At 63.4% G+C, this 55,403-nt stretch carries 57 protein-coding genes (2 of these 57 running past the window's edge); 33 read left to right on the forward strand and 24 right to left on the reverse strand.

The annotated features are described in order from the left end of the window. Positions 1-162 carry the 3' end of a phytanoyl-CoA dioxygenase family protein gene (locus NKI70_RS01940; protein WP_023674075.1) on the forward strand. 813 nt of this gene lie to the left of the window's left edge, so 162 of the gene's 975 nt are visible here — the last part of the coding sequence; the start codon falls outside the window, past its left edge; its stop codon occupies positions 160-162. A 33-nt stretch (positions 163-195) separates the two neighbouring features. Here the strand turns inward: NKI70_RS01940 and moaB are convergent, their stop codons facing one another. The 6 genes from moaB to NKI70_RS01970 all read right to left on the reverse strand — a co-directional run bounded on the left by moaB (position 196) and on the right by NKI70_RS01970 (position 3,890). Beyond that, a complete protein-coding gene (gene moaB, locus NKI70_RS01945) occupies positions 196-738 on the reverse strand; it encodes a molybdenum cofactor biosynthesis protein B (RefSeq protein WP_023674076.1) in 543 nt (180 codons plus the stop codon). Next, the gene (locus NKI70_RS01950) at positions 725-1,627 is read right to left on the reverse strand and encodes a 4-(cytidine 5'-diphospho)-2-C-methyl-D-erythritol kinase (protein WP_023674077.1); all 903 of its coding nucleotides are present in this window, start codon (positions 1,625-1,627) and stop codon (positions 725-727) included. Before NKI70_RS01950 ends, moaB begins: the two co-directional genes overlap by 14 nt. A 26-nt stretch (positions 1,628-1,653) precedes the next feature. Further along, complete coding sequence (locus tag NKI70_RS01955) at positions 1,654-1,839, reverse strand: membrane protein (RefSeq protein WP_023674078.1); 186 nt, start codon at positions 1,837-1,839, stop codon at positions 1,654-1,656. Between the two features lie 81 nt (positions 1,840-1,920). After that, positions 1,921-2,778, reverse strand: coding sequence for a S49 family peptidase (locus NKI70_RS01960; RefSeq protein WP_352456850.1), 858 nt, complete (start codon positions 2,776-2,778; stop codon positions 1,921-1,923). An 87-nt stretch (positions 2,779-2,865) separates the two neighbouring features. Further along, the gene (locus tag NKI70_RS01965; RefSeq protein WP_352724053.1) at positions 2,866-3,666 is read right to left on the reverse strand and encodes a tRNA1(Val) (adenine(37)-N6)-methyltransferase; all 801 of its coding nucleotides are present in this window, start codon (positions 3,664-3,666) and stop codon (positions 2,866-2,868) included. Further along, positions 3,666-3,890 (reverse strand): putative signal transducing protein, encoded by a 225-nt coding sequence (locus NKI70_RS01970; protein ID WP_023674082.1) that lies wholly within the window; start codon positions 3,888-3,890, stop codon positions 3,666-3,668. Before NKI70_RS01970 ends, NKI70_RS01965 begins: the two co-directional genes overlap by 1 nt. 426 nt (positions 3,891-4,316) lie before the next feature. Here NKI70_RS01970 and NKI70_RS01975 point away from each other — a divergent pair, with 426 nt between their 5' ends. Further along, on the forward strand, positions 4,317-5,333 hold the full coding sequence (locus NKI70_RS01975) for a polyprenyl synthetase family protein (RefSeq protein WP_292663011.1): 1,017 nt from the start codon (positions 4,317-4,319) through the stop codon (positions 5,331-5,333). A 26-nt stretch (positions 5,334-5,359) separates the two neighbouring features. Here the strand turns inward: NKI70_RS01975 and NKI70_RS01980 are convergent, their stop codons facing one another. Further along, positions 5,360-6,793: an MFS transporter gene (locus NKI70_RS01980; protein ID WP_352700339.1), complete on the reverse strand. Its 1,434-nt coding sequence runs from the start codon at positions 6,791-6,793 to the stop codon at positions 5,360-5,362. A 104-nt stretch (positions 6,794-6,897) separates the two neighbouring features. Between NKI70_RS01980 and NKI70_RS01985 the strand changes: the two genes are divergently transcribed. The 3 genes from NKI70_RS01985 to NKI70_RS01995 all read left to right on the forward strand — a co-directional run bounded on the left by NKI70_RS01985 (position 6,898) and on the right by NKI70_RS01995 (position 10,858). After that, entirely contained in the window at positions 6,898-7,503 is a 606-nt protein-coding gene (locus tag NKI70_RS01985) for a TetR/AcrR family transcriptional regulator (RefSeq protein ID WP_352571415.1), read from the forward strand. A 211-nt stretch (positions 7,504-7,714) separates the two neighbouring features. Further along, on the forward strand, positions 7,715-9,490 hold the full coding sequence (locus tag NKI70_RS01990; protein WP_031211039.1) for a tetratricopeptide repeat protein: 1,776 nt from the start codon (positions 7,715-7,717) through the stop codon (positions 9,488-9,490). 303 nt (positions 9,491-9,793) lie between these two features. Continuing rightward, positions 9,794-10,858 (forward strand): glycine--tRNA ligase subunit alpha, encoded by a 1,065-nt coding sequence (locus tag NKI70_RS01995; protein ID WP_352724056.1) that lies wholly within the window; start codon positions 9,794-9,796, stop codon positions 10,856-10,858. Here NKI70_RS01995 and NKI70_RS02000 read toward each other — a convergent pair. Further along, a complete protein-coding gene (locus tag NKI70_RS02000; RefSeq protein ID WP_352724058.1) occupies positions 10,855-11,028 on the reverse strand; it encodes a hypothetical protein in 174 nt (57 codons plus the stop codon). The genes NKI70_RS01995 and NKI70_RS02000 overlap by 4 nt on opposite strands. A 235-nt stretch (positions 11,029-11,263) precedes the next feature. Between NKI70_RS02000 and glyS the strand changes: the two genes are divergently transcribed. Further along, on the forward strand, positions 11,264-13,855 hold the full coding sequence (gene glyS / locus NKI70_RS02005) for a glycine--tRNA ligase subunit beta (RefSeq protein WP_352724061.1): 2,592 nt from the start codon (positions 11,264-11,266) through the stop codon (positions 13,853-13,855). A 35-nt stretch (positions 13,856-13,890) separates the two neighbouring features. Here glyS and NKI70_RS02010 read toward each other — a convergent pair whose 3' ends face one another. Next, positions 13,891-14,322 (reverse strand): hypothetical protein, encoded by a 432-nt coding sequence (locus NKI70_RS02010; protein ID WP_352724064.1) that lies wholly within the window; start codon positions 14,320-14,322, stop codon positions 13,891-13,893. 159 nt (positions 14,323-14,481) lie between these two features. Between NKI70_RS02010 and NKI70_RS02015 the strand changes: the two genes are divergently transcribed. The 3 genes from NKI70_RS02015 (at position 14,482) to NKI70_RS02025 (ending at position 17,663) form a co-directional block, all read left to right on the forward strand. Next, entirely contained in the window at positions 14,482-15,462 is a 981-nt protein-coding gene (locus NKI70_RS02015; RefSeq protein ID WP_352724067.1) for an L-threonylcarbamoyladenylate synthase, read from the forward strand. A gap of 18 nt (positions 15,463-15,480) precedes the next feature. Continuing rightward, entirely contained in the window at positions 15,481-16,911 is a 1,431-nt protein-coding gene (locus tag NKI70_RS02020; protein ID WP_352724070.1) for an FAD-binding oxidoreductase, read from the forward strand. A gap of 185 nt (positions 16,912-17,096) precedes the next feature. Further along, positions 17,097-17,663: a DUF6101 family protein gene (locus tag NKI70_RS02025; protein WP_023674094.1), complete on the forward strand. Its 567-nt coding sequence runs from the start codon at positions 17,097-17,099 to the stop codon at positions 17,661-17,663. Positions 17,664-17,835: 172 nt separating this feature from the next. Here the strand turns inward: NKI70_RS02025 and ubiA are convergent, their stop codons facing one another. Further along, the gene (gene ubiA, locus NKI70_RS02030; protein ID WP_352724305.1) at positions 17,836-18,819 is read right to left on the reverse strand and encodes a 4-hydroxybenzoate octaprenyltransferase; all 984 of its coding nucleotides are present in this window, start codon (positions 18,817-18,819) and stop codon (positions 17,836-17,838) included. Positions 18,820-18,975: 156 nt separating this feature from the next. On the opposite strand from ubiA, the gene purD reads away from it, so the two are divergent. Then, a complete protein-coding gene (gene purD / locus NKI70_RS02035; RefSeq protein WP_352724072.1) occupies positions 18,976-20,253 on the forward strand; it encodes a phosphoribosylamine--glycine ligase in 1,278 nt (425 codons plus the stop codon). A gap of 21 nt (positions 20,254-20,274) precedes the next feature. Here the strand turns inward: purD and NKI70_RS02040 are convergent, their stop codons facing one another. The 3 genes from NKI70_RS02040 to NKI70_RS02050 form a co-directional block, all read right to left on the reverse strand. Next, the gene (locus NKI70_RS02040) at positions 20,275-21,429 is read right to left on the reverse strand and encodes a glycoside hydrolase family 25 protein (protein ID WP_502898910.1); all 1,155 of its coding nucleotides are present in this window, start codon (positions 21,427-21,429) and stop codon (positions 20,275-20,277) included. 138 nt (positions 21,430-21,567) lie between these two features. After that, a complete protein-coding gene (locus tag NKI70_RS02045) occupies positions 21,568-22,071 on the reverse strand; it encodes a GNAT family N-acetyltransferase (RefSeq protein WP_352724073.1) in 504 nt (167 codons plus the stop codon). Next, positions 22,068-22,448: a type II toxin-antitoxin system TacA family antitoxin gene (locus tag NKI70_RS02050; RefSeq protein WP_352724074.1), complete on the reverse strand. Its 381-nt coding sequence runs from the start codon at positions 22,446-22,448 to the stop codon at positions 22,068-22,070. The genes NKI70_RS02045 and NKI70_RS02050 overlap by 4 nt, the downstream gene beginning before the upstream one ends. 174 nt (positions 22,449-22,622) lie before the next feature. Between NKI70_RS02050 and NKI70_RS02055 the strand changes: the two genes are divergently transcribed. Together NKI70_RS02055 and NKI70_RS02060 are read left to right on the forward strand one after the other, a co-directional pair. Beyond that, complete coding sequence (locus NKI70_RS02055; protein ID WP_352724075.1) at positions 22,623-24,386, forward strand: acyl-CoA dehydrogenase family protein; 1,764 nt, start codon at positions 22,623-22,625, stop codon at positions 24,384-24,386. A gap of 53 nt (positions 24,387-24,439) precedes the next feature. Beyond that, positions 24,440-25,192 (forward strand): crotonase/enoyl-CoA hydratase family protein, encoded by a 753-nt coding sequence (locus NKI70_RS02060; RefSeq protein WP_352724076.1) that lies wholly within the window; start codon positions 24,440-24,442, stop codon positions 25,190-25,192. A 72-nt stretch (positions 25,193-25,264) separates the two neighbouring features. Here NKI70_RS02060 and NKI70_RS02065 read toward each other — a convergent pair whose 3' ends face one another. Both NKI70_RS02065 and pdxH read right to left on the reverse strand, forming a co-directional pair. Next, on the reverse strand, positions 25,265-25,540 hold the full coding sequence (locus NKI70_RS02065; protein WP_023674100.1) for a hypothetical protein: 276 nt from the start codon (positions 25,538-25,540) through the stop codon (positions 25,265-25,267). A gap of 256 nt (positions 25,541-25,796) precedes the next feature. Next, positions 25,797-26,414, reverse strand: a complete 618-nt coding sequence (gene pdxH / locus NKI70_RS02070; protein WP_292663882.1) for a pyridoxamine 5'-phosphate oxidase — start codon at positions 26,412-26,414, stop codon at positions 25,797-25,799. 39 nt (positions 26,415-26,453) lie between these two features. Here pdxH and NKI70_RS02075 point away from each other — a divergent pair, with 39 nt between their 5' ends. Beyond that, positions 26,454-26,915 (forward strand): RT0821/Lpp0805 family surface protein, encoded by a 462-nt coding sequence (locus NKI70_RS02075; protein WP_352635355.1) that lies wholly within the window; start codon positions 26,454-26,456, stop codon positions 26,913-26,915. A 100-nt stretch (positions 26,916-27,015) separates the two neighbouring features. Then, positions 27,016-27,945 (forward strand): DnaJ C-terminal domain-containing protein, encoded by a 930-nt coding sequence (locus NKI70_RS02080; protein ID WP_352456870.1) that lies wholly within the window; start codon positions 27,016-27,018, stop codon positions 27,943-27,945. Between the two features lie 77 nt (positions 27,946-28,022). On the opposite strand, the gene NKI70_RS02085 is transcribed toward NKI70_RS02080, so the two are convergent. Further along, the gene (locus tag NKI70_RS02085; RefSeq protein ID WP_023674104.1) at positions 28,023-29,261 is read right to left on the reverse strand and encodes a YcaO-like family protein; all 1,239 of its coding nucleotides are present in this window, start codon (positions 29,259-29,261) and stop codon (positions 28,023-28,025) included. A 169-nt stretch (positions 29,262-29,430) separates the two neighbouring features. Between NKI70_RS02085 and NKI70_RS02090 the strand changes: the two genes are divergently transcribed. Continuing rightward, complete coding sequence (locus NKI70_RS02090; RefSeq protein WP_031211050.1) at positions 29,431-31,161, forward strand: adenylate/guanylate cyclase domain-containing protein; 1,731 nt, start codon at positions 29,431-29,433, stop codon at positions 31,159-31,161. A 10-nt stretch (positions 31,162-31,171) separates the two neighbouring features. Here the strand turns inward: NKI70_RS02090 and NKI70_RS02095 are convergent, their stop codons facing one another. After that, positions 31,172-31,750, reverse strand: a complete 579-nt coding sequence (locus tag NKI70_RS02095; protein ID WP_023674106.1) for a hypothetical protein — start codon at positions 31,748-31,750, stop codon at positions 31,172-31,174. A gap of 173 nt (positions 31,751-31,923) precedes the next feature. On the opposite strand from NKI70_RS02095, the gene NKI70_RS02100 reads away from it, so the two are divergent. The 4 genes from NKI70_RS02100 to NKI70_RS02115 all read left to right on the forward strand — a co-directional run bounded on the left by NKI70_RS02100 (position 31,924) and on the right by NKI70_RS02115 (position 36,401). Then, positions 31,924-33,291, forward strand: a complete 1,368-nt coding sequence (locus NKI70_RS02100) for a S8 family serine peptidase (RefSeq protein WP_023674107.1) — start codon at positions 31,924-31,926, stop codon at positions 33,289-33,291. Then, the gene (locus NKI70_RS02105; RefSeq protein WP_352635352.1) at positions 33,282-34,439 is read left to right on the forward strand and encodes a DUF1501 domain-containing protein; all 1,158 of its coding nucleotides are present in this window, start codon (positions 33,282-33,284) and stop codon (positions 34,437-34,439) included. The genes NKI70_RS02100 and NKI70_RS02105 overlap by 10 nt, the downstream gene beginning before the upstream one ends. A 524-nt stretch (positions 34,440-34,963) precedes the next feature. After that, positions 34,964-35,782: an enoyl-ACP reductase FabI gene (fabI, locus tag NKI70_RS02110; protein ID WP_031211054.1), complete on the forward strand. Its 819-nt coding sequence runs from the start codon at positions 34,964-34,966 to the stop codon at positions 35,780-35,782. 31 nt (positions 35,783-35,813) lie between these two features. Continuing rightward, entirely contained in the window at positions 35,814-36,401 is a 588-nt protein-coding gene (locus NKI70_RS02115) for a histidine phosphatase family protein (protein WP_352700348.1), read from the forward strand. Positions 36,402-36,463: 62 nt separating this feature from the next. On the opposite strand, the gene NKI70_RS02120 is transcribed toward NKI70_RS02115, so the two are convergent. Further along, positions 36,464-36,727 carry a DUF1344 domain-containing protein gene (locus NKI70_RS02120; RefSeq protein ID WP_023716902.1) on the reverse strand — a complete coding sequence of 88 codons (264 nt, stop codon included), beginning with the start codon at positions 36,725-36,727 and terminating at the stop codon, positions 36,464-36,466. Between the two features lie 275 nt (positions 36,728-37,002). Here NKI70_RS02120 and aroC point away from each other — a divergent pair, with 275 nt between their 5' ends. Together aroC and ribB are read left to right on the forward strand one after the other, a co-directional pair. Further along, the gene (gene aroC, locus NKI70_RS02125; protein WP_352700349.1) at positions 37,003-38,103 is read left to right on the forward strand and encodes a chorismate synthase; all 1,101 of its coding nucleotides are present in this window, start codon (positions 37,003-37,005) and stop codon (positions 38,101-38,103) included. Positions 38,104-38,208: 105 nt separating this feature from the next. Then, on the forward strand, positions 38,209-39,309 hold the full coding sequence (gene ribB, locus NKI70_RS02130) for a 3,4-dihydroxy-2-butanone-4-phosphate synthase (protein ID WP_352700350.1): 1,101 nt from the start codon (positions 38,209-38,211) through the stop codon (positions 39,307-39,309). A gap of 59 nt (positions 39,310-39,368) precedes the next feature. Here ribB and NKI70_RS02135 read toward each other — a convergent pair whose 3' ends face one another. Next, the gene (locus tag NKI70_RS02135; protein WP_352698264.1) at positions 39,369-40,592 is read right to left on the reverse strand and encodes an MFS transporter; all 1,224 of its coding nucleotides are present in this window, start codon (positions 40,590-40,592) and stop codon (positions 39,369-39,371) included. 118 nt (positions 40,593-40,710) lie between these two features. On the opposite strand from NKI70_RS02135, the gene NKI70_RS02140 reads away from it, so the two are divergent. From NKI70_RS02140 to NKI70_RS02170, 7 genes are all read left to right on the forward strand, one after another. Continuing rightward, entirely contained in the window at positions 40,711-41,364 is a 654-nt protein-coding gene (locus NKI70_RS02140; protein ID WP_352698266.1) for a TetR/AcrR family transcriptional regulator, read from the forward strand. 133 nt (positions 41,365-41,497) lie between these two features. Beyond that, a complete protein-coding gene (locus NKI70_RS02145; RefSeq protein WP_352456880.1) occupies positions 41,498-42,424 on the forward strand; it encodes a histone deacetylase family protein in 927 nt (308 codons plus the stop codon). 3 nt (positions 42,425-42,427) lie between these two features. Next, the gene (locus tag NKI70_RS02150) at positions 42,428-42,679 is read left to right on the forward strand and encodes an exodeoxyribonuclease VII small subunit (protein ID WP_031211056.1); all 252 of its coding nucleotides are present in this window, start codon (positions 42,428-42,430) and stop codon (positions 42,677-42,679) included. A 109-nt stretch (positions 42,680-42,788) separates the two neighbouring features. After that, positions 42,789-43,055 carry a DUF2277 domain-containing protein gene (locus NKI70_RS02155; protein ID WP_023716908.1) on the forward strand — a complete coding sequence of 89 codons (267 nt, stop codon included), beginning with the start codon at positions 42,789-42,791 and terminating at the stop codon, positions 43,053-43,055. Between the two features lie 9 nt (positions 43,056-43,064). Further along, on the forward strand, positions 43,065-43,985 hold the full coding sequence (locus NKI70_RS02160) for a pirin family protein (RefSeq protein ID WP_023674119.1): 921 nt from the start codon (positions 43,065-43,067) through the stop codon (positions 43,983-43,985). An 81-nt stretch (positions 43,986-44,066) separates the two neighbouring features. Then, on the forward strand, positions 44,067-45,980 hold the full coding sequence (dxs, locus tag NKI70_RS02165; RefSeq protein WP_023674120.1) for a 1-deoxy-D-xylulose-5-phosphate synthase: 1,914 nt from the start codon (positions 44,067-44,069) through the stop codon (positions 45,978-45,980). Positions 45,981-46,190: 210 nt separating this feature from the next. Further along, a complete protein-coding gene (locus NKI70_RS02170; RefSeq protein WP_352692188.1) occupies positions 46,191-46,484 on the forward strand; it encodes a hypothetical protein in 294 nt (97 codons plus the stop codon). Between the two features lie 27 nt (positions 46,485-46,511). On the opposite strand, the gene NKI70_RS02175 is transcribed toward NKI70_RS02170, so the two are convergent. Then, entirely contained in the window at positions 46,512-46,913 is a 402-nt protein-coding gene (locus tag NKI70_RS02175) for a GFA family protein (protein ID WP_352593350.1), read from the reverse strand. 175 nt (positions 46,914-47,088) lie between these two features. Here NKI70_RS02175 and NKI70_RS02180 point away from each other — a divergent pair, with 175 nt between their 5' ends. The 3 genes from NKI70_RS02180 (at position 47,089) to NKI70_RS02190 (ending at position 49,553) form a co-directional block, all read left to right on the forward strand. After that, complete coding sequence (locus NKI70_RS02180; protein ID WP_352593353.1) at positions 47,089-47,868, forward strand: TlyA family RNA methyltransferase; 780 nt, start codon at positions 47,089-47,091, stop codon at positions 47,866-47,868. Beyond that, entirely contained in the window at positions 47,865-49,106 is a 1,242-nt protein-coding gene (locus NKI70_RS02185) for a class I SAM-dependent RNA methyltransferase (protein WP_352578614.1), read from the forward strand. The genes NKI70_RS02180 and NKI70_RS02185 overlap by 4 nt, the downstream gene beginning before the upstream one ends. A 75-nt stretch (positions 49,107-49,181) precedes the next feature. Then, positions 49,182-49,553, forward strand: coding sequence for an antitoxin Xre/MbcA/ParS toxin-binding domain-containing protein (locus tag NKI70_RS02190; RefSeq protein ID WP_352578613.1), 372 nt, complete (start codon positions 49,182-49,184; stop codon positions 49,551-49,553). A 54-nt stretch (positions 49,554-49,607) separates the two neighbouring features. On the opposite strand, the gene NKI70_RS02195 is transcribed toward NKI70_RS02190, so the two are convergent. The 4 genes from NKI70_RS02195 to NKI70_RS02210 all read right to left on the reverse strand — a co-directional run bounded on the left by NKI70_RS02195 (position 49,608) and on the right by NKI70_RS02210 (position 52,475). Beyond that, positions 49,608-49,997 carry a type II toxin-antitoxin system VapC family toxin gene (locus NKI70_RS02195; protein WP_352578612.1) on the reverse strand — a complete coding sequence of 130 codons (390 nt, stop codon included), beginning with the start codon at positions 49,995-49,997 and terminating at the stop codon, positions 49,608-49,610. After that, positions 49,984-50,259: an AbrB/MazE/SpoVT family DNA-binding domain-containing protein gene (locus NKI70_RS02200; RefSeq protein WP_023674129.1), complete on the reverse strand. Its 276-nt coding sequence runs from the start codon at positions 50,257-50,259 to the stop codon at positions 49,984-49,986. The genes NKI70_RS02195 and NKI70_RS02200 overlap by 14 nt, the downstream gene beginning before the upstream one ends. 151 nt (positions 50,260-50,410) lie before the next feature. Continuing rightward, positions 50,411-51,823 carry a metalloprotease TldD gene (gene tldD, locus NKI70_RS02205; RefSeq protein ID WP_352593356.1) on the reverse strand — a complete coding sequence of 471 codons (1,413 nt, stop codon included), beginning with the start codon at positions 51,821-51,823 and terminating at the stop codon, positions 50,411-50,413. A 127-nt stretch (positions 51,824-51,950) separates the two neighbouring features. Continuing rightward, positions 51,951-52,475, reverse strand: a complete 525-nt coding sequence (locus tag NKI70_RS02210; protein WP_023674131.1) for an invasion associated locus B family protein — start codon at positions 52,473-52,475, stop codon at positions 51,951-51,953. Positions 52,476-52,846: 371 nt separating this feature from the next. Between NKI70_RS02210 and coxB the strand changes: the two genes are divergently transcribed. Beyond that, positions 52,847-53,725 carry a cytochrome c oxidase subunit II gene (gene coxB / locus NKI70_RS02215; RefSeq protein ID WP_031211057.1) on the forward strand — a complete coding sequence of 293 codons (879 nt, stop codon included), beginning with the start codon at positions 52,847-52,849 and terminating at the stop codon, positions 53,723-53,725. A gap of 38 nt (positions 53,726-53,763) precedes the next feature. Continuing rightward, a protein-coding gene (gene ctaD, locus NKI70_RS02220) for a cytochrome c oxidase subunit I (RefSeq protein ID WP_031211058.1) crosses the window boundary here: on the forward strand, positions 53,764-55,403 show its 5' portion. It continues 13 nt past the right edge of the window; only the first 1,640 of its 1,653 coding nucleotides appear in the window; it begins with the start codon at positions 53,764-53,766; its stop codon lies beyond the right edge, outside the window.

Here is a 55,403-nt window from a genome sequence, read left to right on the forward strand (position 1 = left end):
GTCACGCTGACCGGGCCGGCCGGCCTCGGCTTTGTCGAGGATCCGTTCGGCTTCCATATGGGCACCGTGCCGACGCGCACGCCGCGGCTGATGATGGAGGTTGGCTTCGGCGTCTCGCCGCCGTCGCGCCGGCGTTTTCACGGCGAGCCGGTCATTCGCTAAACCGAGGTCGCTTGGCTGATACCTCGGTTCGTCTCAGCCGCGCCGCAAATGCTCGTCCAGCCGCGGCATGATCTCGACGAAGTTGCAGGGCATGTGCCGGTAGTCGAGCTGCGGCTTCAAGATGCCGTCCCAGGCGTCCTTGCAGGCGCCGGGCGAGCCCGGCAGCACGAAGACGAAGGTGGCATTGACGACGCCGCCGGTTGCCCGGCTCTGGACCGTCGAAGTGCCGATCTTGTCGTAGGAGATGCGGTGGAACACTTCGGAAAAGCCGTCCATGCGCTTTTCGAAGATCGGCTCCAGCGCTTCCGGCGTCACGTCGCGGCCGGTGAAGCCGGTGCCGCCGGTGGTGATGACGACATCGATCGCATCGTCCTTCGACCAGCCCAGGACCTTGTCGCGAATCTTATCGCGGTCGTCGGTGACGATGTCGCGGGCGGCCAGGACATGGCCGGCCTTGGCAATGCGGTCGGCCAGCGTCTGCCCGGATTTGTCGTCGGCGAGGCTGCGCGTATCGGAAACGGTCAGCACCGCGATACGCACGGGAACGAAGGGGCGGCTCTCGTCAATCCTGGCCATGGGCATCAACTTCCGATGTCACGCTTCGCGTCGCCGCGACAAACCAGTCGGGATGGCGGCTGCGAATATCGACGGCCGCGCGCTTGGCCACATTGCCGGTCTCGAACAGCCCGAAACAGGTGGCGCCGGAACCGGACATCCTGGCAAAACCGGCTCCGGCCTTGTTGAGAACGGAAAGCGCCTTGCCGATGGCGGGCTGGATTGCACGCGCCGCAGGCTCGAGATCGTTGCGGGTGCTCTCCAGCCAGTTGCGGATGCTGTGGAAGTCGAGGCTGTGCGGCAGCGGCGGCAGCCCCGCATTGTCGCGGCGGCCAAGCGCCTCGAACACGTCGGCCGTCGAGACGGCAGTGCCGGGATTGACGAGCACCAGACCCAGCGCCGGGAAACCCGGCACGAGCGTCAGCTCGTCGCCGACGCCGCGGGCTATCAGCGGTCTGGCTGCGAGGCACATCGGCACGTCGGCGCCGAGCGACAGGCCGATCCGCGCCAGTTCGGCATCGCCGACATCAAGTCCCCAGGTCTGGACCAGGGCGCGCAGCACAGCCGCCGCATCGCTCGACCCGCCGCCGACGCCGGACGCAACCGGCAGGTTCTTTTCGAGCCTGATGGCGACAGCCGGTGCGTGCTGGGGACCGGCCTCGCGCCGCAGTGCATCGCGCGCTCTCACCACCAGATTATTGTCGTCGACCGGAACCGCGGAGGCGTATTTGCCGGACACGGAAAACCCATCGCTGTCGGCAAGTTCCGTCTCGATGCGATCGCCGAAGCGCGTGAACACAGCCAGGCTTTCGATCGTGTGATAGCCGTCGGCGCGCCGGCCGGTGACGTGCAGCGCGAGATTTATCTTGGCGTGCGCATGTGACGCCCGGATGCTGGCCTCGGAGTTCACTGGCTCGGCCGCGAGGGGGACGACGGTCAATCCTTGGCCAGACGGTATTCGCCGGTCTTCGGGTCCTTGACCAATGTTCCCATTGTACCGTTGGCGGCTTGCTTTTCGGTACGCCGCACCTTGGCGGTCACACGCTCGGCTTCCCTGACGAAGGAGCGGTAGCCGAAATAGGCGGCAATGCCGACGACGGCGAAGAAAATGATCTGCGGCATGTCAAACTCCTCCCTCGCAAGGCCGGCAAGGCGGCCGGTCGGGTCGGTTGATGATTTATGCTAGACGCTTTCACCAGCTTTTCAAAGCCCGAAGCGCGCCCACAGCGCGCGCTCTTCCGCCGCATCGATGACGCCGCTTGCCGCGGCGGCGGCGATATCGGGCGCCGAAAAGCTCGAGCCGAACAGGCCGAAGCGGCCGAACAGGCCGCGCGGTGCGGTGATCAGCTTGAGCTGGGTTTTCGGCCCGAAACGGCTCTTCAGCACGCTGCGCATGTCGCCGAGCGCATCGACCAGCCCGAGCTCTAGCCCTTTTTTGGCCGTCCAGAACAGGCCAGTGAACAGGTCGGGATCGTCCTTGAGCTTGCTGCCGCGCCTGTCCTTGACGAGGTCGATGAAGGTCTCGTGGACCTCGAGCTGCAGCGCCTTCAGGCGCTCGACGTCTTCCTTCTTTTCCGGCTTGAACGGGTCGAGCACCGCCTTGTTCTGGCCGGCGGTGTGGACGCGGCGCTCGACACCGATCTTCTTCAACAGCTCCGGAAAGCCGAACGAGGCCGACACCACGCCGATCGAGCCGACGATGGAGGACGGGTCGGCAAAGATCTCGTCGCCGGCGACCGCGATCATGTAGCCACCCGATGCCGCCACGTCCTCGACGAAAACCAGGACTTTCTTGTTCTTCTCGCTCGCCAGGTCGCGGATGCGCCTGAAGATCAGCCGCGACTGCACCGGCGAGCCACCTGGCGAATTGATCGAGATGGCGACCGCCGGCGCGTCGAAGGAAAACAGCTTTTCGAGAAGGCCGGCGGTGGAAGCGAGCGACAGGCTCGGCCGGAACTGGCCGCCGCCGGGCATGATCGTGCCGTGCAGCCGGATGACCGGAATGGTGACGACGGTGGAGCGCCAGGACTTCGGCAGCAGGCGGTTGAAAAGGCGTTTCACGAGGGGGCTGTCTCCGGTCGATCTGCTTGAGGCATGTAGGAATTCGCCGGCCAACGGCAATGCCGTCACCCCGGCAATCAAAATGGATCAGTCTCCGAACAGCGACGCCAGCCCGTTATTGATCAGCTCCGCCCGTTCCGAGGGGCCATTGCCTGAATAGGCATGCAGCATCAGCGGCGGCCGGATCGACAGTTTGCCGCGTGCGCCGAGAATTGCCCGGACGACGATGCGGATCGCTGCCGCCTCGGGGCGAGGGTGGACGGCCAGCATCTCGGCGTCGCCGAAGCGGCCGGCAATGGCATCGAGGATGGCGCCGAGCTGTTCCGGCCGGGCGATGACGGCCAGCCCGCCGCCCGGCCTGACCACTGCGGCCGCGCTGCGGACCCAGCTGTCGAACAATCCATCCTCCGAGACATGCGCGGCCTTTCTCAGCGGATCGGGCGTCGCGCGATCCTCGGCGGCATTGAACGGCGGGTTCATGACGACGAAATCGAAGCTGTTGTCCTCGAGGCCGGCGGCCGCTCGCGCCCGGCCCGACAGCGCGACATCGGCGACAAGCACCGAGGCGCGGTCGCTGAGATGCGCATTGCCGGGATGGGCAAGCGTGGTGGTGGCGAAGGCCGCCATTTCCGGGGAACGCTCGACAAGCACGGCCTCTGCAGCGGGGCAGCGCGACAGGACCGCCAGGCCGGCGGCACCGGCACCCGCGCCAAAGTCGGCAAGCCGCCCGGCGAACGAGGACGGCACGGCAGCCGCCAGCATCATCGCATCCATGCCGGCGCGGTGGCCCGCCTTTCTCGGCTGCACCAGCCAGAAGCGACCGCGATGGAAGGCATCGACCGTATGAGCCGGCATGTCCGGGACAAGGGCAGCGGGCGACGCGGACATTATTTTTGGCGGATCTCGTTGGCGATGCCGGCATCCGTCAGGATGCGCCGTGCAGCATCGGCCTTGTCGGCGTCCACCATGACACGGCGGGGCAGGATGCCGATCGAGCCGTCGAGGACGCTCATATTCTGGTCGGCGACGAAACAGCCGATGCCGGCATCGCGCATCAGCGATTCGACAAACGAAATGATGACGGCGTCGTTGGTGCGGATGAGCTCTATCATCGGATTAGGGCCATGATCTATCGATATGGTCGAAATGGCGCCTGAAACGGCAAGAAGATGCGAGGAGAAGCGCGAAGGTCGGGGTCTTTCCCCCGGCCGAGCGGTTCGACGACGCAGCTTGCAGCCGTTTCGGCGTCCGGAGGATGTGGTCCATCTGCCCGGCTACTTTGTCGCGAAGGACTTGAAAGCCGAATGGCTTCCTGCGCCTTCGCTCCGCGTATCCGGACAGATGGCCTCACACCATTTCGATCATATCGATAGATCATGGCCCTAAACTCGCAGTTTGCGGCGTTGATGTAAACGTAGGCGTGATCATGTACCAGAGCCGGCGCGCCAATTCGCCTCTTGCCGCGCCGGTGGGTGACACCCTAGAGTCTGTCCAGGGACCATGTTGCCGTCGTGCATATCGAGGTTGGGAGTTTTGCCGTGGGTGTCGTTCTCAACATTGAAAACGGGAAGCGCGAAGCCGCCTCGATAAAGGACCTCATCGACCTGACCGCGGCCGACATGGGGCGCGTCAACAAATTGATCCTGTCGAAGGCCGGCTCCGATGTCGAGATGATTCCGGAGATAGCCAACCATCTGATCTCGTCGGGCGGCAAACGGCTGCGGCCGATGCTGACGCTCGCCGCCGCCCAGATGTTCGGCTATTCCGGCGACGGCCATGTCAAGCTCGCCACATCGGTCGAATTCATGCATACCGCGACACTTCTCCACGACGACGTCGTCGACGAAAGCGGCATGCGGCGCGGCAAGAAGACGGCGCGTATGATCTGGGGCAACCAGGCCAGTGTTCTGGTCGGTGATTTCCTGCTCGGCCAAGCCTTTCGCATGATGGTCGATGTCGGCTCGCTTGAAGCGCTCGATATCCTGTCGAGCGCGGCCTCGGTCATCGCCGAAGGCGAGGTGATGCAGCTCGCTGCCGCAAAAAACCTCGAGACCACCGAGGATGAGCATTTCGCGGTGATCAAGGCCAAGACCGCGGCGCTGTTTTCGGCCGCCGCCGAGGTCGGCCCCGTCATCGCTCAGGCGACGCGCAATGATCGCGCAGCACTCCGCTCCTACGGCATGAATCTCGGCCTTGCCTTCCAGCTGATCGATGACGCGCTGGATTACGGCGGCACCAGCAAGGACCTCGGCAAGAATGTCGGCGACGATTTCCGCGAGGGCAAGGTCACGCTGCCGGTGATCCTCGCCTATCGGCGCGGCACCAAGGCCGAGCGCAGCTTCTGGAAACGCGCCATCGAGGACAATGCCGCCGACGATGCCGGGCTGGAGAAGGCCATCGGCCTGATGCTCCGCCACGGCGCAATTGCCGACACCATCGGGCGCGCCCGCCATTTCGGCGAGATCGCCCGCGACGCGCTGGCGCCGCTCGAGGCGACGCCGCAGAAATCGGCGCTGATCGACGTCATCGATTTCTGCATCAGCCGGGTGAATTGAGAGGCATCGGCGGCCCGCGCTTGTTCTCATCGAGCCTTTGCCGGAAGAACCATTGCTGCCAGCAGGCTAACGACAATGCCCGCCGCCGCGAGCCAGAAGGCGACCTGGATGCCGTCGGCGACGGCAATTTTCAACGCATTGCCGGACAATTCGCCGATTTGGTTGTTCGCAATCGCAATCAGCACGGCCATGCCGATGGCGTTGCCGACATTGAGCGTCGTCGAAGCCATCCCCGAGGCGACGCCTTGCTGGTCATGGGCAACGCCGGAAGCGGCGGCAATCCACATTGCGGTCCAGACGATGCCTTGTCCGACGCCGGAGACGATCAGGCCGGGTACGAGGGACAGATAGCTGCTGTCGGCAGTCGCGCCTGATACCATCAATGCTGTGCCGACCGCGCCGACGATCATGCCGCCGACCAGGGTGCTGCGCGTCGAAAAGCGCGTTGCCAGACGCTCGCCGGCTTGCGTACCGGTGGCGATGGCGACCGACGGCACGAGAAAGGCGAGGCCCGTCTGCAAGGCGGTGAAGCCGTGCACGTTCTGCAGCAGCACGGTGAGGAAGTAGGGCAGCGCGCCGAAAGTGGCCATGTAGAGGAAGGTTATCGTCATGCCGGCGACAAGGCTGCGGTTGTAAAACAGGCGCAGCGGCATCAGCGGATCGGCGCTGTTGGCCTCGATCACGGTGAAGGCGATCAGGAAGAATGCCGCCAGTGCCGCGCTGGCGATGATTGCGCCAGAGCCCCAGCCATATTCAGGTCCCTGAACCAGGGTGAAGACAAGCAGCGTCGCGCCGGCGGTGACGGTCAGTGCGCCGGGCAGATCGAAGCTGCGGTGCTCGTGCCGCTTGCGATCGCGCGGGATGATGGCGAAAGCCGCGATGATGGCGATCCCGGCCAGCAGCACGTTGACGTAGAAGACCGACGGCCAGCCGAAGGCGCTGGTCAGAAACCCGCCGGCAAGCGAACCGAGCGTCAGGCCGCTGGCGCCCGCGCCGCCCCAGACGGCGAGCGCCCGGTTGCGTTCCGGCCCTTCGGCGAACAGGCGGTTGATCAGCGACAGCGTCGCCGGAAACAGGAACGCGGCGCCGATGCCTTGCACGGCGCGTGCCGCGATGATGATTTCCGGCGACCAGGCCAGGCCACCGACGAGGGACGAAAGTGCGTAGAGCCAGAGCGCGAAGATGAAGACGCGGCGCTGGCCGATCAGGTCGGCGGCCCGGCCGCCGAACAGCAGGAAGCCGCCGGTGAACACGGTGTAGGCGCTGACCACCCACTGCAGGGTCTGGCCTGAAAATCCGAGGCCGGCGCCGATCTCCGGCAGCGCCACGAAGACGATGTTGAGGTCGAGCGAGATGATGAGCTGCGCGAAGGCGAGGAGCGCCAGCGTTGCGCCATGTTTCGCCCTGCTTGCTCCCTGCGTTATCGCCCCGAGCGGCGCGCCTTGATCGAGTGAACTCATGCCGGACTCCTTGTCGACAATTATTTAATGATCGACAAAGAATTGAGATTTGCAATCCGAAGTCAAGCGGATTATTTGTTGATCGACAAAAATTGGAGGTCGCAATGGCGGGAAGGCCAAGGGAGTTCGACCGCGACCAGGCGCTGGAGAAAGCCCGGGACGCTTTCTGGAGGCGCGGCTACGAGGGCACCTCGATGGCCGATCTCGTATCGGCGCTTGGTCTCGCATCGGCGCGCATCTATGCCGCCTTCGGCTCGAAGGAGGATCTGTTTCGCGAAGCGGTGGCGCTTTACGAGGCCAATGAGGGCGGCTTTGCCACGCGCGCGCTAGAGGAAGAACCAAATGTCCGGCGCGTCATCGAGCGCATGCTTCGCGACGCCGTAGAAATTTATACGAGGCCGGGGCGGCCGCAGGGCTGCATGGTGGTGACGGCCGCCACCAATTGCGCCGTCGAAAATGACGCCGTGCTGCAATGGCTGGCGGAGCATCGGCTGGCGCGTACCGCATCGATCGTCGAGCGATTGAAAAAGGCCGTGCGCGATGGCGAATTGAAGCCGGATACCGATGCCGAGACGCTGGGTGACTATTACGCCACGCTGATGCACGGCCTTTCGGTCCAGGCACGCGACGGTGTGCCGAAAAAGCGGCTGCACGATCTTGTCACCGTCGCCATGCAGGCGCTCGACGCAAGCCTTTCGCAAGCGTCCTGAGTTTTCAGGGCCGTGACGCCGGTTTCCCATTGCCGGAGTGTCGCAATGCGGTCGTGCGACCTCTTTCGGCATGGTTTATTAATTGCTTGACCCGATTGTGAATTCGGGCCGGGTTGAAGCACGACCCCAAAAAGGCCATGCTTTACCTGTAAAGATCGAGTCTACGGCGATCCCGCTGACGCGGAGATGGCGTTTGGCTGAAAGGGATATGATGCGGCAAGGATATGCGCGCTGGCTGACGGGGCTGGCAATCGCGACGGGCATGGCGATTTCGGCTTTGCCGGCGCATGCCAAACAGACCGCCGAGCCGGTCAGGATCACATCCTTCTCGGGGGCCTATCTCGCCGCCAGGATTGCCGACGGCGACAACGACCTCGACAGTGCCATCTCCTATTACAAGCAGGCGCTTGCGTTCGATCCGAACGATACGGGACTGCAGCAGAGTCTGATGCTGTCGCTGATCGCGCAGGGGCGCTTCGACGAATCCCTGGTCTATGCCGACAAGCTCAAGGCGGTTCCCGACGTCGAGCGCTTCTCGCGCCTGGCGCTGGCCATCGATTCCTTCCACAAGAAGGATTTCTCCAAGGCCGAATACTGGCTCAAGCTGTCGCTCGAATCCGATCTCGACCGGCTGATCTCCGGCGTCATGACCGGCTGGGCCAAGCAGGGTGCGGGTGACGCCGGCGAGGCCATGGCTTCCATCGACAAGCTGCAAGGCCCCGACTGGTTCAGCCTGTTCAAGTCCTTCCACCGTGCCTTGATTGCCGACGCCTCCGGCCTGCCCGACAGGGCGGATGCGCTCTACACCGCCACCGTGCAGGACACGGCGGCAGGCGGTGCGGCCCCAGAAACATGGATGCGCAACGCGCAGGCCTACGCCTCTTTCCTCGCCCGCAAAGGCGACAAGGCCAAGGCGCTGTCGGTGCTCGACAAGGCCGAGGCGTTCGCCCCCGGCAAGGTCGAGATTGCGGCCCTTCGCGACAAGATCAACAAGGGCGAAAAGATCGAGCCCTTCGTTGCCGGTCCGTCGGACGGCGCCTCGGAAATCCTGCTCGATCTCGCCACCGCGCTCAACCGCGGCGGCGGCGAGCCATTCGTGCGGCTTTATCTGCAATATGCCCTGGCGCTGCGGCCCGACAACGACGCGGCGCTCGTTCAGCTTGCCGCCGTTGCCGAGCAGTTGAAAGATGGCGAGGGCGCCATCGCGCTCTATCGCCGCATTCCCGCCGGCTCGCCGCTGAAGGAGCTTTCGGACCTGCAGCTTGGCCTCAACCTTGCCGATCTCGACCGCAACGATGAGGCGATCGCTCACCTCAAGGCCATCGTCGATGCGCATCCCGACGACATGCGCGCCTATCTGGCGCTCGGCGGCGTCTATTCCTCGAAGGAGGATTTCCGCTCCGCCGCCAATCTTTACGACAAGGCAGTCGAGGTGCTGAAGACGCCGACCGCCGCCAACTGGAACATTTTCTACCAGCGCGGCATCGCCTATGAGCGACTGAAGGAATGGCCGAAGGCCGAGCCGAATTTCCGCAAGGCGCTGGAGCTCTACCCCGACCAGCCGCAGGTTCTGAACTATCTCGGCTATTCCTGGGTCGACAAGAACATGAACCTCAAGGAAGGCCTCGCGATGATCCAGAAGGCCGTCGACCTGAGGCCGAGCGACGGCTACATCGTCGATTCGCTGGGCTGGGCCTATTACCGCCTTGGCCAGTTCGACGATGCGGTGCGCGAAATGGAACGCGCCGTTTCGTTGAAGCCGGAGGATCCGGTGCTCAACGATCACCTCGGCGACGTCTACTGGCGCGTCGGCCGCAAGCTGGAAGCCACCTTCCAGTGGAACCAGGCCCGCGACCTGAAGCCGGACCCGGACGTGCTTGCCGCCTTGCAGCAAAAGCTGATGAAAGGCCTGCCGCCGATCGAATCCAACACGGCGCAGGAAACCCCGAACGTAAAGCCCGTGCCGGCGCCCGCGCCGAAGGGGTGATCAATCGCTGCAGGTTTGCGCCGCCCCTCATCGCCCTGCCGGGCACTTCTCCCCGTATGGTGACGGGGAGAAGGACGCCTTCGCAAAGGATTTCGCCAATCTCCAGCGTTGCAGAACGAGTACCGAGGTCGCGGCCAGCCCCTTCTCCCCGTCACTATACGGGGAGAAGATGCCGGCAGGCAGATGAGGGGCGGCGCCGAGATCGATAACTGGTCTGAAGTGATTGCCCGAAGGGGTAACCTGTCGCCTTGACGCTCGGAGGTCGGGCATCTACGAGGTGCCGCATCCCCGCCGGAGGCCGCCGTGACCGTTGATATCCCTGCCCACATGCACCCCAGCCGCTCGTTCCAGGGGCTGATCCTGACCTTGCATAACTACTGGGCGGACTATGGCTGCGTCGTCCTCCAGCCTTACGACATGGAAGTCGGCGCCGGCACCTTCCATCCGGCAACGACGTTGCGCGCGCTCGGCCCAAAACGCTGGAACGCGGCCTATGTCCAGCCCTCGCGCCGCCCCAAGGACGGCCGCTATGGCGAGAACCCGAACCGGCTGCAGCACTATTACCAATACCAGGTGATCCTGAAGCCCAATCCACCCAATCTGCAGGAGCTTTACCTCGGCTCGCTGGCCGCGATCGGCATCGATCCGCTGCTGCATGACATCCGCTTCGTCGAGGACGACTGGGAAAGCCCGACGCTCGGCGCCTGGGGGCTGGGCTGGGAGTGCTGGTGCGACGGCATGGAGGTCTCGCAGTTCACCTATTTCCAGCAGGTCTGCGGCATCGAATGCGCACCGGTGGCGGGCGAGCTCACTTACGGGCTGGAACGGCTGGCCATGTATGTGCAGGGCGTCGACAATGTCTACGACCTCAACTTCAACGGTCGTGAAGGCGCCGACAAGGTGACCTACGGCGACGTCTTCCTGCAGGCCGAGCAGGAATATTCGCGCCATAATTTCGAATTTGCCAACACCGCGATGTTGCTGCGCCATTTCGAAGACGCCGAAGCCGAGTGCAAGGCGTTGCTACAAGCCGGCGCGCCCATCTTCCCCCTTGAGGGGGAGCCCGCGAAGCGGGCAGAGGGGGTCGCCTCAGAAGGCACCGCAGGTCAGGCGTCGAGCACTGCACGAGCGACCCCTCCCGGCCAGACCTTGTCTGGCCACTCTCCCCTCAAGGGGGAGGGATACCACCGCATGGTCTTCCCAGCCTACGACCAGTGCATCAAGGCCAGCCACGTCTTCAACCTGCTCGACGCACGCGGCGTCATTTCGGTCACCGAGCGCCAGAGTTACATCTTGCGGGTGCGCAATCTGGCCAAAGCCTGCGGCGAGGCGTTTCTGCTGACGCAGGCGGGCGGGCTGGCGGCCTAGCTCAAGGCGAATTCGGCAGGAGTGCTGATTTGTAACGCACCCTGGCCGCTGGAGCCGGCCATTGTCCGCAGCGCTTGCCTGACGCCGGGCATCGAGAACGTGCCATGAGCCTGCGCCGCGAAACAGGCGCTGAGCGCGAGGATCTGCAGGAATGTCGATGCCGTTTTCATGGTCGTTCAGCCAATAGCTCTCTGCCTGAGCGTTGGTCGCTTCAGCGCTGCGTTCGGTTCATGGAAATCTTTGCTCCAAGGACGGGCGGACCGGCTCGTGTCCGACAGGCGGCTGAATTTTTCCGGAAATCGCCGTTAGATGTCCCGATCACGCAGGCTCGATCTTGCGGGAAGGGTGACAGCGGCCGGCCGAGTTGCTATGCCCCGCCCGGATCATTTGCCGTGAGCACAATCAATGCCCGACCTGCTTTTAGAACTCCGTTCGGAAGAGATTCCCGCCCGCATGCAGCGCAAGGCTGCCGGCGATCTCAGGAAGCTGCTGACCGACGGGCTGGTCGACGCCGGGCTGACCTATGAGGCGGCGCGCGAATATTGGACGCCGCGCCGGTTGACGCTCGACATTCGCGGTCTGACCGCGCGCTCGAAGGACATCAGCGAGGAAATCAAGGGGCCCTCGACCAAGGCGCCGGAGCCGGCGGTGCAGGGCTTTCTGCGCAAGGCCGGCCTTGCCTCGATTGCCGAGGCGCATGTTCATTCCGATCCGAAGAAGGGCGACTTCTATGTCGCCCATATTTCCAGGCCGGGCAGGCCGGCGGAGCAGATCATCGCCGAGCTGGTGCCGGGCATCATCCGAAACTTCCCCTGGCCGAAATCGATGCGCTGGGGGCCGGCTTCGGCCAAGCCCGGCTCGCTGCGCTGGGTGCGGCCGCTGCAATCGACCCTGTGCACCTTCGGCCCAGAAACCGAGGAGCCGGTGGTGGTCGATTTCGAGATCGACGGCATCCGCTCCGGCAATATCACCTACGGCCACCGTTTCCATGCGCCGGGCGCCATCACGGTGCGCCGCTTCGACGATTATGTCGCCAAGCTTGAGGCGGCCAAGGTCGTGCTCGATGCCGACAGGCGCAAGGAGATCATTCTTGCCGATGCCAGGAACCTCGCCTTCGCCAGCGGGCTCGACCTCGTCGAGGACGAGGGGCTGCTGGAGGAAGTGTCGGGCCTGGTCGAATGGCCCGTCGTGCTGATGGGCGAATTCGAACAGGATTTTCTCGCCATTCCGGCCGAGGTGATCCGACTCACCATCCGCGCCAACCAGAAGTGTTTTGTGACGCGGCCACATGGCGCGGGCGAAGAGCTTTCCAACCGCTTTATCCTGACCGCCAACATCGAGGCCAAGGATGGCGGCAAGGAGATCGCCCACGGCAATGGCAAGGTGGTGCGCGCGCGCCTGTCCGACGCGCTCTATTTCTGGAAAACCGACCAGGGCGACTTGCCGGATCTCGACCAGCTGCAGGCATCGGCGCAAAAGTTCGGACTTGATCTCAAAAAACCGCTCGATCAGCGCATGGCCCGCCTCGACCATCTCAATGTGACGTTTCATGCCAAGCTCGGCACGCAAGGCGAGCGGGTGGAGCGGATTGCCAGGCTGGCCGAAGAACTGGCACCGATCGTGGCGCAGTCCATCTCCCCCCTTGAGGGGGAGATGGCCGGCAGGCCAGAGGGGGTCGCTTCGCGTGAAGCGCCGGCATCCTCTGTCCGCGATAGGGCGTGGCGTCAGGACGTGCCGACCCCCTCTGTCGCCTTCGGCGACATCTCCCCCTCAAGGGGGGAGATTACCGCGCTCGCACGTCGTGCTGCCGTCCTCGCCAAGGCCGATCTCACCACCGAGGTGGTCGGCGAATTCCCCGAGCTGCAAGGCGCCATGGGCCGCAAATACGCGCTGCTGCAGGGCGAGCATCCTTCCGTCGCCGCGGCGATCGAGGAACACTACAAGCCGCAAGGCCCGTCCGATCGCGTGCCGACCGATCCGGTTTCGGTGGCCGTGGCGCTTGCCGACAAGCTCGACACGCTGGTCGGGTTTTGGGCCATTGATGAAAAGCCGACCGGATCGAAAGATCCCTATGCGCTGCGGAGGGCGGCGCTAGGCGTTGTGAGGATTTTGGTCGAGAATGGGGTAAGACTGCCACTCCAGCGCCAGTTCTTAAACTCGCTGTTCGGGCTTACCTTCAATCGCGGCAATCGGTTTTCGGTGGTCTGGCGAGCGGACGACGAGGGCGATTTCACTACTGGCGTTGGATCAGCCGACGATTTGATCAGTGAACGGACAGGTTCGCTGTCCTCGGAAATACGCGGCCTCGAATTACCGGACCGTTCCGCGTCTGAGATAATTGCCGACCTCCTGTCCTTCTTCCACGATCGCCTGAAAGTCTATCTCCGCGATCAGGGCGCGCGGCATGACCTGATCGACGCGGTGTTGGCGGCGGGTTCGCGCCCAATCTCCCCCCTTGAGGGGGAGATGTCGGCGCAGCCGACAGAGGGGGGCGCTGTCCCGCCGGCCTCTCGGCGCGAGGCACCCCCCTCTGCCCTGCCGGGCATCTCCCCCTCAAGGGGGGAGATTGGCCAGAACGACGATCTCCTTCAAATCGTCCGCCGCGTCGAAGCGCTCGGTTCCTTCCTCGACACCGAGGACGGCAAGAACCTGCTTGCCGGCACCAAGCGCGCGGCCAACATCGTGGCTGCCGAGGAGAAGAAGAAAACGACGATCGCCGACCATGTTGAGCCGGCTCTGTTCCGGGAGGACGCCGAAAAAACCTTGTTCGCCGCGGTGAATCAGGCCGAGAGGCAAGCCGGCGAAGCAATTCAAAACGAAGACTTTTCCGCCGCCATGCTGGCGCTTAGCGTGTTGCGCGAGCCGGTTGATTCATTCTTTGAGAAAGTCCTCGTAAACGACCAGGACCAGGCCGTGCGCGCCAATCGCCTGGCGTTGCTCGCCCGCATCCGCGCGGCGACCGACCGGGTCGCGGATTTCTCCAAGATAGCCGGCTGACGTCCGCGAAGAGATCTTCGCTTATGCTTCAGGCGCTATTTGGGCTGGTCGGGAGCTGCTAGCGGCGCAGGCTGCGGCGCGGCCGGCTCAGGGGTTTTGCTGGCGACCTTTGGGTCGGCTTTGCTGTCTGCGGCGGGCGCGGCAGCGGTGGCCGGCGCGGCTTTGGGCGCGGGTGTTGCAAAGGCATCGCCGACGATACCGCCGCGAATGATCATCGGGCTTCCGGTGAAGCCATGGCTCGGCTGGCTCGGGATTGCCGCGACCTTTTCATCGGTGACGTTTTCATTGACGTCAGGCAACTTCTCGCCGAGCGCGACGATCGACGGTGTTTTCGCCCGCTCGAGCACGCCGGCACTTACCACCGAAGGCGTCGCCGTCGTTTGCCCGAGAAAAACCAGCGACGAGGCCTGTGCCGTGCCGGCCATAAACGCCAAACCAAGCGCTCCAAGGATACGCATCGAAAGCATGATAATTCCCCTTGCCCAACAAGACGGCACCCTAGCCAAGGGCAGTTGATGCCGGCTTGCGGGGAAACATAGCATTTTAGCGATTTGCGATTCGCCAATGCCTGGGCTTGCTCGCCCGGCGTCAGCGTATTAGGCACCCGCATCCGTGAGGTGACGACAGTGGCTGAAATTCGTGCCGTCGGCGAGGCGATGGAAAGGGCGTTGGCGCTGCTCGAGAGCGGCGATGTCGTCGCCATCCCGACCGAGACCGTTTATGGGCTGGCCGGCGACGCGACCAATGGCGTTGCCGTGGCTCGTATCTTCGAAGCCAAGGGCCGACCTCGCTTCAACCCGCTGATCGCCCATATAGCCGCTCCGGCGATGGCCGAGCGCATCGCGCTGTTCGACCCGCTGTCGGAAAGATTGGCGCAGGCATTCTGGCCGGGGCCGCTGACGTTGGTGCTGCCGCAACGGCCCGGCAACGGCATTCATCCGCTGGTCACCGCCGGGCTGGATACCATTGCGCTGCGCATGCCGAAAGGCTTTGGCGGCGAGCTGATCGCCAGGTTCGGCCGCGCGCTGGCGGCGCCCAGCGCCAATTCCTCGGGCAGGATCAGCGCCACGACGGCCGAAGCCGTGGCCGCCGATCTCGGTCCCCGGATCAAGCTTGTGGTCGACGGCGGCGCGACGCCGGTCGGGCTGGAATCGACCATCGTCAAGGTCGAAGCTGGAAAGCTGCGGCTGCTGCGGCCGGGCGGCATTGCCGCCGAAGAGATCGAAGCAGTGGCCGGGACAAAGTTGCTGCGCGGCGCTTCGGGCATCGAGGCGCCCGGCATGCTCGCCTCGCACTATGCGCCAGGTGCGGCAGTGCGGCTCAATGCTGCGGAGGTCGCACCGGGCGAAGCCTTGCTGGCCTTCGGCCGCCGCCGTGCCGAAGGCTGGCGTGATGCAGCCGCACTGCGCAATTTGTCGGAGACCGGCGACCTGCGCGAGGCAGCAAGCAATCTCTTCGCCCATCTGCAGGATCTCGATCGCGCCGGCGCCAAAACCATCGCTGTCGAGCCGATCCCGTTCGACGGGCTGGGCGAGGCGATCAATGACCGGCTTTCGCGCGCCGCCGCCCCGCGTGACAAGATCGCCCCGCGTGACAAGATGGATTGAGCACCATAGTTTCCAACCATGAACGACATTTCCCCAAGTCTCGACCCCGCCGTCATCGCGCGCTTTGCGGCAATCGTCGGCGACAAATATGCGCTGCGCGACCAGCAGGACATCGCGCCTTACCTCACCGAGCGGCGCGGACTTTGGCACGGCAGGACGGCGCTGGTGCTGAGGCCGGGGACCGTCGAGGAGGTCAGCAGCATCATGCGGCTGGCAACCGAAACCGGCACGCCCATTGTGCCGCAAAGCGGCAACACCGGGCTGGTCGGCGCCCAGGTGCCGGACGCATCCGGCCGCGAGATGGTGCTGTCGCTTTCGCGGCTGAACCGCATCCGCGAGATCGATACACTGTCCAACACGGTGACGGTCGAAACCGGCGTCATCCTGCAGACGCTGCAGGAAGCGGCCGATGCCGCCGACCGGCTGTTTCCGCTGTCGCTTGCCGCGCAAGGCTCCTGCCAGATCGGCGGCAATCTCTCGTCCAACGCCGGCGGCACCGGCGTGCTTGCCTACGGCAATGCGCGCGAGCTCTGCCTCGGCGTCGAAGTGGTGCTGCCGACCGGCGAAGTGTTCGACGATCTGCGCAAGCTGAAAAAGGACAATACCGGCTACGATCTGAAGAACCTGTTCGTCGGCGCGGAAGGCACGCTCGGCATCATCACCGCCGCCGTGCTCAAGCTGTTCCCCAAGCCCAAGGGGCGCGAGGTGGCGTTTGCCGGCCTGTCATCGCCGGAGGCGGCACTGTCGCTGTTCAGCCTGGCGATGGACCGTGCAGGGGCAGCGCTCACCGCCTTCGAGCTGGTCGGCCAGAGGCCCTACGACTTCACGCTTGCCCACGCGCAAGGCGTGGTGCGGCCGCTGGCCGGCGATTGGCCGTGGTATGTGCTGATGCAGATCTCGTCGGGCCGTTCGGCCGACGATGCCAGGGCCCTGATCGAGGAGGTGCTGGAGGCAGGCCTCGAGCAAGGCATCGTCGGCGATGCGGTGATCGCGGCAAGCATGGCCCAGGGCGACGCGTTCTGGAATTTCCGCGAAGTGCTGCCCGAGGCGCAGAAGCCGGAAGGTGCCTCGATCAAGCACGACATCTCGGTGCCGGTGGCGTCAATCCCGCCCTTCATCGAAAAGGCCGCCGGCGCCGTGCAATCGGTCAGTCCCGGCGCGCGCGTCGTCTGCTTCGGCCACATGGGCGACGGCAATCTGCACTACAACATTTCCCGGCCGGTCGACGGTGACGACGAGGCGTTTCTCGGCCTTTACCACGTCATGAACAAGGCCGTGCACGACGTCGTGCGCTCGTTTCATGGCTCGATCTCGGCCGAGCACGGCATCGGCCAGTTGAAGCGGGACGAATTGATCGCGACGGCGCCGCCGATGGCGATCGAGCTGATGCGTAGGGTGAAGGCCGCGTTCGACCCGGCCGGCATCATGAATCCGGGTAAGGTTATCTGATCCTTTCGCCGGCCTGCCCCGGTTCGCATTCCGATAACCATCCGCCCCGGATCAGCAAAATTTAACCGACTTTCTTAAGCGCGAGGATAAGAAGCCCGCGCTAATGTTTCTCCACAACGAGGCTGGGAAAACCGGCCCGGAGAACCGGAAACACCGGCTCTCAGGAGAAACAGGAAAGGCACGATATGAACACTGGACTGAAGCCAGTCTGGGCCGGCCGCAATATGCGTCTCGACCCATTCCGCCTGCCGCAGGTGGTGAGCTACGCCACGCGCGACGACTATGGCGACGTCACCTTCACCATCGACCAGCGTGGCGCGGTTATCCGCCGCACGCTGGAGATGAGCGGCGTGCCGGCGATCATCGCTCTGCCCGCCAACGCGTTTCGCGGCGTCGCCGCCCGCGCCATGGAGGATCCGGATGGCAATGTCACAGTGACGCTTGAGCTTCTGCACAATGACCCGATGCTGTCGGTGCCGCTGCTGGTGGCCGACGATCTCGACGATGTCGCCGCCGACTGGCGCGCCTGGGCCGACGCCTACCGACTGCCGATGCTGCTGATCGAGGCCGACGGCATTGCCCGCACGCTCGAAGAATCGCTCGGCGCCGCCATCAAGGCGCTGCCGGCGCAGGACCGTCGCAAAGGCCGCGTCTCGACCATGCGCCGCCCGCGCTTCCTCGCCCGCCGCCGCGCCGGCGACCTCGGCCTCAGGCTGGTCATCGGCGGCGAGGAGCTTATTTCGCGGGAATAGTCCTGAGCGCCTCTTCCTTCTCCCCCTGTGGGAGAAGGTGGCCGAGCGAAGCTCGGTCGGATGAGGGGTGCTCCAGGGAACGCCGACGCCTCATTTCTTCCAACACCCCTCAACCGTCTTGGCGCTACGCGCCAATCCACCTTCTCCCACAGGGGGAGAAGGGAACAGGCCGCTAAACCAGCGGCTTCAGCACCACCCAGAGCGCGCCGCCGATCAGGCCGAGGAAGATCAGCCAGCCGACCTGGTTGTTCGATCTGAACAGCCTCAGGCACTGGTCCGGATCGTCGATGTCGAGCACGGCGATCTGCCGTGCCATATGGGCGCCGGCGGCTATCAGTCCGGCCAGTGCAGGCACCGGTGCCTGCGCCGAGGCAAAGGCAATGGCGAAGCAGACCAGCGCTCCGCCATAAAGCCCGGCCAGCCAGGCCTTGGTGTTGTCGCCGAACAGGCGCGCCGTCGAGCGCACGCCGACGATGGCGTCGTCCTCCTTGTCCTGATGCGCATAGATCGTGTCGTAGCCGATCACCCACAGGATCGAGCCGATATAGAGCATGATTGCCGGCCCATCGAGATCGCCGAACTCGACCGCCCATCCCATCAGCGCCCCCCAGGAAAAGGCAAGGCCGAGAACGAGTTGCGGCCAGTTGGTGTATCGCTTCATGAACGGGTAGACGGCGACGATGACCAGCGAGCCGATGCCGAGCGAGATGGCGAAGCTGTTGAACTGCAAAAGTACGGCGAGGCCGCCCAGTGCCTGCAGGACAACAAACATCCAGGCCTGCCGGCGCGTGACCTTGCCGGCCGGCAGCGGCCGCGAGCGCGTGCGTTCCACCTGGTTGTCGATGTCCTCGTCGACCAGGTCATTGTAGGTGCAGCCGGCACCACGCATGGCGAACGCGCCGAGAAAAAACAGCAGCAGATACCACGGCGACGGCAGCAGCGAGAGCAGCGGATCCGTCGGACGCGGATAGGCGCTCGCAGCAAGTGCAGCCGACCACCAGCATGGCCATAGCAGCAATTGCCAGCCGATCGGCCGGTCCCACCGGGCAAGTTGCGCATAGGGCCACAACCGCCGCGGCAGCGCGCGATAGACCCAGTGGCCGCTCGGCGCATCGGCGACGCGGCCCTGGGCCGCTTTCGACTGGACGGTTTCCATTTTGCTGGAGTGGCAGCAGAGGCGAATGCCGTCAAGCGTCAAGCAGCCCTCGCACGCTCGCCACGCGCAATCGGCGCTTCGGCAGCCAAATGTCTTGACCCGTCGCGCGTGGCGCAATAGCGCAGTCCTGGTCGTGGAACGGTGAGGAATCTGGGCATGCGTGTTTTGTTGATCGGCTCCGGCGGACGCGAACATGCGCTTGCCTGGAAGATCGCGGCGTCGCCGCTGCTGACCAGGCTCTACGCGGCGCCCGGCAATCCGGGCATCGGCCACGAAGCCGAACTGGTGAGGCTCGATACTGCCGATCACGCAGCGGTGGTTCGGTTTTGCAGCGAGAATGAAATAGACCTCGTCGTGGTCGGGCCGGAAGGGCCGCTGGTCGCCGGCATCGCCGACGACCTCCGCGCCGAGGGCATCCGCGTCTTCGGCCCGTCAAAAGCGGCGGCACGGCTGGAAGGATCAAAGGGTTTCACCAAGGATCTCTGCGCCAGATACGGCATTCCGACCGCCGCCTATGGCCGCTTCGACGATCTGGCTTCGGCCAGGGCCTATGTCGAGAAGACGGGTGCGCCGATCGTCATCAAGGCCGACGGCCTCGCTGCCGGCAAGGGCGTCACCGTCGCCATGACGCTTGACCAGGCGCTGGCCGCGCTCGAGGCCTGTTTTGACGGCTCCTTCGGCCAGGCCGGCGCGGAAGTGGTGGTCGAGGAGTTTCTCGTCGGCGAAGAAGCAAGTTTCTTCTGCCTGTGCGACGGCACCACCGCGCTGCCCTTCGGCACCGCGCAGGACCACAAGCGTGTCGGTGACGGCGACACCGGCCCGAACACCGGCGGCATGGGCGCCTATTCGCCGGCCCCGGTGATGACGCCGGAGATGATCGACCGAACCATGCGCGAGATCGTCGAGCCGACCATGCGCGGCATGGCTGAAACAGGCGCACCGTTTTCCGGCGTGCTGTTCGCCGGGCTGATGATCACTGACAGCGGGCCGAAGCTGATCGAATACAACACCCGTTTCGGCGACCCGGAATGCCAGGTGCTGATGATGCGGCTGAAGGACGATCTGCTCGTCCTGCTCAACGCAGCCGCTGACGGCCAGCTGGCGCATACTTCGGTGCGCTGGCGCGACGAGGCGGCGCTCACCGTGGTGATGGCAGCCAGGGGCTATCCCGGCACGCCGGAAAAGGGCTCGGTCATTCGCGGCGTCGAGGCGGCGGCAGGCGACGGCGTCGAGATATTTCATGCCGGCACCGCCATGAACGGCGGCGCACTCGTCGCCAATGGCGGTCGCGTGCTCAACATCACGGCGACCGGCCGCACCGTCGGCGAGGCGCAGAAGAAGGCTTACGCCGCGCTCGACCGGATCGACTGGCCGCAAGGCTTTTGCCGCCGCGACATTGGCTGGCTGGCAGTGGCGCGCGAGCAGGCGAACTGATGCATCGGGCGGCCTTCGGCCTCAGCGCAAGCCGTGGTCGAATTCGGTCGAGACGCTGCTGACCGCATCGGCGGTGGAGACAAATCCTGGCACCGATGCCGCACGCTTTTCGTTTCGCGTCCAGGCGACATATTCGGCAATCCCGCGCGGAAGGCCCGGCACCGCCTTCGCCGCAGGCATTTGAAAGCCGCTGCTGAACCTGGCCAGGCGAGCCCTGAATACCGCGACCATCTCCTCGAAGCTTGGCGTCACGCTAGCGTAAGCGATGGTGCCGCCGGCGAGCCCCGCCTCGCGTGAGAGCGGCACCGGTATCGAGGTGAGATAATCCGGCTGCACGTCGATCAGGCCGCCGAACGGCCACTGCGCGCGCAATTCCGTGGCGTTCATCGGCGCGACGCTGACGTCGATATCGTTGGGTGTGCCCGCGACCCTGTAAGGGCAGCGGAACCGGCCGCAATTTGCTCGCGCCGAAAACTGCCAGAGCGCATAACCCTGCCAGTTGCCCATCGGAAAATGCACGTCGATGTCGGGCTTGTAGCGCGCATACCACAGCGGCAGCCGCGACAGCAGCTGGTATTTGTATCTGTTGTCGGCGATGTGCCGGGCGGTCGTTCCATTGGTGTAGAGCACCGGAAAGCGGCCGAGCCGCCGATGCACCTGGCGGACGAATTCTTCGGCGTCGTTCAGCGACATCCACTGCGCTGGGTCGTCGTCCTCGATGTCGAGGGCAAGCAGGTCGTCCGGCCCGGGTTCGGCGAACTCGATGAAATGATTGGCCTGGCCGACCGGGTTGCCGGGGCGGGCGAGGTGATAGGCGCCCCATTTCAAGCCAAGCGCCTTGGCCACAACCTTGCGCGTCTGGAACAGCTCACGCGCCACCGCATGGCGCTTCCAAAGCGTCTTGCACAGCCGCACCTCGGTCTCGTCGCCGAAACAGAAATAGGGTGGCGGCATTCCGTCGGATGCCTTGTTGATGAAGCCGACAAGACGCTTGTCGGTGGCAAGCCTGGTCCAGTCGATGGAATTGTATTCGTAGGCGTCGACGACCAGCGCCCGGTCGGCATCCTTCCACGGTTGGGAGAAATCCGAGGCCTTTGCCGGCGTCAGCATCAGGGTCATCGCGGCCGCGACAAGGAGAAGCGCTGAGCGGACAAGGGGGCGCGCCGGCGTTTTCAAACAGCAGGTCCTTGCTGGCCAAAGCCAAATCCTGAACCGCCATGGTTAAGGAAATGCTTCGGGTGCCGAGTGGGCGAGTTGGAGCGCTGGCGAAGCGATCCTTGGTGCTCCTCAAGAGCAAAGCGATGGTTGCGATTGTCAGCCAAATAGCTTCAACGCTGTTGCTATGGGCAGGAACAGTGATAGCGGGCGGCTCTGAAACGAGGTAAAGCCATGCCTGCGATAATACGCGACCGCCTGGTCATCCTTGGCATCGACAATCAACGCGAAGGCTGCTGGGGCAGCGCTAACGCCACGTCGTAGCGCATCCACGAGCAGCGCCGACCCAACCCGCCGCCGCTGGTATCGGGCATCGACGGCCAGCCTGCCGACCAGTATCGCGGGCAGAACCGGGTAGCGTGGCAGATGTTTTGTCTGTTCGTCAGGCAAGGACGCGATCGGTATGCTCGACGCCGCCAAAGTGTAATATCCGGCGATCGCGCCGACATCGCGATCCACGGCAACGAAGCAGTTGCCGACTCGGCGTTTGACATCCTGGCTGGCTTGCTCCCGTATATAGCGGTCGAGCGCCGACACCCCGCAGCTGAACGCCTTGCGATCATGCGATCCGCCGAGCGGTTCGATGATGATGGTGAAATTCACCGGGATTCGACGACAAGCCGGTTGTGGGCGTCGGCGGCCTTGCGCAGTGCTTCATTGGGCTCGGGCGGATTGAGAATCGCCTCCATCATGGCGCGCTGATCCTCGACGGAAATACGCATGATGGTGGTGTTCTCGATAGTACGCTGCGCCGCCTCTTGAGCGGCGGCGACCACGAAGTCGCTGACGCTACGGCCCTGGATTTCGGCGGCACGTTTCACCACGTCCAGCATATCCGGCGAAATACGGGCTTCGAGACGGGCGGTGCGGGTCTGTTGGTTTGGCATTATCGTCACCCCTGATGCTGCCTTGTACGGGAAATAGCCGTACAAATCAAGTGCGTCGTCCGGCTCTAAGTAATTTTGCATACGAGCCAGCAATTGCAAAATCCGCGTGACAAAGTTTGACGTTTACGTAAAAAGAAGATGGACAGGGAACGCCGAAAGCAGATGATTTTGCATCGGCACAGGTCTTAAGTAGACCTGCCAGACTGGGGAGGGCCAGACTGGGGAGGGCCAGACTGGGGAGGGCCGGGCTGAGGAGGAGCGAACGCCATGTATCGGGCACCGGTCGAGGAGATCGCCTTCACCCTGAAGCATGTCGCCGGCTTGAAGCCGGCGCTCGATGCCGGCAATTTTGGCGAACTCGGCGAGGACCTTGTCGACGCCATTCTGGCCGAGGCCGGCCGCTTCGCCAGCGAGGAGGTGGCGCCGCTCTACACGGTCGGCGACCAGCACGGCGCGGTGCTCGACGGCGCTGCCGTCACTACCCCGCCCGGCTGGAAGGAACTTTATCGCCGCTGGATCGGCGGCGGCTGGAATGCGCTGTCCGCGCCGGAAGCGTATGGCGGCCAGGCGCTGCCGGCCATGCTCGGCGTCGCCGCGCTCGAAATGTGGAACTCCGCCTCGATGGCGTTCGGCATCGCCCCGACGCTGACCATGGCCGCGGTCGAAGCACTCGACAAGCATGGCTCGAAGGCACTCAAGGTCAAATATCTGGAAAAACTGGTCTCCGGCGAATGGATGGGCACCATGAACCTGACCGAGCCGCAGGCAGGCTCGGACCTGAATGCCTTGCGAACCCGCGCCGAACCGGCCGGCGACGGCACCTACCGCATCTTCGGGCAAAAGATATTCATCACCTATGGCGAGCACGATTTCACCGACAACATCATCCATCTGGTGCTGGCGCGGCTGCCGGACGCGCCGGCCGGCACGCGCGGCCTGTCTTTGTTCCTGGTGCCGAAATTCCTCGTCGGAGACGATGGCGCGCTGGGCAGGCGCAACGACGTCTTCTGCTCCGGGCTGGAGCACAAACTGGGCATCCACGCTTCGCCGACCTGCACGATGATTTATGGCGATGGCTTCGAAGGCAGCAGGCCCGGCGCGATCGGCTGGCTGGTCGGCGAGGAGAACAAGGGCCTCGCCTGCATGTTCACCATGATGAACAATGCGCGCCTTGCCGTCGGCATGCAGGGCGTCGCGGTCGCCGAGGCCGCGACGCAGAAGGCGCTCGCCTATGCCAACGACCGCCGGCAAGGCAAAGCGGTGAGCTATCGCGGTGCCGGCATGGCGCCGATCGTGCATCACCCCGACATCCAGCGCAGTCTTCTGACGATGAAGGCGCTGACCCAGATTGCCCGTGCCATCTGCTATTCCTGCGCCCACGCCATCGATCTCGCGTCACAGAGCGAAGATGCAAAGCACTGGCAGGAGCGCGCCAATCTGTTGACGCCGCTGGCCAAGGCCTTTTCGACCGATGTCGGCGTCGAGGTCGCCTCGCTTGGGCTGCAGGTGCATGGCGGCATGGGGTTCATCGAGGAGACAGGCGCCGCAGCACTTTATCGCGACGCGCGCATCGCGCCCATTTACGAAGGCACCAATGGCATCCAGGCGATCGATCTGGTGACGCGCAAGCTGCCGCTCGGCGGCGGTCGGCATGTGCATGGCTACATCGCCGAACTCAAGGCCGTCGCCGATGCGGCGCGAGCGTCGAACCTTGAAGGCTTCGGCCGCACCGCCGATCGCCTCGACCAGGCGCTCGACGAGCTCTCCCAGGCAACCCGTTTCCTGCAAGACCTGCAGGCCGAAGGCCGTTCGGACGAGGCGCTGGCCGGCGCCACACCTTATCTCAGGCTGATCTCGCTTGCCGCGGGCGGCGCCTATCTGGCGCGCGGCGCGCTTGCCGACCAAAGCCGCATCGCGCTTTGCCGGTTCTTCGCCGAGAACCTGCTTGGCGAAGTGGGCGCGCTCAAGGAGCGCGTCATCGGCGGCGCCGACAGCCTTGCCGTTGCCGGCAAGGCGCTGATTTCAGCCTGACGTTCGCACGCGCCGATATTCACAAAGGCCCGAAATTCACAAAGGACCAATCCGTGACAGACCACATCCTCGTCGAACGCCAGGGCGCCATCCAGATCATCCGCATCAACCGTCCGGACAAGAAGAACGCCCTGACCCGCGCCATGTACGCGACGATGTCGGCGGCTCTTGCCGGCGGCGACGCGGATCCGGCGATCCGCGTCCATGTCTTTCTCGGCATGCCCGGTGCCTTCTCGTCCGGTAACGACCTTGCCGATTTCATGGTCTTCGCCTCGGGCGGCGAAGGCGGTACCGAGGTCTGGGATTTCCTGATGGCGCTGGCCAAGGTGGAAAAGCCGATGGTTTCCGGCGTCGACGGCATTGCGGTCGGTATCGGCACCACGCTCAACCTGCATTGCGACCTGACCTTCGCCACGCCGCGCACAATATTCCGGACGCCCTTCGTCGATCTCGGCCTTGTGCCGGAGGCCGGTTCGAGCCTGCTCGCGCCGCAGATCCTCGGCCGCCAAGGCGCCTTCGCGCTGCTTGGCCTCGGCGAGGGCTTTTCGGCCGAGAGGGCGAAGGCCGCCGGGCTGATCTACGAGGTGGTCGAGGAGAGGGAACTCGAAGCATCGGTATTGGCGGCGGCGGGCCAGATCGCCGCCAAGCCGCCGCAAGCGCTGAAGATCGCGCGCGACCTGATGCGCGGCTCGCGCGAAGCCCTTGTCGAGCGCATCGGCCAGGAAAGCCAGCATTTCCGCGAGCGGCTCAAATCCGACGAGGCCCGCGCAGCCTTGACGGCCTTCATGACCAGGAAGAAGGCCTAGACCTTCTGGCCTTGTCTCGCATCGTGGACCCGCCGGCAGCAACCGGTGGGTTTTCTTGCCATGATCTCTTAGTCACATCGCCATTTTTTTACATTCGGCCTGGGCCTTTGCCGAAGACGTGTCGATCATGAATGTCTTGCCTTTGGCGTCGGTCATCAACATCATGCAATGCTTGATCGGTTTCGCCATTTTCATCATTTCGGCGCTCATCTTCGCGTCGGGCATCATGGTGCCCATATGCCCATCGGGCATGATCGCCATGACCTCCCCACCCTTCATCACCGTCATTGTCCCCATCGCGTCCTCCGCAAAGGCCTGCGAAGCGAAAAGGCAGGCAAGACCGGCCATCGTGACCAACCTGAGTGAATGCATTGCTTCCTCCTGAATTTGCGCCAGCGGCGCGTTGAGCCCTTTCCTGGTTCGTTCCGGCAAGCTGGAACGTTTCACGCACACGAGATCGTGATCGTGGGAATTGGCAATCCGGCAGAAGCGGCCCGGCCTTGGCCGCCTTCATGACCAGGAAGAAGGGCTGAAAAAATGGGCGCCGGTGCGGAAGCTGCCGATCTCCCCCTTGTGGGGGAGATCGGCGCTCCACCGTCGTGCCCTACGGATAAAGCCTCACCTTGTCCCAACCGCCCTCGGCGTTGCGCGAAAACACGACACGGTCGTGCAGCCGGAACGGACGGTCGTGCCAGAACTCGATGGTCTGCGGCACGATGCGGAAGCCTGACCAGTGTTTTGGCCGCGGGATGTCGCCGATCGCATGGCGCGCCGTGTATTCGGCGACCGCCTTTTCCAGCGCGAAGCGGCTCTCCAGCGGCCGCGACTGTTTGGACGCCCAGGCGCCGATGCGGCTGCCGCGCGGACGCGTCGCGTAGTAGGCGTCGGCTTCGGCGTCGGTGACGATCTCCACCGGGCCGCGCGCCCGCACCTGCCGGCGCAGCGATTTCCAGTGGAAGCACATCGCCGCTTTCATGCTGCCAAGGATCTCACGGCCCTTGGCGCTCTCGAAGTTCGTGTAGAAGACAAAGCCGCCCTCGTCGAAGCCCTTGAGCAGCACCATACGCACATTCGGCATGCCTTCGGCATCAACGGTCGCTAGCGCCACGCTGTTGGGGTCGTTGATCTCGCTCTTCGTCGCGTCGTCGAGCCACGCCGCAAAGAGCCGGAACGGCTCCGCCGCCTCGGTAAAGTCACCGCTTGTTAACCCGGTTTCGCTCATAGTTTTCCCAAATTTGTCGCCGGCTGGGGAGATTGCCGATTGTCGCGTATCGCGCAAGCTTTTGACAGTGGGCAATGGAGCGTTATTGCTTCGGCCAGCGCCAAAGCCATGATCGTGATAATCGTCCTGCCGCTTGCCGCCTGTGGCGGCGGCGGCTTCAGCCTGGAGCAGGCGGAGGTCGACCGCTCGATACTGACCTCGAGCACGCCGGCCTCAGTCACGCCGCTCGATCAGGACCGCGCCTCCGACCAGGCCACGATCCGCAATGCCGTGTCCTCCGCCGACGTCGAGCAACTGGCCGGGCAGGCCGTTCCGTGGGCGAATGCCGACACCGGCTCGCGCGGCTCCATCACCGAGCTGGCGGAATTCAGGGCTAACGGCGAGACATGTCGTCGCTTCACCGCATCGCGCGAAAGCTTCGACGGCGTCGCGCTGTTCAAAGGCGAAATATGCCTGGCCGGCGGCAGCATCTGGCGCATACAGGACTTAAAGGCGCTCTGATTTTCCGCCGGCGACATGGTGGTAAGCCACTGGAATTCCTTCCTATGCGAGCGCATATAGGAGGCGATTATGGACTCACTCCTTCTCCAGGGCAGTAAGCATGCGCGACCCCTATGAGGTGCTGGGCGTTGCCAAGAACGCATCGGCCAAGGACATAAAATCCGCATACCGGAAGCTCGCCAAGAAGTATCATCCGGACCAGAATCCGGATGATCCCAAGGCGAAGGACCGTTTTGCCGCCGCCAACCAGGCTTACGAGATCGTCGGCGACGAGAAGAACCGGGCGGCATTCGATCGCGGCGAGATCGACGCCGATGGCAAACAGCGTTTCCAGGGTTTCGAAGGCGCGGCTGGCGGCGCCGATCCTTTCGCCGGTTTCCGCCGGCAGCAAGGGCCGGGCGGCGCGCATTTCGAATTCCGCACGGGCCGTCCCGGCGGCGATCCGTTCGACGGCAACAGCGACATCTTCAGCCAGATCTTCGGCGATGCTTTCACCCAGCAGCGCGGCGCCGGCACCGGCGGCCGCCGTCAGGCCCCGACCGCCGCCGATCTCAACGTGACGCTGGACGTCACCATCGAGGAAGCCGCCACCGCGGAGAAGGTGACGGCGATGTTCCCCGACGGCCGCAAGATGGCGGTCAAGTTGCCGGCCTATGTCGAGGACGGTCAGACCATCCGGTTGAAAGGCCAGGGTGAGCAAGGACCGGGGCAGCCGGGCGATGCGCTGGTTAAAATCCGTTTCCGCCGGCACCCGCGCTACCGCGTCGAGGGCCGCGACCTGCATGTCGACCTGCCGGTGGAACTGGCCGATGCGGTGCATGGCGCCAAGGTGGCGGTCGAAACCCCGACCGGCAGGATTGCGGTCAACGTCCCCCCTTGGTCGAGCTCGGACAAGGTTCTGCGGCTGAAGGGCAGGGGCCTACCGGAAAAGGCCGGCGGTCACGGCGACCTCTACGCACACGTGCGGCTGATGCTGCCGGAAGGCGGCGACGCCGAGCTCGAGGCGCTGATGCGCCGTCGAAAGGGCTGACGGTCGAAAAGGCTGGCGCTTAATGCCGTGTGTGTAAAGCGGGCACTCCGGGGTGGGCATGCCCGCGACCATCCGGATCACAATGGAAAGGGAACCTCGTTGATGGCCTGGGAAACTGATGGCTTCAAACCTAGGCGCACAGGAACATCATAGAGCCTGCCGCCGCCCAACCGGGGCTTGGTAGGACGAAGTCCAGGTACAAACACTCGTGCAACAGGCGATTCGGCGTTGTGCGTCAGGTTGACCGCGAAGATCTCAAGTTCCTGCTCGTGGCAGATGTCGAGGCAATAGTTCCAATCCAGTCGCAACTCGGCCGACGAGGCCTGAACTGCTGAATTGCCGGAAAGGTGAGGAAGGCGATGAATGTTCTCGTCCATGTGCCACCGATAGAGGTGCAGCGCGCCGGGGGTGAAGGCCGCCGTGCCGGACGTATCGGCGTTCCGTTTGAGCAGGGTAAGGTTCGCCTCACATTCTGCAAGTTCCCCCACCGCGCGCCGGGCCGCCTCCGACATGGATCGTCCGGCCGCGAATCCGAACGCAATCGCGTCACCGCCCACGTGATGAGAAATTGCAGCGACAATGGGGATGGGCAGGTCAAGCGTCAGGAGCAGAAGCCGCAATTCGCGGTTCTGCGTCAGCAGCCAATCGGCGTACTGGGACGCCAGTCCATCCGACAGCGAAGTCAGGTCTATCCGAGGCAGAACCAGCCGATTGTACCACCATATGGCTGTTGCATCGCGCTCCACGACTTCGCAGAAGCCGCGCACGACCGCGTCCTCTATGCTCGATCCCCTCGCAAGACCATTGGAGTCCGCCGGGGGCAGACCTGATGACTCATCGTTGGGATACCCGAGAAAGCACAATCCCGCAGGCACCCAGGCCTCGCTCGTGCTGAAGCGCGGATCGCTCCGGATCCAGTCCAGCGGCTGCGACCTGCGCCAGCGGATCGGGACCGCGCGGCTATCATCGACGTTTTTGTTCCAATGCAGCCGCTCGCAATACTGCGCATCACTGAAAAGTGTGAGTGCAGGCGGCTCGATCACGCGCCCGCGCAATTCGCCGGCGCGGGCGCGTGAGAGTCGCTCATGAGGGATCATCTGGGCGAAATAGGTTTCATCGGCCTCATACCCGCAGGCGGTTGCCGCCTCCTGGGTGGTGTTGCCCCACCCTGACACAAAACGAGAAGGTCTGGCCCCTCGGACGGGGCCGACCGCGACCGTGATCGGGCATCTGAGCGTGGGATCGGTGATCACGATGGGGCCGTAAACCAGGCTTGACCCGCCGGCCCCTGCCTCGGACGCCCGCCGCTCCGGCATTATGGACCCTTCACCCAAGCACGGCCCTCACATGTTCAATCCTCTACAGTATCGGCACCAATTGCTCATTCGCACGCTGACACGCACTGGAGTATGATGCAAACTCCTGCGAGACGCTTTGATATCGTCAAGCCGACGTCGAACATAATATAACCCGCCGAGGGAGAGAATGAACGCGGGCGACAGCAATCTTCAGCGACGTCTGACGGCTATCCTGGCTGCTGACATGGTCGGTTACTCGTCGCTGATGGCCCGCGACGAAGAGCGCACCTTCGCGCTCGTCAAACATCTCATGCAGGACGAAATAGAGCCTAGGATCACGCAGCACCGGGGACGGGTTGTGAGAACGACCGGAGACGGGATGCTCGCCGAGTTTCCAAGCGCTTTCGGAGCCGTGCAGTCAGCAGTGGAAGTCCAGGAACTGCTTGTCGGCCAGTCTTCGGGGAAGGCCAGCCAGGAAATTTTTCTCCGGATTGGGATCAACTTCGGTGATATTATTGTCGATACCGATGGCGATGTGTTTGGAGATACCGTCAACATAGCCGCGCGCCTGGAACAGTTCGCCAGCCCGGGCGGTATCTGCCTTTCCGGAAAGGTACACGACGAAGTTCGCGACAAATTTAATCTTCCGTTTGAATATTGCGGCGAACAGCATCTCAAGAACATTCCACGCCCGATTCCCGTATACTCGTTGTTCCAAAAGCCCAAAGGGCTGCCACCTGCATCGACTGCGCAGGTGGCTGGTCCGAGCAAGCCCTCCATCCTCGTTCGCCCGTTCAAGAGCGCGGGCGACGTCCAACCCTATTTCAGTGGCGGCTTCACCGAAGACATCGTCACGGAACTGACGCGCTTTACTCAGCTTACGGTTGCGTCCCATTATACGTCGACGCGGCTCAAGGATGTGGACCTGGTCGCGGATAACGGCGTGGATTTCGTCATCGAAGGCGGGATCCGCCGCATGGGCCGGCGAATGCGCATTACATGCGAGCTGGTCGACGCAACCTCGGGTGAGTGCTTGTGGGCCGAGCGCTACGACGGGGACGAGCAGGACATCTTCGATGTCCAGGACGAACTGATCGGGAAGATCGTCGGGACCGTTATCGGCCGTCTTACGGCCGCAGGCGCCGAGAAGGCGCGGCGTAAACCACCTGCCAATCTCGCGGCCTATGAGTGCGTGCTCCGGGGCAATGCCCTGCCCCTGGGCGACATCGCGGCCGAAATGGAGGCTCGACAGTGGTATCAGCGAGCGATCGAGCTCGATCCATCCTACGGGCGCGCGTACGCCAAGCTCGCCCACTATAAGCAGCTTGAATGGTTTCGCGACATGGGGCCGTCGGATGCGGTGCTTGCCGAGGCTTATGACATCGCCAAAAAAGCGGTGGCGCTTTCCCCCAATGATCCAGTCTGCCTGAACATACTGGGCTGGGTGCTCCTCCACCGTCGTGATTTCGACGTCGCATCTCAGCTATACACACGCGCGCTCGAACTCAATCCGCACGATCCCGAGCAGGTCTCCTATCAAGGGACTTATCAAACATTTGCCGGCGAGCCCCAAAGTGCCTTGGACTGGTTCGAACGGGCGCGAGTGCTCGATCCCCTATACGAGCCTTCATGGTATTGGCCGTTCCGCGGTCTTGCCCATTTCATTGCCCACCGTCCGGATAAGGCAGTCGTCGATCTGGGCCGCTCGTCCACCATGCCGACCTGGGTTAAGGTCTATCTGGCTGCAGCGAACGCCCTGCTTGGCCGAAACGAAGAGGCGAAGAGCTACACGTATCTGGTTCTGCGTGGCGCACCGGAGTTCTCCGGGCGGCGGTTCGCCACCAAGGAACCTTACAAGCTGGAGGGTGACCGTAACACGCTGCTCAACGGCATGCGGGAAGCGGGATTGCCCGAGTAGGGACTGGCGACTATCTGCAGCCGAAGAGCACGGCCGTGGCGAGCTCGTCATGGTAGTGCCTGCCCTGGGCGTATTTGTGGTAGTCGTGGAGATAATCGATCAGATCGCTGCGGGTCAGGACCCCCCTCGGCACCTGGGGCACCACCACATTGATCAAGTTCGGTTCGTCCACGTGAACTTCGACAGACACTCCCGTTTCCACGATGTCTTCCAGCACCATTTTGAGATCACGCTTCAGGTCCGCATAGGCGGCAGCATCCGGGATCGCGTCGCCCCCGTCGAGAGGGTCATCCTCGTATTTTATGGGCTGCCCATTCAGATCTTCTATCGTTAGTGTCTGCGAATGTGGCGCTGTTCCGGCGGCGGCGGTCCGGACCCTGATGTTGCCGATAGCACGGCCTGCTTCCGGCCGAAGTCTGATAGTATCACCGACGGCGAAAATCTGCCGATCAATGGTAATTGTTAGGGGATCTGTTGAATCCATGGACAAGATACGTGACGAGGCCGGCAAAAGCTTGAGCCAGGCCCCTACGATCGCTGCGCCGATCTCTTGGACTTGCCGACCTGGCTTCAATTCTGCCCTGGGCATCGCCGAGGCTCCCCTCCGAGGTCAATGCAAATAGCCTAAACGCATTTTGCATCTGTCGCAAGCAATGCGCAGGCGGCATGCTCGCATCGACTCGATGTTTTCATGGACAGAAAGCCGTATTGGGAGCATTCTGATCCTCGCGGTATCAGTAACGACAGCCGGAGGGTGTACGAATGATACTTGCTCAACTTCGTGTGCTGTTGCTCGGCTGTCTCCTCGCCGTTGTCGGAACAGCGAGACCGGAAGCGTCAGGCGAGGAGGGCTTCACCGACAGCGGTGACATCGAAAAGACTTTCATCGTCGACATCGCCAGGGCGGCGGAGTTACGCAAGGATATCGGCGCGCTAAACAAGTTCATCGCAGGCAAGGGCAAGCTGGAAGCGGTGGACATGCCGGATATCGGTATCAGCATCGTGACGGGGACCTTTTCCGAGAGCGAGATCGAAGAGCTGCGCTCCAGGGGATATGAGGAGCCGGATCCTTTCGTGGTGAACCTGTTCGATGGTGCCACCTGCGAGGGGCCGGAACTCCTGGGCATCTCGCCGACTGCGGATGTTGTCCCTCCCAGCGTCTGCAGGGTCGTCGGGTCACCACAGCCGGTGGCTTCAGGATCGCCCACCGTATGGATCATCGACAGCGGAGTGGATTGGAGCGTTGTCACCGCCGGGCTCCTCAAGGTTCAGGAAGCCATCGATTGCACGAGCAGCCCATGCCAGACCGTGTCGAGCCTCGACGACACAGTAGGGCACGGGACGATGGTGGCAGCAGTTATCGGCGGAAAGCGTGTCAAGCAGGGCGACCAGTATATAGGTCTGGTTGGTGTCAGCCCCGACGCCCCGCTCAAGATCGTAAAGGCCTTCAGTAAGCTGAAGACCGAAATTTTCGGCCCGCCTCTTCTCGCGCTTCGCCATGTTCGGGACAACGCGGTCGCTGGGGATATTCTGAACTTGAGTTGGGGTGCATTATATCTGGAGAGCACCAGACGCGGAAGCACGTTGCAAGATCTTAAATTTCTCGACGCCCTTCTTTATCAGATCGCCGACCGTCAGGTGCGCGTTGTGGTAGCTGCGGGCAACCCCCGGGAAGACGAAGAGGGCCCTTGGGTACAGTCTTATTTCCCGGCCAATGCGGCGACTTATTTTTCGCCTGTGACGACAGGAAACAAGGTGGGAGCGATATACAGCGCTTCGGCTTCCAACAGCGAATATATTCAGGTGGCAACTCCTGGGAAATGCCAAGGCATCAGCAACGCCTGGTGCGACACGCTATGGCGCGGGGGGGCGTTCGGCGCGTCCTATGCCGAACCGGGCGTCAATGTCCTGTCACTGTGGAAGAGCCGAAAGAACGGCAAGCTCCGGAGGAACATCTGTTCGGGCACATCTTTCGCAGCCCCGGCACTTGCCGGCCTTTTGGTTCGCAACGCGCAGCCGACTAACAAGGCTCTGACAACGGGAAGTCTTAGCCCGAATACGGATCTGCTAGGGTATATGACCGCGGGTACGCCGGTGAACCCAAGTTCGGACGAGCCTAAATGCAACTGACCCGAAGGGCAGCGCTGCAAGGTTTGGCCTTGGCGTCCGCGTTCGGTAGCGTGCGTCTGGCCGGTGCCTCGCTTGTGGACGAAGATCCTCGCCTTCTGCTCGTCCACGTGCGTGGCGGACTCGATGCACTAGCTGCCGTGCCGCCCTACGGCGATCCGCATTTTGCCTCGGCGCGCGGGCCCCTCGTGCCTTTCCCGAACTCTGGCGTCGCCGAGATGCTCAAGCTCGACGGGCTCTTCGCGCTTCATCCGGCGCTCGGGTCTCTCCTGCCCCACTACTCGTGCGGCGAGTTGCTCATCGTGCCCGCGACCGCCATTCCGGATGTGGGCCGGTCCCACGCGGCCGCCCAGGCGGCGCTGTTCGACGGCGATATCGACGGCGGCAGCGCCGGATGGCTCGACCGGGCTTCTTCTGTACTGTCGGGCCGGCAGAAGGCGGTGTGGCGGGGCAGACCGGCCGATCGATCGATGGACATGCTGGCCCATCTTGCGCTGGCCAATCCTCGGCTCGAACTCGTCCGCCTCTACGCCGAGGGCACTTGGCCGTCCGGCGCAAAAGGCAGCGAAAGCCTGCTGGAACAACATGCCGCATGCGACGCGGCTCGCTTCGGCGACGCGGCCAGGAGCGCGGCGCTTGCCCTGTCAGCTACGGGCGGACCGCGGATCGCGATGCTCGAGGTGGCCGGCTTCGACACGCATGTGGCGCAGGGAGCGGACTTCGGAAGGCTGGCGCGGAGTTTGAATGGGCTGGCGCGGGGCCTCATTGCATTTGCCCAAGCGTCCGGGCCTGCCTGGAACAGGACGGCGGTGCTGGTGGTCACGGAGTTCGGCCGTTCCGTGGTGCCCAACACCGACGGCGGCACTGATCACGGCGTCGCGAGTGTCACCTTGTTAATGGGTGGCGCCGTTGCCGGCGGGCGAGTAGGCAATCGCTGGCCCGGTCTTGCTCGAGACCTGCTTCATGGCGGAACAGACTTGGCTGCTACGACGGACGTACGATCGATCATAAAGGGCGTGCTGACGGAACACCTGCGTCTTCCTGACCGAGCAATGGCTGAAATTTTCCCAGGCGCTGCCGGGATACCGGCGGTGCGTGGACTGTTTATCGGGAGCCGTTGTCCAGGCGGAGGTCGACTGGCTTCGATGTGATCTCCAGCGCGGTTTAGCTTCTTATCCGCGTCGGCTACGGGACGCATCGGACTGCAATAGGCGGACGCCTAATCTTAAGTGGCCGCTTCTAAGAAGCTTCCGGAATCACGGCTATTGTGAAGGGTTTCGAATGCCGGCCTCCCAGCGCGGTCGCCTATAATGTCCGGTTTAAGGCAATGGCCGAGCTAACTTGAATGGCCGAGATGAGGCGCAAAGCGGTCGCCAACGGCCCAAAGTATGGAAGTCGGCTCGGGGTCATGAGCGTGACTTCGGCCGCTGGCCAACGAAACTTCCGCCAAAGGGTCATCTTCCGCCGTGCCACACCGACACCAGTGTCGGATTTTTCCACTGGCCCACGACCGCAAGGTCAAGGCGCTACAGCGTCCTTTGCGCGCCCAAAGGACGCGCGGCGCTGTTGAGCAACCGCTTTGTCCCCCGAACTGTCCGCTTTGAACGCTTGAAGGGGCACTGTGGCTGTGCGATAGGCACTCCACAAAGTAGAGAACCTTGCGGAGAGCGCTGACATGGCGGGTGGACGGGGCCTTATGGCCGGCAAGCGCGGCCTTATCCTTGGCATCGCCAACAATCGCTCGATCGCTTACGGCATCGCCAAGGCCTGTGTCGACCACGGCGCCGAGATCGCGCTGACCTATCAGGGCGAGGCGTTCAAGAAACGCGTCGAGCCGCTTGCCGCGGAACTGGGCGCGCATGTCGCCGGCCATTGCGATGTGACCGACCCGGCCAGCCTCGATGCGGTGTTCGCCGATATCGCCAGCCATTGGGGCAAGCTCGATTTCCTCGTCCACGCCATCGCCTTTTCCGACAAGGACGAGCTGACCGGCCGCTATGTCGAGACGACGCGCGACAATTTCCTGCGTACAATGGATATTTCGGTCTATTCCTTCACCACCATCGCCAAACGTGCCGAGGCGCTGATGACCGATGGTGGGTCGCTGCTGACGCTGACCTATTACGGCGCGGAAAAGGTGATGCCGCACTACAACGTCATGGGTGTTGCCAAGGCGGCACTCGAAGCCAGCGTGCGCTATCTGGCCGTCGATCTCGGCGCCAAGAAGATCCGTGTCAACGCGATCTCCGCCGGCCCGATCAAGACGCTTGCCGCATCCGGCATCGGCGATTTCCGCTATATCCTGAAGTGGAACGAATACAATTCGCCGTTGAAGCAGACGGTCACGCAGGAGGAGGTCGGCGATTCCGGCGTCTATTTCCTGTCCGACCTTTCGCGCGGCGTCACCGGCGAGATCCATCATGTCGATTCCGGCTATCATGTCGTCGGCATGAAGGCGGTCGACGCGCCGGATATTTCGACGGTCAAGGACTGACGCCACCGCCTGACCTCTTCCGGAAGACCTGATGTACCCGCTCGTCTATATCGTGCGCCACGGCCAGACGGCGTGGAACGCCGAGGCCCGGCTGCAGGGGCAGGCCGATACCGACCTCAACGAGCTTGGCCGCGAGCAGGCTAGCCGCAACGGGCGCAGGCTGGCCGAACTCATCGACAAGCCCGAAGATTTCGAATTTGTCGCCAGCCCGATGCGGCGCACGCGCGAGACGATGGAGCGCCTGCGCGCGGCGATGAAGCTCGATCCGCACGCCTATCGTACCGAGCCGCTACTCGTAGAATTGAGCTTTGGCGACTGGCAGGGTTTCACCTTTGCCGAACTCGAGGCGAACGATCCCGGTTCGACCAGGCACCGACGCCTAGATAAATGGAACTTCCAGCCGCCCGGCGAGGGCGCCGAAAGCTATCAGATGCTGCTCGAACGGGTGAAGCCGTGGTTCGACGCGCTCGATCGCCAGACGGTCTGCGTGACCCATGGTGGCGTCATGCGCGTAATGTTCCGCTTGGTGCTGGGGATGTCCGAACAAGATGCGGTCAGCATGGAAGTGCCGCAGGACCGCGTGCTCAGGCTGGACGGCCGGCGCCTGGAGTGGCTTTGAGACCGATGACGTAGCGTATGTTGAGATCAGGTCGGGCCGGCCTCAGCTGAATATCGACGCGCCTATTCCGTCGATCCGGTGTCCGGCAGTTCCATGTCGGTGACGACGTTCTCGCCATTCGTCACGTCGTAGGCGAGGACGATGTCCATGCCTGGCTTCAGCGCATCGAGGTCGGTTTCGGCGTTCAGCTTGTAGGACTTGCCGTCGTCCAGCGTCAGCGTCAGCGCATCCTTATCGACCTTCTTGATCAGGCCTTCGGTCTGGCCGGCGAAGGCGGCGGTGGAAATCAACAGCGTGGCGGCAACAGCGCCAATCAGGATACGCATCATCGTCCTCTTTAATCATTGCCGGTACAGCGGCTCGGTCCAACGGAACGGAACTGAGCAGAAACCAATCGAATGTGTCAAAACTAAATCCGCGGGATCACAGTTTGACCACTGTGGAAAACGCCAATAGAAGGCAGGCGACAGCGCCGCGCGTCCTCCTGGACGCGCAAAGGACGCTGTAGCACTTTTGATTTTGTGCATGATCCTTTCCGAAAATCGCTCCGATTTTCGGAGTCATGCGCTGAGCCGGCTCCGACGCCGGCAGGGCTGGTTCCATGTCGCACAACACGTTCGGCCATCTTTTCCGCGTCACCACCTGGGGCGAAAGCCATGGGCCGGCGCTGGGCTGCGTCGTCGACGGCTGTCCGCCAGGCATCCGCTTCACTCGCGACGAGATCCAGGCCGAACTCGACAAGCGCCGCCCCGGCCAGTCACGTTTTGTGACGCAGCGTCGCGAACCTGACGAGGTCAAGGTCCTGTCCGGCTTCATCCTCGATGAGGACGGCGAGACGATGATCACCACCGGCACGCCGGTGTCGATGCTGATCGAGAACGTCGACCAGCGCTCCAAGGACTATGGCGACATCGCCCGCCAGTTCCGGCCGGGCCATGCCGACTACACTTACGAGGTCAAATACGGCCTGCGCGATTACCGCGGCGGCGGCCGCTCCTCGGCGCGTGAGACGGCGGCGCGGGTGGCGGCCGGAGCGCTTGCCCGCAAGGTCGTGCCCGGCATGGTGGTGCGCGGCGCGCTGGTGTCGATGGGCGATAAATCGATCGATCGCGCCAATTGGAACTGGAATTTCGTCGGCGACGCTGAAAACCCGTTCTTCACGCCCGATCCGGCGTCCGTCGCCGTTTTCACCAAATATCTGGACGGCATTCGCAAGGCGGGCTCCTCGGTCGGTGCGGTCATCGAGATCGTCGCCGACGGCGTGCCGGCGGGGCTTGGCGCGCCGATCTATGCCAAGCTCGACCAGGACATCGCCGCCGGCCTGATGTCGATCAACGCCGTCAAGGGCGTCGAGATCGGCAACGGTTTCGAGGCCGCCCGCATCACCGGCGAGGAGAATGCCGATGAGATGCGCATGGGCAATGACGGCAAGCCGGTCTTCCTGTCCAACAATGCCGGCGGCATCCTCGGCGGCATCTCGACCGGCCAGGCGATCGTCGCGCGTTTCGCCGTCAAGCCGACCTCGTCGATCCTGGCGCCGCGAAAGTCGATCGACAAGGACGGCAACGACGTCGAGATCATGACCAAAGGCCGCCACGATCCATGCGTCGGCATCCGCGCCGTGCCGATCGGCGAGGCGATGGTTGCCTGCGCCATTGCCGATCATTATCTGCGTCATCGGGGACAAACGGGAGGGGAGTAGGGGAGTAGGGGAGTAGGTTACGCAACTCCCACAACAGCATTTTTTCCTTTCCCCTACTCCCGTACTGCCCTACTCCCCTATTCCCTGCGAGCGAAGCGAGCACTTATGCCTTACGACCAGAAGAAAATCGTCGAAGCCCTGCGCGCCTTCGAGCGCGGCGAGATCGTCGTCGTCATGGACGATGACGGCCGCGAGAACGAGGGTGACCTGATCGTCGCCGCCGTCCATTGCACGCCGGAAAAGATGGCGTTCATCGTCCGCAACACGTCGGGCATCGTCTGCACGCCGATGCCGCGCGAGGAAGCCAAGCGGCTCAACCTGTCGCCGATGGTGGCTGACAATGATTCCGCCCACACCACTGCCTTTACCGTCAGCGTCGACTTCAAGCACGGCACCACGACCGGCATTTCGGCGGACGACCGCACGCTGACGGTGCGCAATCTCGCCAATGGCAATGTCGGCGCGTCCGATTTCGTGCGCCCCGGCCACATCTTTCCGCTGATCGCGCGCGAAGGCGGCGTGCTGATGCGTTCGGGCCATACCGAAGCCGCTGTCGACCTCTGCAAGCTCGCCGGCCTGCCGCCGGTCGGCGTCATTTCCGAGCTGGTCAATGATGACGGCACTGTCATGCGTGGCCCGCAGGTGCAGGCCTTCGCGGAAAAGCACGGGTTGAAGCAGATTTCGGTTGCCGACCTAATCGCCTACCGGCAACGCAAGGAATCGCTGGTCGAGCGCGTCGCCTGTTCGGACATCGAGACACCCGGCGGCAAGGCACAGGTCTTCACCTACACGCTGCCCTGGGACTCCATGCATCACGTGGCGGTCGTCTTCGGCGATATCCGCGACGGCGTCGAGGTGCCGGTGCGCCTTCATTCCGAGGACGTGGTCAGCGACGTCTTCGGCACCAGCCACAGGCTGGACGCCATCATGAAGGCGATGGGCGAGCGCCAGCGCGGCGTCATCGTCTATCTGCGCGAAGGCTCGGTCGGCGTCGCCCATCAGGAGCGCAAGCGCCCGGCTGCCGGCGACCGCGAGGATCACGAAGAGGCTCGCCGCCGCGAAAACGAATGGCGCGAGATCGGCCTCGGCGCGCAAATCCTCAAGGATCTCGGCATTTCCTCGATCAAACTGATCGCCTCGCGCGAGCGCCATTATGTCGGCCTCGAAGGTTTTGGCATCCACATCGCCAAGACCGAGATTCTTTAGGCCATTCTCACGATGCTGGTATGCGTCCGGCCCCGCCGGGGGGCCGGACGCACCGGAAACTATTCCGCAGCGACCGCCGCTGCGTCGCATGCAGCCATCTCGCAGTTCGGCGCGGCAAGGCTGCGCTGGCCGGCGAGCACGATGACCAGCGCGATTGTGCCCGATGCCACCGATACCCAGAACCCGTTCTGCGCGCCGAAAGCGTCCACCACCCAGCCGGCGGCGAAGGAGCCGAGCGCCATGCCGATGCCGATGCCGGTCATCACCCAGGTCACGCCTTCGGTCAGCACCGCCTCGGGCACGCGCCGTTCGATCAGGCCAAATGCCGTGATGAAGGTCGGCGAAATCGCCACGCCGCTGACGAAGACGGCCAGTGCCAGCAGCGGTACTGTGTCGGCGACGAGCAGCGGCAGCGTGGTAAGCGCAATGATGGCGATTGCGATGGCAAGCTGAATTTGCAGCGGCAGTTTCAGGTTCAGGGCGCCGATGATGATGCCGACGACGAACGATCCGAGCGCGTAGACGCCGATGACGAAGCTGGCGGCCCCTGGCTGGCCAAGCTCCTTGGTGATCGCCACTGTGCTCACCTCCGTGGTGGCGAAGGTCGCGCCGATGAAGATCAGGGCCAAGGTGATGATCTGGACCGGCCGCAGGCGGATTGCCGAGCCGCCTGAATCATGTTCCACCGGTCGGGCTCGCGGTTCGGTCGAGCGCTGCAGGATGAAGGCCGTCGAACCGAAGGCGAGGAACAATGTGCTCGCGAGCACTCCCGCTTCCGGGAAAAGCGCGACGCTCAGCCCTACCGACAGCGATGCGCCGGCTATGTACACCAGTTCGTCCGCCGCCGACTCGAAGGCGAACGCCGTGTTCAGCTCGGGGCGGTTGCGAAAAATCTCGGTCCAGCGTGCGCGCACCATTGCCGGGATGCTGGGCATGACGGCGGCGAGCAGCGCCGAGACGAATAGCGTCCATATCGGCCAATGCTGATTGGCCGCCGCAATCAGGATCGCGAAAGCGAGCGTGGAAATCACAGTGGTCGGCACCACAATCCGCGTCTGGCCGAGGCGGTCCACCAGCCGTGATACCTGCGGGGCGACGAAAGCGTTGGCCAGCGCATATGTCGCTGAGACGGCGCCGGCCAGCCAGTATTCGCCATCGGTCTGCGACAGCATCGCGACGATCCCGATCGGAGCCATGGCCATCGGCAGCCGGGCAGCGAAGCCGGCGGCGGCAAAGCCCTTGGCGCCGGGCGCGCGAAAGATCTGGGAATAGGGATTTTGCATGGTCTGGCTCCTCGACAACGGCCGGTTCGGCGATTACATACGTGGCGTATGAGTTTAAATAGATCATACGCGGCGTATGTCAATTGGCATACGAGACGTATGTTAATAGGGCCGGGGCATGCACAGACCACGCAAGGAGATGATTGCCGAAACCCGCGCCAAACTGATAGCCGCGGCGCGCCAGGCCTTCGGCACGCTCGGCTATGCCGAAGCCTCGATGGACGATTTCACGGCATCGGCCGGGCTGACGCGCGGTGCGCTCTATCATCACTTCGGCGACAAGAAGGGCCTACTCCAGGCGGTTATCGCCGAGATCGACGCCGAAATGGCAGCCCGGCTGAAGGTCGTTTCGGCCAAGCCGGACAATCTCTGGCAGGGCTTTGTCGACGAATGCACCGCCTATATCGAGATGGCGCTGGAACCGGAGATCCAGCGTATCGTGCTTCGTGACGGACCGGCGGTGCTCGGCGATCCATCGCAATGGCCAAGCCAGAGCACATGCATCCGCTCGATGACAGAGAGCCTGCAAAAACTGAGCGACGAAGGGACAATTCTCGCCGTCGATCCCGAAGCCGCGGCAAGGCTGGTCAGCGGCGCCTCGTTGCATGGGGCGCAGTGGATCGCAAATTCGAACGATCCCGAAGCGACGTCGAAGAAGGCAGTGAAGGCGTTCAAGGTTCTTCTGGAAGGGCTGCTCAATCGCACCGGCAAGCTGCCTAAGCCTGATCGATCGTCAGCAAAGCAGCCCCAGATTGACCGATCACCGGCCTGAGGTCATTCTTTTCGCCGATCCCAGGCGGCTCGCGGTGGGCTCAGCCGACGCCGGTTGCCTAAACCCTGTTGAACATCGCCTCACCAGCGCGCGAAAACATGGCCAAAGCGGCGAGGCGCGCCTATATCGGGGCATGGTCACGAGACTTTACACCCACCCGATTTTCCTCGAGCACATAACACCGCCCGGTCATCCGGAGCGGCCGGACCGTTTGCGCGCCATAGAGCGTGTGCTTGACGACGAGGCGTTCGCGGCGCTCGATCGCGTCCAGGCGCCCGAAGGCGACGAGGCAACCATCCTCTACGCGCATCCGCCCGAATTCGTCGAACGTGTCCGCGCAGCGATACCGGACACCGGCATCGCCCGTATCGACGCCGATACCACCGCCAGCCCAAAGAGCTGGCAGGCGGCCGTGACCGCGATCGGCGCAGCCAACGCCGCGGTCGACGACGTCTTCACCGACCGTGCCGAAAACGTCTTCGTCGCCGCACGGCCGCCCGGCCATCATGCCGAAAAGACCACCTCCATGGGTTTTTGCCTGTTCAACACCGCCGCGATCGCGGCACGCTACGCGCAGAAGAACCATGGCGCCGACCGCGTCGCCGTCGTCGACTGGGATGTGCATCACGGCAACGGCACGCAGGACATTTTCTGGGACGATCCATCGGTGCTCTATTGCTCGACACACCAGATGCCGCTTTACCCGGGAACCGGGGCCGTGAGCGAAACCGGCGCCGGCAACATCGTCAACGCGCCGCTGGCGCCGCAGAGCGGCAGCGATAGTTTCCGCGACGCCTTTCTGTCACGCATCCTGCCGGCGCTCGACAATTTTGCGCCCGACCTCATCATCATCTCCGCCGGTTTCGATGCCCACCACCGCGATCCGCTGGCCGAGATCAACCTGACCGAGGATGATTTCGACTGGGCGACCGGCCAGTTGCTCGAACGAGCCGGGCGCCATAGCCGCAACCGGCTCGTCAGCGTGCTCGAGGGCGGCTACGATCTGCAGGGATTGGCATTTTCAGTCGCCGCCCATGTCGGGCGGCTGATGAAGGGATAGACGATGGCTGGTGAGACCAACGAGGATGTCAAGGCGATGAGCTTCGAGCAGGCGCTCGAGGCGCTGGAGAGGATCGTCGACGATCTGGAGCGCGGCGACGTTCCGCTCGACCAGTCGATCCGCATCTACGAGCGCGGCGAGGCGCTGAAGGCGCATTGCGACCGGCTGCTGAAGGCGGCCGAGGACAAGGTCGAGAAAATCAGGCTGTCGCGTGACGGCAAGCCGGTGGGGACAGAGCCGTTGGACGCGGATTGAGGCGCGGCCTCGAACGACAATTTTGCTTACCGGCTTTGGACATCATCACGATTGAGGATAAAACTCATCCCGTTTGAAACGGCTCCAGGACGAGAGGAGATTGCGAACGATGTGCAGAAACATCAAAACCCTGTTCAATTTCGATCCGCCGGCAACCAATGACGAGGTCCGCGATGCCGCGCTTCAGTTTGTCCGCAAGCTGAGCGGAACGACGCGACCGTCGAAACAGAACCAGCATGCGTTCGACCATGCCGTCGAGGCCATTGCCGCCTCGGCGCGCGAATTGCTCGACAGCCTCGAGACGACGCAGCATCCGCGCAATCGCGAAGAGGTGGCGGCCAAGGCGAAGGCCAAATCTGCACTTCGCTTCGCCTGAGGGGACCGCGTGAGCTTCTTTCCCGGAAACGATCCGCAGATGGGCGATGCCTTCGCCAGCGATCAGATCGAGCTGATGGTCATTCCGAACGCCAAGGATATTGGCGGATTTCAGGTTCGCCGCGCCTTGCCGACGGCCAGGCGCCGGCTGGTCGGACCCTTCATCTTCTTCGACCGCATGGGTCCAGCCGTTCTGCGAGCGGGCCAGGCGCTCGACGTGCGTCCGCACCCACATATCGGCCTGTCTACGGTGACTTACCTGTTCGACGGCAAGATCAGGCATCGCGATTCGCTCGGCACCGAGATGGTAATCCAGCCCGGCGACGTGAATTTGATGACCGCCGGCCGTGGCATCGTCCATTCGGAGCGCACGCCGGAAGAACTGCGCGGCGCGCCGATGTCGGTTTCCGGCCTGCAGACATGGCTGGCGCTGCCGGACGGCAAGGAAGAAGTCGCGCCGGTCTTCGAGAACACCGCGGCCCTGCGCCTGCCCGAAATCGATGCGGAGGGCGTTAGCGGCCGTGTGATCATCGGTGCGTTTTCCGGACTGCGCTCCCCGGTCGCCACCGCTTCGGACACGCTTTATGCCGATCTCAGGCTGGCGCCGGGTGCCAGCGTGAAAATCCCGGCCGATGCCGAGGAGCGCGCCATCTATACGCTGGAAGGCGAGGTTTCGATATCCGGTGACCGCTTCCCGGCCGAGCGGCTGCTGGTCTTCCGGCCCGGCGACGAAATCGTTGTCTCATCGGAACGCGGCGCCCATTTCATGCTGTTTGGCGGCGCCTCGCTCGGTTCGAAACGCTATATCTGGTGGAATTTCGTATCGTCCTCAAAGGAACGCATCGAGCAGGCGAAAGAAGAATGGAAGACAGGCCGCTTCGATATCGTTCCTGGAGACGAGCAAGAGTTCATCCCGCTGCCCGAAAGCTGATGCGCGTTACCGCCACATTTACATTCGCCGGCCAGCGGCATATTTCACGATGAACAGAAAATCTGACCAGGCTCGCAAACAGTGAACGCAAAGCCCGATACGCCGCTTCTCGACAAGGTCCGCGTCCCAGCCGATTTGCGCACGCTTGCCGAAGGCGACCTGCCGCAGCTGGCGTCAGAGCTTCGCGCCGAACTGATCGACGTCGTTTCCCACACCGGCGGCCACCTCGGCGCCGGCCTTGGCGTCGTCGAACTGACCGTCGCGCTGCACTACGTCTTCAACACGCCGGACGACCGGCTGATCTGGGACGTCGGCCACCAGGCTTATCCGCACAAGATCCTGACCGGCCGCCGCGACCGCATCCGCACGCTGCGGCAGGAGGGCGGCCTGTCCGGCTTCACGCGTCGCGTCGAGAGCGAATACGATCCGTTCGGCGCAGCCCACTCCTCAACCTCGATTTCAGCCGGCCTCGGCATGGCGATGGCGCGCGATCTGTCCGATGGCCGCAACAATGTCATTGCCGTCATCGGCGACGGCGCCATGTCGGCCGGCATGGCCTATGAGGCGATGAACAATGCCGGCGCACTCGATGCCCGGCTGATCGTCATCTTGAACGACAACGATATGTCGATCGCTCCGCCGACCGGCGCAATGAGCGCCTATCTGGCCCGTCTGGCGTCGGGCAAGACCTATCTGGGCTTGCGCGATTTCGGCAAGAAGCTGACGTCGTATCTCGGCGAGCGCGCCGATCGCGCCATCAAGCGAGCGGTCGAGCATGCGCGCGGTTACGTCACCGGCGGCACGTTGTTCGAGGAAATGGGGTTCTACCACATCGGCCCGATCGACGGTCACAACCTCGAGCACCTGATCCCGGTGCTGAAGAACGTCCGCGACAATGCCGACGGCCCGGTGCTGATCCATGTCGTGACCCAGAAGGGCAAGGGCTACGCCCCGGCCGAGGCGGCGGCCGACAAATATCATGGCGTCAACAAATTCGACGTCATCACTGGCGCCCAGGCCAAGGCGCCCGCCAATGCGCCGAGCTACACCAAGGTGTTTGCCGAAAGCCTGATCCAGGAGGCCCGAGAGGACGACCGCATCGTCGCCATCACCGCCGCCATGCCGAACGGCACCGGGCTTGATCTGTTCGGCGAAGCGTTTCCGGCGAGGACCTTCGATGTCGGCATCGCCGAGCAACATGCGGTGACCTTCGCCGCCGGCCTTGCCACGGAAGGCTTCAAGCCTTTCGCGGCGATCTACTCGACCTTCCTGCAGCGCGCCTACGATCAGGTCGTCCACGACGTGGCGATCCAGAAATTGCCGGTGCGCTTTCCGATCGATCGCGCCGGCTTCGTCGGCGCCGATGGTGCCACCCATTGCGGCGCCTTCGACACGACCTTCCTGGCGACGCTGCCCGGTTTCGTCGTCATGGCCGCGGCCGATGAGGCCGAGCTGCGCCACATGGTACGCACCGCTGCAAGCTACGATGACGGCCCGATCGCCTTCCGCTACCCGCGCGGTAACGGCGTTGGTGTCGAGATGCCGCAACGCGGCTCGGTATTGGAGATCGGCAAGGGCCGGATCGTCAGGGAAGGCACCAAGGTTGCGCTGCTTTCCTTCGGCACCAGGCTGCAGGATTGCCTGGCCGCGGCCGAGGAGCTTGGCGCGGCCGGGCTTTCGACCACGGTCGCCGATGCCCGTTTTGCCAAGCCGCTCGACGAGGACCTGATCCGGCGGCTGGCCCGTTCGCACGAGATATTGGTGACGGTGGAAGAGGGCGCGGTCGGCGGCTTCGCCAGCCATGTGCTGCAGTTCCTGGCCCATGAAGGGCTGCTGGAGAGCGGCCTGAAGGTGCGCCCGCTGGTGCTGCCCGATACATTTGTCGACCATGCCAAGCCGGAAAAGATGTATGCCGATGCCGGGCTGGACAGCGCCGGCATCGTGCGCACCGTGTTCGTGGCGCTGGGGCATACCGCGCAGGCCCAGCGCGCCTAGCTTTTAGACGCATTCCCGCGACGCCGACGCGATTCAACTTGGCTGCAAGATGCCAGTCTGAATCAAATTCTCAACTGCTTGAATCAAATTGCCGGCGAACAGTCGTAACATGCTGTTTACGCTGCCGTTTGGCGATTTGCTTACCGTGTCCTTTGGCCGTTTTTCAACGCCGCCCTGCTAGAAGGCAACCAGGCAGGGGAAAGCAGACCAATGAGATCGCTTTTGGGCGGCATCGCGCTTGCGGCCATCTTCGCCGTGTCGGCCGGGGCCGAAACGCGCTACGACCGCAAACTCGAAGAGGCGGTGATGGGCATCGTCGCCGGCAAGATCGGCGAGATCCGTGGCGGCTTTTCCTACAAGCAGGCGCCGCAATTTGTCGTCATGCCAGATACCTCGCCGAAGGCGTCAATTTCCGTTGACCGGCCGCGCCCGCAGGTGTCCGGCGACAGCAGCGACGATCTGACGCCGGCCGTCGAACGGCGGGTTTCGCGGACCATATTCTAAAGCATGATCCCGAAGAGACTCTAGAAACTAGAACCACATATCCCGCACACAGCGACCATCTCTCGGCAAATCCTCGAATGTATCGAGACCATCGAAATGGTCGATCGGGAGATCGGCGACGGCCTCGGGCGGCGCAAGCCTCACATTGACGGCGATGCGGTAGCGCCCAGCCGCATCGGGATGCAAACCGCGCCAGGCCAGGACGCAAGCGCAGGTTGGGCAGAAGAGAATCTCAAGCGAAGGATGAGCCTTTCCGACGCGCCGATAGGCGCTTACGGGCCCCGCAAGGCGGATGCGTTCGTCGACATAGTCGTAAGCCCAGAGTGTGCCGTAGCGACGGCAAAGTGTGCAATTGCAGGCAGTGATCGAACCGGGATCGCCCTCCAGGGTCCAGTGGGCTGCGCCGCAGTGGCAGGTTCCCGTCAGCATGTACCTCCTCCACGTTTCGACGGCTAAACGGCATCTCTTTCTTAGCATTGCGTCGGGTCTCGTGCGAGGTTCGACAAACAGCGCAGCGGCTGATGAGTTCACTCGATTTTCCAACTATGCCTTCTCTCATCGCCAATAACCTTGCCATCATCGTTGGCTTTCGCCATGAAGGCCGATGACTTCCATTCCGCCAGCCAGCATACGCCAGCGGCTCGACGAATTGCTCGTCCAGCGCGGTCTGTTTGCCAGCCGCTCGCGTGCCCGCGACGCGGTCGAGCGCGGCACCGTGACGGTCGATGGCATCGTCGCCCTCAAGCCGGGCCAGGCCGTTCTGCCTGAGTGCAACATTGTCGTTGACGATCCGGCGCAAGGTTACGTGTCGCGCGCCGCACTGAAGCTGAAGGCTGGTCTCGACCATTTCGCCCTCGACCCCACCGGCAACGAAGCGCTCGATGTCGGCGCCTCGACCGGCGGCTTTACGCAGGTGCTGCTCGAACGCGGCGCGGCGCATGTCACGGCGATCGATGTCGGGCACGGCCAGATGCACTCCGACATTGCCGGCGATCCGCGCGTGACGGTAATTGAAGGCCTGAATGCGCGCGAACTGTCGGCCGCCGATCTCGGCGGCCGTGTGCCGGATTTCATCGTCTCGGATGTCAGCTTCATATCGCTGAAACTGGCGCTGCCGCCGGCGCTTGCCTTGGCCAGGAATGGCGCAAAAGCTGTGTTTCTGGTCAAGCCGCAATTCGAGGCCGGCCGTGAGGCGATCGGCAAGGGCGGCCTGCTTAAGGACCCCTATGATGCGGCGCGCATTGCCGGCCTGATGCAGGACTGGCTCGATGCCATTCCCGGCTGGCGCTCGCTGGGGCTTCATCTGTCACCGATAGAGGGCGGCGACGGCAACCGCGAGTTCCTGCTCGGCGGCATCAAGGACGTCGAGACCCAGAAGCGATGAGCACTCGTTTCACGATCGCAAGGTTGGGGTCGCAGGGCGATGGCATCGCCGAGACGGAAACCGGAGAGGTTTTCATTCCGTTCGCGCTGCCGGGAGAGGTCGTCACCGCCGCGCGGGAGAAAGATCGCGCCACCTTGATGTCGGTCCTTGAGGCTTCGCCGTTGCGGGTCGATCCGCCGTGCCGGCATTTCGGCGCGTGCGGCGGCTGCGCCGTCCAGCATCTCGAGACTGAAGCCTATCACCGGTGGAAGCGCGAAAAGGTCGTGCATGCGCTGAAGAGCAAGGGCATCGCTTGCGATGTCGGGGCGCTGGTGCCGTGCGCGCCGCACACGCGCCGCCGCGTCGTCTTCACCGCCCGGCGGAGCGAGGCGGGAATGCAGTTCGGCTTTGTTCGCGCGCTGTCATCCGAGATCATCTCGATCGAGGAATGCCCGATCTCGCTGCCGCAGATCGTCGCTGCGCTCGACCGTTTGAGGATGCTTGCCGGACTGATCTGCACCACGACCAAATCGTTCCACATGGCGGTGACGGTGACCGGTTCCGGCCTCGATGTCGCGGTTCACGATTCCGGCAAGCTCGGCGAGAACCAGCGCCGCGTCGCTTCCAACTTCGTCATCGCCGAGCGGCTAGCCAGGCTGTCGGTCGACGGCGAGGTCATTATCGAACCAAACAAACCGGTCGTCCTGTTTGGTGGCGTCGCCGTCGCAGTGCCTCCGGGCGCTTTCCTGCAGGCGACCGAGGCTGCCGAACAGGCGATGGCCAACATTGTCGTCCAGCATTTCGCGCGCGCCAAAAAGGTCGCCGATCTCTTCGCCGGCTGCGGCAGCTTCGCGCTGCGCCTAGCCGCAAGATCGGAGGTTCATGCGGTGGAAGGCGATGCGGCAGCACTCGCGGCGCTCGACCGGGCATTCCGTTTCGCCAGCGGCCTGAAGCGGGTGACCGGCGAACGTCGCGACCTGTTCCGGAGGCCGCTGACATTCAAGGAGTTGAATGCCTTTGACGGCGTTGTCTTCGACCCGCCTCGCGCCGGCGCCGAGGACCAGTCGAAGCAGATCGCGCGCTCCGACGTGCCGCTCGTCGCCGCGGTGTCTTGCAATCCGGTAACGCTCGCGCGGGACCTACGCATCCTCATGGACGGCGGCTACGCCCTGAAGAGCGTGACGCCGATCGACCAGTTCCTGTGGTCGCCGCATGTCGAGGTCGTGGCGCTGTTGGAGAAGCCGAGACGAAGGCGCTAGCAGCCAGGGCCTGAAACGCGCACCAAAAAAGCACATTTTGAACGCACGTCGTTCAGACTGTGCTAGGGAATTGCCATGAGCACCGCAGCCTTCGAAATTTCGGCATGGCGCTTCGGCGAGGAGCGGGCGCCGTTTCTCTCGCCAAGGCGGGTCGCTGAACTGCTAGGGGTTAATATGACAGAACTGGCGGGGCTGACCGGTCTCGCGCGCAACACGCTTGCCGCCAAGTCCGGTGCGCGCAAGGTCGACGCCGCATTGAGTCCCATCGTCCGTATCCTGGCGATGGCCGGCGAGATGGCCGGTGATGAACATCGTGCGGCGATCTGGTTCAAGCATCAGCCGATCCCCGGTTGGGCCGGAAAGACCGCCTACGATCTGGTTCGCGAAGGCAAGACGGACAAGGTGCTTGCCTATCTGGAGGCAGTCCGCTCCGGCATCTATGCCTGAAACCAGGCTGACCCTGTGGCGCGCTTTTGTGCCGCGCTGGGCCGCTGTGAGCTGCTATGCTTCTTGCACGCGTTCGTATCCGGCCGCCTTCGCGGCCCTGACGAACTTGCGGTCAAAAGTCGCGAGGCCAGCGCAGTGAGCGGACTTGCCCAGATGCAGCGCGTCAGCGAAATCCAACCCCTGTTCCGAGAGGTCGAGCGCGGACGACACGACCGCCCCGTCTTCCACCTCTACCGTGGGAAGCCCGCTAAACACCCGTAGCGTACGGGCGATTTCAAGCGGCGCAAAACCGTAGGCGCTGCGCAACACCCATTCGACTTCCAGCATCACCGTGACGGCGACAAAGACCGGCTGGCTATCGATCAGCGCCCGGGCGCGGGAAGACTGCGACGGGTGATCGCCCGTCAGGTAGCGGACGATCAGGTTGGTATCAATTGCGAGCATGGCGCCGCCGCGCTTCGGCGAGCACGCCCGCGTCCATTTCTTCCAACGTCTTCGGCCTGCCGCTATAGCGCAGCGATCCAAACACGTCCTCTGGCCGCGTCTCGGCGAAGACTGGCGCAGGCTTCAGTAGCACGCCCTCCGGGGTATCCTCGACCAGAAGGCGTGTGCCGGCATGCCATTCCCTCCGTTTCCGGATCGCGCTGGGCAGGATGACCTGTCCCTTGGTCGAGACCGTAGTTACGAGCTTCTCTGCGGCAGCCATCTCGGCACGTCCTTAGGTGTAAGACGAATGTAAGATAGTCGAAGCTCTCGGCAAATTCAAGGCGCAAGCTACTCCTACTTAAAGCGATGACAAGGCAGTGGGCGGCGGGGATTGGTTGTTCCGGAGCGGCGATAATTCGGCGTCAACTCCATCAAACCCTGGTGCCGCCGACTGTCATCTGGTTCATCCTGAGATGCGGCTGGCCGACGCCGACCGGCACGCCCTGTCCGGCCTTGCCGCACATGCCGATGCCGGTGTCGAGCTTCATATCGTTGCCGACCATCGAAACCCGATGCATGGCATCCGGCCCGTTGCCGATCAGCATGGCGCCCTTGATCGGTTGCGTCACCTTGCCGTTCTCGATCATGTAGGCTTCGGTGCAGCCGAACACGAACTTGCCCGAAGTGATGTCGACCTGGCCGCCACCGAACGACACGGCATAGATGCCGTTCTTGACTGAGGCGATGATCTCGTCCGGCTCCATGTCGCCTCCTGTCATGTAGGTGTTTGTCATGCGCGGCATAGGCTCGTGCGCGTAACCTTGGCGTCGCCCGTTGCCGGTGGCTTTCATGCCCATCAGCCGGGCGTTCTGGCGGTCCTGCATGTAGCCGACCAGCTTGCCATCGTCGATCAGCACGTTATGGGCCGATGGCGTGCCCTCATCGTCGACGGTAAGCGAACCACGCCGCTCGGGCAGGGTGCCGTCGTCAACGACGGTGACGCCTTTCGCCGCCACCTGCTGGCCAAGCAGGCCGGCGAAGGCCGACGTCTTCTTGCGGTTGAAATCGCCTTCCAGCCCGTGGCCGACGGCCTCGTGCAACATGACGCCCGGCCAGCCGCTCGACAGCACGATGTCGAAAGTGCCGGCAGGTGCTGGAACCGCTTCGAGATTGACCAGCGCTTGCCGCAATGCCTCCTTGGCCGCGTGCCGCCAGCTGTCCTCGATCAGGAATTCACCAAAATCCTTGCGGCCTCCCATGCCGTAGGAGCCGCTCTCCTGGCGGTCGCCGTCGCCGACCACCACCGACACGTTGATCCTGACCAGCGGACGGATGTCGCGCACCATCTGGCCGTCGGCGCGCACGATCTCGACATGCTGCCAGGAGGCGGCGAGCGACGCCGTCACCTGCCTGACGCGCGGATCCTCGGCCCGCAGCCATGCATCGATTTCCTGAAGCAGCTTGGCCTTGGCCTCGAAGGAAGGCGAGGGGATAGGGTTTCCGTCGCTGTAGAGATGGCGGTTGGTGCGGGCAGGCGCTGCGGCAAGCGTGCCGGAATAGCCGCTCTTCACCGTCGAAACGGCATCGGCGGCGCGCAGCAGCGAGGCTTCGGAGAGATCGCTGGAATGGGCGTAGCCGCTGGCTTCGCCGGCGACGGCGCGCAGGCCGAAACCCTGGTCGGTGTTGAAATTCGCGGTCTTCAGCTTGCCATTGTCGAACATCAGCGATTCGCTTTCGCTATATTCGAGAAACAGTTCGCCGTCGTCGGCGCCGTTAATAGTCTCGGCAACGATTTGCTTGATGCGATCGTCGGAAATGTCAAATTGGCCGATCAGGCTGTTCATGGCAGGTCCATTCGCAGGAGGATTGTTTCCCACGATGTAGGCGCGAAGGCCAGCACAGACAATCTGAAATGAGATTTGCCGTGACCCGGCCGGTCAACATCACTGGATCGTGCTACAAGACCCGGTCTCAAGGCAGGGCGGCGAAGCCGTCGGCGAAACCCTTGAGGTCGACGGGAATGCCGATCCCCTCTTCCGGCGTCTGGAAGACGATGAAGGTGGCGGACGTACCGGTCTTCAGCGTGTCGAGCAGCGGCTTTTCCAGGATGACCTCGGCATAGCAGCCGTCCTGGAAACAGCGCACGAAATACGCGCGGCCGATATCCTTGCCGTCGACATTGAGGCCGAGGCCGTTGGGCAACAGCACGCCGAGCGGCGCCAGCACACGCAGGATTTCGGCCTTGTTGTCGGCTGTGCGCAGCACGACAACGGAAAGACCCATTTCCGGACGGTCCTCGGCGACGACGTTCTGCATCATCACGCATTGTTCGGATGTAGCACCGGCGGGCGTATCGCAGATGATCGACCACGCCCCATGCGTTGACTTCACCGTGCCGCTTGGCTGCGCGGCATTGGCCAGGCCGGCGCCGGACAAGGCTATTGCGGCGGCAACAAAGATGACCTTCGCCAAGGTTCTCGAAAGCCAAGGGTTCATGACGGCTCCATTGCGAATCACGGCACTTTAAGCCGCACTAAACCCAAGTAAAGGACGAGACCCCGGCGATCCGCCCCGACACAGGCAACAATGCGCTTTTCCGTGCCAATTTCGCCCTAATTGCGACGGTTCCGCGCGCCGCGCAGCTCATTCTACCCGGATGCCGCTCTGGTGATTCGCGGCGAGCCGTCACCGCACGAAGCCAGCGCCGCGCTTGCGCGCAAAAATGCCGCACGGGTTCCGGCGCTCCTTTCTTGCGGAGGCAAATAGAGTATGGTTTGAACCAGCCTTGAATTGTCCGGGATTCCCGTCCCGGCATTGTTCGACATTCTTGCGGTCCGATCGCGAGGAACTGGGAGATGACGAGGGCGATGAGAAAATTCCTGGCAACCGCCAAAATCGTAGCTAGTGCCGCCGCCACGTTGTTTGCCGCTGCATCCGCTCATGCAGCCCAGCCCCAACCTTGGGAAACCAGTTTTCAGCCTCCGGCGACCGACATTATGAGGCAGATCGAGTGGTTCGGGAACTACTCGTTCGCGTTCATCATTGTGATCACCGCCTTGGTGCTTTTCCTGATTGCCTATTGCATTTTGCGGTTCCGGGCGAGCGTCAACCCGACGCCGTCGCGCACCAGCCACAACACGCTGATCGAGGTCATCTGGACTGTCGGTCCCGTGGTCATCCTGCTCTGTCTCGCCATTCCCTCGTTCCAGCTGCTGACCGCGCAATACACGCCGCCGGAAGAAGCCAAGCTGACCGTCAAGGCGACCGGCAATCAGTGGAACTGGGACTACGAATACCAGGTCGACAACACGCTTTCCTTTAATTCCGCGATCCTTCAGGATGCCGACAGGGCTGCTGCCGGCAAGGAAGATCGCGCCGCGTATCCGCGCCTGCTCGCCGTCGACAATGAGATGGTGGTGCCGGTCAGCACCATGACCCGGGTGCTGGTGACGGCGACCGACGTCATTCACGCCTTTGCCATGCCGTCCTTCGGCATCAAGACCGATGCGGTGCCGGGCCGCATCAACGAGGTCTGGTTCAAGGCGGACAAGGAAGGCCTCTATTACGGCCAGTGCTCGGAACTCTGCGGCAAGGACCACGCCTTCATGCCGATCGCCATTCGCGTCGTCTCCGATGCACAATACAAGACCTGGCTGGCGGCAGCCAAGACCGACCTTCCCGGCGCCAACAAGGCGCTGATGGCCGAGGTCGATGGCACGAACAAGGTAGCGGCCGCCGGCAATTGATGCCGCGACCAGAAAAGATTCAGGGAACGGAGCCGACCATGGCGCACGCTGCAGCTCACGACGACCACGACCACAAGCCGTATCATGGCTGGGTCCGGTGGGTGTATTCGACCAACCACAAGGACATTGGCACGCTTTATCTGATCTTCGCGATCATGGCGGGCTGCATCGGTGGCGCCTTGTCGGTCGTCATGCGCATGGAATTGCAGGAGCCGGGCATCCAGATCTTCACTGGCCTGGCGCAGATGGTCTACGGCATGAACGGCGACGCCGCCATCGACGGGGGCAAGAGCATGTACAATGCTTTCACCACCGCGCATGCGCTGATCATGATCTTCTTCATGGTGATGCCGGCGCTGATCGGCGGCTTTGCCAACTGGATGGTGCCGATCATGATCGGCGCGCCGGATATGGCCTTCCCGCGCATGAACAACGTCTCGTTCTGGCTGCTGCCGCCGGCTTTCATCCTGCTGATTTTCTCGGCCTTCGTTCCGAGTGCGCCCGGCGCTTACGGCGTCGGCGGCGGCTGGACGCTTTATCCGCCGCTGTCGACATCCGGCCAGCCCGGACCAGCCATGGATCTGGCGATCCTGTCAATCCACATCGCCGGCGCCTCCTCGATTCTTGGCGCCATCAACTTCATCACCACCATCTTCAACATGCGCGCGCCCGGCATGACAATGCACAAGATGCCGCTGTTCGCCTGGTCGGTGCTGATTACCGCCTTCCTGCTGCTGCTGTCGTTGCCGGTGCTGGCCGGCGGCATCACGATGCTGTTGACCGACCGCAATTTCGGCACCACCTTCTTCGCCCCGGACGGCGGCGGCGATCCGATCCTGTTCCAGCACCTGTTCTGGTTCTTCGGCCATCCGGAGGTCTACATTCTGATCCTGCCGGGTTTCGGTATCATCAGCCATATCATCTCGACCTTTTCGAGGAAGCCGGTGTTTGGCTATCTCGGCATGGCCTATGCGATGGTTGCCATCGGCGCGGTGGGCTTCATCGTCTGGGCCCACCACATGTACACGACGGGCCTGTCGCTCGACACCCAGCGCTATTTCGTCTTTGCCACCATGGTCATCGCGGTGCCGACGGGTGTGAAGATCTTCTCGTGGATCGCCACTATGTGGGGCGGGTCGATTTCGCTCAAGACCCCAATGCTGTGGGCGATCGGCTTCATCTTCCTGTTCACTGTTGGCGGCGTCACCGGCGTGCAGCTGGCCAATGCCGGCCTCGACCGCCCGCTGCACGACACCTATTTCGTGGTCGCGCACTTCCACTACGTGCTGTCGCTGGGCGCGGTCTTCGCGATCTTCGCCGGCTGGTACTACTGGTTCCCGAAAATGACCGGCTACATGTACTCGCCCGTGATCGCGAACACTCACTTCTGGGTCACTTTCGTCGGCGTCAACCTGGTCTTTTTCCCGCAGCACTTCCTCGGGCTTTCCGGTATGCCGCGTCGTTATATCGACTATCCCGATGCCTTCGCCGGCTGGAATATGGTGTCGTCCTACGGCTCGTACATCTCGGCTGTCGGCGTCGTCATCTTCCTGTTCGGCGTCTTCGAGGCGTTCCAGAAGAAGCGGGTCGCCGGCGCCAATCCTTGGGGCGAGGGTGCGACCACGCTGGAATGGCAGCTGCCTTCGCCGCCGCCGTTCCATCAGTGGGAACAGTTGCC

The sequence above is a fragment of the Mesorhizobium sp. M0500 genome, from assembly GCF_040321165.1.
Taxonomy (GTDB): domain Bacteria; phylum Pseudomonadota; class Alphaproteobacteria; order Rhizobiales; family Rhizobiaceae; genus Mesorhizobium.

Excerpts from the sequence above, each read along its gene's own strand:
- moaB (WP_023674076.1), bottom strand. The coding sequence starts at position 738 with ATGGCCAGGATTGACGAGAGCCGCCCCTTCGTTCCCGTGCGTATCGCG.
- NKI70_RS01955 (WP_023674078.1), bottom strand. The coding sequence starts at position 1,839 with ATGCCGCAGATCATTTTCTTCGCCGTCGTCGGCATTGCCGCCTATTTC.
- NKI70_RS01965 (WP_352724053.1), bottom strand. The coding sequence starts at position 3,666 with ATGTCCGCGTCGCCCGCTGCCCTTGTCCCGGACATGCCGGCTCATACG.
- NKI70_RS01970 (WP_023674082.1), bottom strand. The coding sequence starts at position 3,890 with ATGATAGAGCTCATCCGCACCAACGACGCCGTCATCATTTCGTTTGTC.
- NKI70_RS01980 (WP_352700339.1), bottom strand. The coding sequence starts at position 6,793 with ATGAGTTCACTCGATCAAGGCGCGCCGCTCGGGGCGATAACGCAGGGA.
- NKI70_RS01985 (WP_352571415.1), top strand. The coding sequence starts at position 6,898 with ATGGCGGGAAGGCCAAGGGAGTTCGACCGCGACCAGGCGCTGGAGAAA.
- NKI70_RS01990 (WP_031211039.1), top strand. The coding sequence starts at position 7,715 with ATGCGGCAAGGATATGCGCGCTGGCTGACGGGGCTGGCAATCGCGACG.
- NKI70_RS02000 (WP_352724058.1), bottom strand. The coding sequence starts at position 11,028 with ATGAAAACGGCATCGACATTCCTGCAGATCCTCGCGCTCAGCGCCTGT.
- glyS (WP_352724061.1), top strand. The coding sequence starts at position 11,264 with ATGCCCGACCTGCTTTTAGAACTCCGTTCGGAAGAGATTCCCGCCCGC.
- NKI70_RS02010 (WP_352724064.1), bottom strand. The coding sequence starts at position 14,322 with ATGCTTTCGATGCGTATCCTTGGAGCGCTTGGTTTGGCGTTTATGGCC.
- NKI70_RS02020 (WP_352724070.1), top strand. The coding sequence starts at position 15,481 with ATGAACGACATTTCCCCAAGTCTCGACCCCGCCGTCATCGCGCGCTTT.
- NKI70_RS02025 (WP_023674094.1), top strand. The coding sequence starts at position 17,097 with ATGAACACTGGACTGAAGCCAGTCTGGGCCGGCCGCAATATGCGTCTC.
- ubiA (WP_352724305.1), bottom strand. The coding sequence starts at position 18,819 with ATGGAAACCGTCCAGTCGAAAGCGGCCCAGGGCCGCGTCGCCGATGCG.
- purD (WP_352724072.1), top strand. The coding sequence starts at position 18,976 with ATGCGTGTTTTGTTGATCGGCTCCGGCGGACGCGAACATGCGCTTGCC.
- NKI70_RS02055 (WP_352724075.1), top strand. The coding sequence starts at position 22,623 with ATGTATCGGGCACCGGTCGAGGAGATCGCCTTCACCCTGAAGCATGTC.
- NKI70_RS02065 (WP_023674100.1), bottom strand. The coding sequence starts at position 25,540 with ATGGCCGGTCTTGCCTGCCTTTTCGCTTCGCAGGCCTTTGCGGAGGAC.
- pdxH (WP_292663882.1), bottom strand. The coding sequence starts at position 26,414 with ATGAGCGAAACCGGGTTAACAAGCGGTGACTTTACCGAGGCGGCGGAG.
- NKI70_RS02080 (WP_352456870.1), top strand. The coding sequence starts at position 27,016 with ATGCGCGACCCCTATGAGGTGCTGGGCGTTGCCAAGAACGCATCGGCC.
- NKI70_RS02085 (WP_023674104.1), bottom strand. The coding sequence starts at position 29,261 with ATGCCGGAGCGGCGGGCGTCCGAGGCAGGGGCCGGCGGGTCAAGCCTG.
- NKI70_RS02090 (WP_031211050.1), top strand. The coding sequence starts at position 29,431 with ATGAACGCGGGCGACAGCAATCTTCAGCGACGTCTGACGGCTATCCTG.
- NKI70_RS02095 (WP_023674106.1), bottom strand. The coding sequence starts at position 31,750 with ATGCCCAGGGCAGAATTGAAGCCAGGTCGGCAAGTCCAAGAGATCGGC.
- NKI70_RS02100 (WP_023674107.1), top strand. The coding sequence starts at position 31,924 with ATGATACTTGCTCAACTTCGTGTGCTGTTGCTCGGCTGTCTCCTCGCC.
- NKI70_RS02105 (WP_352635352.1), top strand. The coding sequence starts at position 33,282 with ATGCAACTGACCCGAAGGGCAGCGCTGCAAGGTTTGGCCTTGGCGTCC.
- fabI (WP_031211054.1), top strand. The coding sequence starts at position 34,964 with ATGGCGGGTGGACGGGGCCTTATGGCCGGCAAGCGCGGCCTTATCCTT.
- NKI70_RS02115 (WP_352700348.1), top strand. The coding sequence starts at position 35,814 with ATGTACCCGCTCGTCTATATCGTGCGCCACGGCCAGACGGCGTGGAAC.
- NKI70_RS02120 (WP_023716902.1), bottom strand. The coding sequence starts at position 36,727 with ATGCGTATCCTGATTGGCGCTGTTGCCGCCACGCTGTTGATTTCCACC.
- aroC (WP_352700349.1), top strand. The coding sequence starts at position 37,003 with ATGTCGCACAACACGTTCGGCCATCTTTTCCGCGTCACCACCTGGGGC.
- ribB (WP_352700350.1), top strand. The coding sequence starts at position 38,209 with ATGCCTTACGACCAGAAGAAAATCGTCGAAGCCCTGCGCGCCTTCGAG.
- NKI70_RS02135 (WP_352698264.1), bottom strand. The coding sequence starts at position 40,592 with ATGCAAAATCCCTATTCCCAGATCTTTCGCGCGCCCGGCGCCAAGGGC.
- NKI70_RS02140 (WP_352698266.1), top strand. The coding sequence starts at position 40,711 with ATGCACAGACCACGCAAGGAGATGATTGCCGAAACCCGCGCCAAACTG.
- NKI70_RS02145 (WP_352456880.1), top strand. The coding sequence starts at position 41,498 with ATGGTCACGAGACTTTACACCCACCCGATTTTCCTCGAGCACATAACA.
- NKI70_RS02150 (WP_031211056.1), top strand. The coding sequence starts at position 42,428 with ATGGCTGGTGAGACCAACGAGGATGTCAAGGCGATGAGCTTCGAGCAG.
- NKI70_RS02155 (WP_023716908.1), top strand. The coding sequence starts at position 42,789 with ATGTGCAGAAACATCAAAACCCTGTTCAATTTCGATCCGCCGGCAACC.
- NKI70_RS02170 (WP_352692188.1), top strand. The coding sequence starts at position 46,191 with ATGAGATCGCTTTTGGGCGGCATCGCGCTTGCGGCCATCTTCGCCGTG.
- NKI70_RS02175 (WP_352593350.1), bottom strand. The coding sequence starts at position 46,913 with ATGCTGACGGGAACCTGCCACTGCGGCGCAGCCCACTGGACCCTGGAG.
- NKI70_RS02180 (WP_352593353.1), top strand. The coding sequence starts at position 47,089 with ATGACTTCCATTCCGCCAGCCAGCATACGCCAGCGGCTCGACGAATTG.
- NKI70_RS02185 (WP_352578614.1), top strand. The coding sequence starts at position 47,865 with ATGAGCACTCGTTTCACGATCGCAAGGTTGGGGTCGCAGGGCGATGGC.
- NKI70_RS02190 (WP_352578613.1), top strand. The coding sequence starts at position 49,182 with ATGAGCACCGCAGCCTTCGAAATTTCGGCATGGCGCTTCGGCGAGGAG.
- NKI70_RS02195 (WP_352578612.1), bottom strand. The coding sequence starts at position 49,997 with ATGCTCGCAATTGATACCAACCTGATCGTCCGCTACCTGACGGGCGAT.
- NKI70_RS02200 (WP_023674129.1), bottom strand. The coding sequence starts at position 50,259 with ATGGCTGCCGCAGAGAAGCTCGTAACTACGGTCTCGACCAAGGGACAG.
- tldD (WP_352593356.1), bottom strand. The coding sequence starts at position 51,823 with ATGAACAGCCTGATCGGCCAATTTGACATTTCCGACGATCGCATCAAG.
- NKI70_RS02210 (WP_023674131.1), bottom strand. The coding sequence starts at position 52,475 with ATGAACCCTTGGCTTTCGAGAACCTTGGCGAAGGTCATCTTTGTTGCC.
- coxB (WP_031211057.1), top strand. The coding sequence starts at position 52,847 with ATGAGAAAATTCCTGGCAACCGCCAAAATCGTAGCTAGTGCCGCCGCC.